Annotated in this window: 46 protein-coding genes (2 of these 46 running past the window's edge); 16 read left to right on the top strand and 30 right to left on the bottom strand. The window is 69.8% G+C overall.

From position 1 onward, the window contains the following. Nucleotides 1–2,252 carry the 3' portion of an alpha-2-macroglobulin gene (locus IM543_13835; GenBank protein ID QOY92689.1) on the top strand. 3,439 nt of this gene lie to the left of the window's left edge, so the window shows 2,252 of its 5,691 coding nt (coding positions 3,440–5,691); its start codon lies beyond the left edge, outside the window; it ends in the stop codon at nt 2,250–2,252. Then, nucleotides 2,252–4,372 (top strand): penicillin-binding protein 1C, encoded by a 2,121-nt coding sequence (pbpC, locus tag IM543_13830; GenBank protein QOY92688.1) that lies wholly within the window; start codon nt 2,252–2,254, stop codon nt 4,370–4,372. Before IM543_13835 ends, pbpC begins: the two co-directional genes overlap by 1 nt. Here pbpC and IM543_13825 read toward each other — a convergent pair. From IM543_13825 to IM543_13800, 6 genes are all read right to left on the bottom strand, one after another. Next, nucleotides 4,369–6,690, bottom strand: coding sequence for a xanthine dehydrogenase family protein molybdopterin-binding subunit (locus tag IM543_13825; protein ID QOY92687.1), 2,322 nt, complete (start codon nt 6,688–6,690; stop codon nt 4,369–4,371). The genes pbpC and IM543_13825 overlap by 4 nt on opposite strands. Continuing rightward, on the bottom strand, nt 6,687–7,739 hold the full coding sequence (locus tag IM543_13820) for a xanthine dehydrogenase family protein subunit M (protein ID QOY92686.1): 1,053 nt from the start codon (nt 7,737–7,739) through the stop codon (nt 6,687–6,689). The genes IM543_13825 and IM543_13820 overlap by 4 nt, the downstream gene beginning before the upstream one ends. Beyond that, complete coding sequence (locus tag IM543_13815) at nt 7,736–8,263, bottom strand: (2Fe-2S)-binding protein (protein QOY92685.1); 528 nt, start codon at nt 8,261–8,263, stop codon at nt 7,736–7,738. Before IM543_13815 ends, IM543_13820 begins: the two co-directional genes overlap by 4 nt. Before the next feature lie 99 nt (nt 8,264–8,362). Then, nucleotides 8,363–9,142: a DUF2145 domain-containing protein gene (locus IM543_13810; GenBank protein QOY92684.1), complete on the bottom strand. Its 780-nt coding sequence runs from the start codon at nt 9,140–9,142 to the stop codon at nt 8,363–8,365. Next, complete coding sequence (locus tag IM543_13805; GenBank protein QOY92683.1) at nt 9,142–9,555, bottom strand: hypothetical protein; 414 nt, start codon at nt 9,553–9,555, stop codon at nt 9,142–9,144. Before IM543_13805 ends, IM543_13810 begins: the two co-directional genes overlap by 1 nt. Nucleotides 9,556–9,679: 124 nt before the next feature. Continuing rightward, the gene (locus IM543_13800; protein QOY96683.1) at nt 9,680–10,819 is read right to left on the bottom strand and encodes a GGDEF domain-containing protein; all 1,140 of its coding nucleotides are present in this window, start codon (nt 10,817–10,819) and stop codon (nt 9,680–9,682) included. 341 nt (nt 10,820–11,160) lie between these two features. On the opposite strand from IM543_13800, the gene IM543_13795 reads away from it, so the two are divergent. Continuing rightward, nucleotides 11,161–11,709 (top strand): ATP-binding cassette domain-containing protein, encoded by a 549-nt coding sequence (locus IM543_13795; protein ID QOY92682.1) that lies wholly within the window; start codon nt 11,161–11,163, stop codon nt 11,707–11,709. Nucleotides 11,710–11,729: 20 nt separating this feature from the next. Here IM543_13795 and purU read toward each other — a convergent pair whose 3' ends face one another. From purU to IM543_13780, 3 genes are all read right to left on the bottom strand, one after another. Further along, nucleotides 11,730–12,626: a formyltetrahydrofolate deformylase gene (gene purU, locus IM543_13790; protein ID QOY92681.1), complete on the bottom strand. Its 897-nt coding sequence runs from the start codon at nt 12,624–12,626 to the stop codon at nt 11,730–11,732. A 212-nt stretch (nt 12,627–12,838) separates the two neighbouring features. Beyond that, nucleotides 12,839–13,207: a response regulator gene (locus IM543_13785; GenBank protein ID QOY92680.1), complete on the bottom strand. Its 369-nt coding sequence runs from the start codon at nt 13,205–13,207 to the stop codon at nt 12,839–12,841. Then, entirely contained in the window at nt 13,207–14,949 is a 1,743-nt protein-coding gene (locus tag IM543_13780) for a PAS domain-containing protein (GenBank protein ID QOY92679.1), read from the bottom strand. The genes IM543_13785 and IM543_13780 overlap by 1 nt, the downstream gene beginning before the upstream one ends. Nucleotides 14,950–15,189: 240 nt before the next feature. Between IM543_13780 and IM543_13775 the strand changes: the two genes are divergently transcribed. Next, entirely contained in the window at nt 15,190–15,669 is a 480-nt protein-coding gene (locus IM543_13775; protein QOY96682.1) for a GNAT family N-acetyltransferase, read from the top strand. Nucleotides 15,670–15,676: 7 nt separating this feature from the next. On the opposite strand, the gene IM543_13770 is transcribed toward IM543_13775, so the two are convergent. From IM543_13770 to IM543_13760, 3 genes are all read right to left on the bottom strand, one after another. Further along, nucleotides 15,677–16,177 (bottom strand): hypothetical protein, encoded by a 501-nt coding sequence (locus IM543_13770; GenBank protein ID QOY92678.1) that lies wholly within the window; start codon nt 16,175–16,177, stop codon nt 15,677–15,679. 69 nt (nt 16,178–16,246) lie between these two features. Next, nucleotides 16,247–18,178, bottom strand: a complete 1,932-nt coding sequence (locus IM543_13765) for an EAL domain-containing protein (protein ID QOY92677.1) — start codon at nt 18,176–18,178, stop codon at nt 16,247–16,249. Nucleotides 18,179–18,306: 128 nt separating this feature from the next. Beyond that, a complete protein-coding gene (locus IM543_13760; GenBank protein QOY92676.1) occupies nt 18,307–18,828 on the bottom strand; it encodes an ankyrin repeat domain-containing protein in 522 nt (173 codons plus the stop codon). Between the two features lie 259 nt (nt 18,829–19,087). On the opposite strand from IM543_13760, the gene IM543_13755 reads away from it, so the two are divergent. Then, nucleotides 19,088–19,789 (top strand): pirin family protein, encoded by a 702-nt coding sequence (locus tag IM543_13755; protein QOY92675.1) that lies wholly within the window; start codon nt 19,088–19,090, stop codon nt 19,787–19,789. 133 nt (nt 19,790–19,922) lie between these two features. After that, entirely contained in the window at nt 19,923–20,873 is a 951-nt protein-coding gene (locus IM543_13750; GenBank protein QOY92674.1) for a methyltransferase domain-containing protein, read from the top strand. On the opposite strand, the gene IM543_13745 is transcribed toward IM543_13750, so the two are convergent. Next, nucleotides 20,852–21,811 (bottom strand): LysR family transcriptional regulator, encoded by a 960-nt coding sequence (locus IM543_13745; GenBank protein QOY92673.1) that lies wholly within the window; start codon nt 21,809–21,811, stop codon nt 20,852–20,854. The two genes, IM543_13750 and IM543_13745, sit on opposite strands and share 22 nt — an antisense overlap. A gap of 151 nt (nt 21,812–21,962) precedes the next feature. On the opposite strand from IM543_13745, the gene IM543_13740 reads away from it, so the two are divergent. After that, a complete protein-coding gene (locus IM543_13740) occupies nt 21,963–22,565 on the top strand; it encodes a DedA family protein (GenBank protein QOY92672.1) in 603 nt (200 codons plus the stop codon). 420 nt (nt 22,566–22,985) lie between these two features. Beyond that, nucleotides 22,986–23,801 carry a hypothetical protein gene (locus IM543_13735; GenBank protein QOY92671.1) on the top strand — a complete coding sequence of 272 codons (816 nt, stop codon included), beginning with the start codon at nt 22,986–22,988 and terminating at the stop codon, nt 23,799–23,801. A gap of 7 nt (nt 23,802–23,808) precedes the next feature. Here IM543_13735 and IM543_13730 read toward each other — a convergent pair whose 3' ends face one another. The 5 genes from IM543_13730 to IM543_13710 all read right to left on the bottom strand — a co-directional run bounded on the left by IM543_13730 (nt 23,809) and on the right by IM543_13710 (nt 33,514). After that, the gene (locus IM543_13730) at nt 23,809–24,756 is read right to left on the bottom strand and encodes a diguanylate cyclase (protein QOY92670.1); all 948 of its coding nucleotides are present in this window, start codon (nt 24,754–24,756) and stop codon (nt 23,809–23,811) included. After that, nucleotides 24,753–28,343, bottom strand: a complete 3,591-nt coding sequence (locus IM543_13725) for a response regulator (protein ID QOY96681.1) — start codon at nt 28,341–28,343, stop codon at nt 24,753–24,755. The genes IM543_13730 and IM543_13725 overlap by 4 nt, the downstream gene beginning before the upstream one ends. 5 nt (nt 28,344–28,348) lie before the next feature. Continuing rightward, nucleotides 28,349–29,737: a DUF2236 domain-containing protein gene (locus tag IM543_13720; GenBank protein QOY92669.1), complete on the bottom strand. Its 1,389-nt coding sequence runs from the start codon at nt 29,735–29,737 to the stop codon at nt 28,349–28,351. A 60-nt stretch (nt 29,738–29,797) separates the two neighbouring features. Beyond that, entirely contained in the window at nt 29,798–31,930 is a 2,133-nt protein-coding gene (locus IM543_13715; protein ID QOY96680.1) for a TonB-dependent receptor, read from the bottom strand. Between the two features lie 573 nt (nt 31,931–32,503). After that, nucleotides 32,504–33,514 carry a DMT family transporter gene (locus IM543_13710; GenBank protein ID QOY92668.1) on the bottom strand — a complete coding sequence of 337 codons (1,011 nt, stop codon included), beginning with the start codon at nt 33,512–33,514 and terminating at the stop codon, nt 32,504–32,506. Between the two features lie 293 nt (nt 33,515–33,807). Here IM543_13710 and IM543_13705 point away from each other — a divergent pair, with 293 nt between their 5' ends. From IM543_13705 to IM543_13685, 5 genes are all read left to right on the top strand, one after another. Further along, nucleotides 33,808–35,013, top strand: coding sequence for an extracellular solute-binding protein (locus tag IM543_13705; GenBank protein QOY96679.1), 1,206 nt, complete (start codon nt 33,808–33,810; stop codon nt 35,011–35,013). Nucleotides 35,014–35,021: 8 nt separating this feature from the next. After that, nucleotides 35,022–35,906, top strand: coding sequence for a sugar ABC transporter permease (locus IM543_13700; GenBank protein QOY92667.1), 885 nt, complete (start codon nt 35,022–35,024; stop codon nt 35,904–35,906). Then, a complete protein-coding gene (locus tag IM543_13695) occupies nt 35,903–36,748 on the top strand; it encodes a carbohydrate ABC transporter permease (GenBank protein ID QOY92666.1) in 846 nt (281 codons plus the stop codon). The genes IM543_13700 and IM543_13695 overlap by 4 nt, the downstream gene beginning before the upstream one ends. Nucleotides 36,749–36,796: 48 nt before the next feature. Continuing rightward, entirely contained in the window at nt 36,797–37,900 is a 1,104-nt protein-coding gene (gene ugpC / locus IM543_13690) for a sn-glycerol-3-phosphate ABC transporter ATP-binding protein UgpC (protein ID QOY92665.1), read from the top strand. 74 nt (nt 37,901–37,974) lie between these two features. Beyond that, nucleotides 37,975–38,940: a glycoside hydrolase family 43 protein gene (locus tag IM543_13685; GenBank protein QOY92664.1), complete on the top strand. Its 966-nt coding sequence runs from the start codon at nt 37,975–37,977 to the stop codon at nt 38,938–38,940. Between the two features lie 81 nt (nt 38,941–39,021). Here IM543_13685 and IM543_13680 read toward each other — a convergent pair whose 3' ends face one another. The 4 genes from IM543_13680 to IM543_13665 form a co-directional block, all read right to left on the bottom strand. Continuing rightward, nucleotides 39,022–41,283 (bottom strand): response regulator, encoded by a 2,262-nt coding sequence (locus IM543_13680; GenBank protein ID QOY92663.1) that lies wholly within the window; start codon nt 41,281–41,283, stop codon nt 39,022–39,024. A 122-nt stretch (nt 41,284–41,405) separates the two neighbouring features. Continuing rightward, nucleotides 41,406–44,237, bottom strand: coding sequence for an EAL domain-containing protein (locus IM543_13675; protein QOY92662.1), 2,832 nt, complete (start codon nt 44,235–44,237; stop codon nt 41,406–41,408). Nucleotides 44,238–44,372: 135 nt separating this feature from the next. Beyond that, entirely contained in the window at nt 44,373–46,187 is a 1,815-nt protein-coding gene (kefC, locus tag IM543_13670) for a glutathione-regulated potassium-efflux system protein KefC (GenBank protein QOY92661.1), read from the bottom strand. Further along, nucleotides 46,177–46,764 (bottom strand): NAD(P)H-dependent oxidoreductase, encoded by a 588-nt coding sequence (locus tag IM543_13665; GenBank protein QOY92660.1) that lies wholly within the window; start codon nt 46,762–46,764, stop codon nt 46,177–46,179. The genes kefC and IM543_13665 overlap by 11 nt, the downstream gene beginning before the upstream one ends. 198 nt (nt 46,765–46,962) lie before the next feature. Here IM543_13665 and IM543_13660 point away from each other — a divergent pair, with 198 nt between their 5' ends. Continuing rightward, nucleotides 46,963–47,367 (top strand): hypothetical protein, encoded by a 405-nt coding sequence (locus IM543_13660; protein QOY92659.1) that lies wholly within the window; start codon nt 46,963–46,965, stop codon nt 47,365–47,367. A 19-nt stretch (nt 47,368–47,386) separates the two neighbouring features. Here the strand turns inward: IM543_13660 and IM543_13655 are convergent, their stop codons facing one another. Genes IM543_13655 through IM543_13645 form a run of 3 tightly spaced genes read right to left on the bottom strand, consistent with a single transcriptional unit; the run spans nt 47,387 to nt 50,639 of the window. Next, nucleotides 47,387–48,358: an alpha/beta hydrolase gene (locus tag IM543_13655; protein QOY92658.1), complete on the bottom strand. Its 972-nt coding sequence runs from the start codon at nt 48,356–48,358 to the stop codon at nt 47,387–47,389. After that, nucleotides 48,355–49,161, bottom strand: a complete 807-nt coding sequence (locus IM543_13650) for an SDR family NAD(P)-dependent oxidoreductase (protein ID QOY92657.1) — start codon at nt 49,159–49,161, stop codon at nt 48,355–48,357. Before IM543_13650 ends, IM543_13655 begins: the two co-directional genes overlap by 4 nt. Beyond that, a complete protein-coding gene (locus IM543_13645) occupies nt 49,158–50,639 on the bottom strand; it encodes an NAD(P)/FAD-dependent oxidoreductase (protein ID QOY92656.1) in 1,482 nt (493 codons plus the stop codon). Before IM543_13645 ends, IM543_13650 begins: the two co-directional genes overlap by 4 nt. 96 nt (nt 50,640–50,735) lie before the next feature. On the opposite strand from IM543_13645, the gene IM543_13640 reads away from it, so the two are divergent. After that, a complete protein-coding gene (locus IM543_13640) occupies nt 50,736–51,386 on the top strand; it encodes a TetR/AcrR family transcriptional regulator (protein ID QOY92655.1) in 651 nt (216 codons plus the stop codon). Nucleotides 51,387–51,570: 184 nt separating this feature from the next. Here the strand turns inward: IM543_13640 and IM543_13635 are convergent, their stop codons facing one another. The 5 genes from IM543_13635 to IM543_13615 form a co-directional block, all read right to left on the bottom strand. Next, nucleotides 51,571–52,089: an outer membrane beta-barrel protein gene (locus IM543_13635; protein ID QOY92654.1), complete on the bottom strand. Its 519-nt coding sequence runs from the start codon at nt 52,087–52,089 to the stop codon at nt 51,571–51,573. 231 nt (nt 52,090–52,320) lie between these two features. Further along, nucleotides 52,321–53,745 carry a dihydrolipoyl dehydrogenase gene (gene lpdA / locus IM543_13630; GenBank protein QOY92653.1) on the bottom strand — a complete coding sequence of 475 codons (1,425 nt, stop codon included), beginning with the start codon at nt 53,743–53,745 and terminating at the stop codon, nt 52,321–52,323. Between the two features lie 3 nt (nt 53,746–53,748). Then, nucleotides 53,749–55,113, bottom strand: coding sequence for a 2-oxo acid dehydrogenase subunit E2 (locus IM543_13625; protein QOY92652.1), 1,365 nt, complete (start codon nt 55,111–55,113; stop codon nt 53,749–53,751). 2 nt (nt 55,114–55,115) lie between these two features. Continuing rightward, entirely contained in the window at nt 55,116–56,129 is a 1,014-nt protein-coding gene (locus tag IM543_13620) for an alpha-ketoacid dehydrogenase subunit beta (GenBank protein ID QOY96678.1), read from the bottom strand. A 50-nt stretch (nt 56,130–56,179) separates the two neighbouring features. After that, nucleotides 56,180–57,412, bottom strand: coding sequence for a 3-methyl-2-oxobutanoate dehydrogenase (2-methylpropanoyl-transferring) subunit alpha (locus IM543_13615; protein QOY92651.1), 1,233 nt, complete (start codon nt 57,410–57,412; stop codon nt 56,180–56,182). A gap of 210 nt (nt 57,413–57,622) precedes the next feature. Between IM543_13615 and IM543_13610 the strand changes: the two genes are divergently transcribed. Then, on the top strand, nt 57,623–57,671 hold the start of the coding sequence (locus IM543_13610) for an EAL domain-containing protein (protein QOY92650.1). The gene runs 1,586 nt beyond the window's last position; 49 of the gene's 1,635 nt are visible here — the first part of the coding sequence; it begins with the start codon at nt 57,623–57,625; the stop codon falls past the right edge of the window.

Genomic DNA, 57,671 nt, shown 5'->3' with positions numbered 1-57,671 from the left:
GCGCCGACGGCAAGGCGCTGCCGGCCGGCGCCGAGGTGGCGCTGGCGGCGGTCGATACCGGCCTGCTGGAACTGAAACCGAACGACAGCTGGCAGCTGCTCGAGGCCATGATGCGCCCGCGCGGCCTGCAGGTCGAGACCGCGACCGCGCAGATGCAGGTGATCGGCAAGCGCCACTTCGGCCGCAAGTCGGTGGCGCACGGCGGCGGAGGCGGGCGCGGCGCCAGCCGCGAACTGTTCGATACCCTGCTGCTGTGGAAGGGCAAGCTTGTACTGGATGCGAACGGCGAGGCCGAGCTCACCGTGCCGCTGAACGATTCGCTCACGGGCTTTCGCATCGTGGCGGTGGCCAGCGCCGGCGCCGGCCTGTTCGGCACCGGCAGCAGCGATATCCGCAGCACCCAGGACCTGATGTTGCTGTCCGGCCTGCCGCTGCTGGTACGCGAGGGCGACCGCCTGCACGCCGGGTTCACGGTGCGCAACGCGTCAAACACCGCGCTGGAAGTGCGCCTGGCCGCCGGCATGGCGGCGGACGACGGCCCGGCCGCGCCGCTGCCGGCGCAACGCCTGTCGCTGGCGCCGGGCGCTGCGCGCGAAGTGCGCTGGGAAGTGTCGGTGCCGCAGGCGCGCCGCCTGCGCTGGCAGGTGGATGCCGCTGCCGGCGCCGCGCGCGACAGCCTGCGCGTGACGCAGCAGGTGCAGGAGGCGGTGCCGGTGCGCACCTACCAGGCCACGCTGCTGCAGGTCGATGCAGCGAAGACCATCCCGGTGGCACGCCCGGCGGGCGCGCTGCCCGGCAAGGGCGGCGTGCGCACCAGCTTGAACGCACAGCTGGCCGGCAGCATGGCCGGGGTGCGCGACTACATGGCGGCTTACCCCTACACCTGCTTCGAGCAGCGCGCCTCGAAGGCGGTGGCGCTGGGCGACCCGGCGCTGTGGGCGGCGGTGACGGCCACGCTGCCGGCCCACCTGGACGACGCCGGCATGCTGAAGTATTTCCCCACCATGCGCGACGGCGACGATGCGCTGACCGCCTATGTGCTTGCGGTCGCCGACGAAGCCGGCTACGCCATCGCGCCGGAACAGCGCGAGCGCATGGAAGCGGCGCTGCTGGCCTTCGTCGAAGGCCGCATCGTGCGCGGCAGTGGCTTGCGCAGCGGCGAACTGGCGGTACGCAAGCTCGCCGCCCTGGAAGCGCTGTCGCGGCGCCAGCCGGTGCGCCAGGGATGGCTGCAATCCTTCCGCATCGAACCGACGCTGTGGCCGACCTCCGCCGTGATCGACTGGTACCTGATATTGCAGCGCTCCGCGGCGCTGGACGAGCGCGCCGCGCTGCTGGCCCAGGCCGGGCAGATCCTGCGCGCGCGCCTCAACCTAGAGGGCGGCACCATGGGTTTCTCGACCGAGCGCAGCGACGACTGGTGGTGGATGATGGTCTCGCCCGACGTCAATGCCAACCGGCTGCTGCTGGCCATGCTCGACAACCCGGCCTGGCAGGCCGACATGGGCCGGATCGCACGCGGCGCGCTCGGCCGCCAGCAGCGGGGACACTGGAACACGACCACCGCCAACGCCTGGGGCGTGCTGGCGATGCGCAGGTTTTCGCAGAAGTTCGAGGCCGCGCCGGTCTCCGGCATGAGCAGCGTGCAACTGGGCGCCGAGCAGTGGCGGGGCAGCGTTCCCGCTACCCTGCTGCAGGCCTGGCCGGCGCCGTCCGCGGCGCCCGCTGCGCTGGCAATCCGGCACGAGGGCGGCGGCAAGCCCTGGGCCAGGGTCGAGAGCCTGGCCGCGATACCGCTCGCGGCGCCGCTCGCCAGCGGCTACCGGATCGCCCGCACGGTGACGCCGGTGGAACGGCAGGCTGCCGGTGGATGGACGCGCGGCGACGTCTACCGCGTGCGGCTGGACCTCGACGCCCAGGCCGACATGAACTGGGTGGTGGTGGACGACCCGATCCCGGCCGGCGCCGCCATCCTGGGGTCCGGCCTGGGCGGCGATTCGCAGATCGCCACCGGCGGCGAAACCCGCAAGGACGGGCGCACCGCGCATGTGCTGCCGAGCTTCGAGGAACGCACGGCCGGCGCCTTCCGCGCCTACTATGCCTTCGTCCCGAAGGGGAAATGGCGCGTCGAATACACGGTACGCCTGAACAGCGATGGCCGTTTCAGTTTGCCGCCGACGCGGGTCGAAGCCATGTATGACCCCGAGATGTTCGGCGAGGCGCCGAATGCGCCGGTGGTGGTGGGGCAGTAATGAGGGACGGATCCAAGCCGCACTGGCTCACGCCGCACCGGTTCGGGCGGCCCTGGCTGGCCGCGCTGCTGCTGGCGCCGGCCATGGCCGCGGCCGCGGTGCCGACGCCGGCCGAGGTGCGCGCCGCCTGGCGGCCGTCGGAAGGGCGGCTGCTCGATCGCCACGGTGTGGTGATCGATTCGGTGCGGGTCGACATGCAGGGGCGGCGCGCCGACTGGGTGGCGCTGGCCGACATCTCGCCGGCGCTGGGCGCGGCGGTGCTGCAGGCGGAAGACCAGCGCTTCCTGGAGCACGGCGGGGTCGACCTGCGCGCGGCGGCCCAGGCGGCCTGGGACAACCTGTTCCGCCAGCGCCCGCGCGGCGCCTCGACGATCACGATGCAGTTGGCCGGCCTGCTCGATACCGGGCTGCGCGCCAGCCGGGAAGGGCGCAGCTGGCTGCAGAAGGTCGACCAGGCCGTCGCCGCGCGCCAGATCGAAGCCGGCTGGAGCAAGGGCCAGATCCTGGAAGCCTATCTGAACCTGGTGAGTTTTCGTGGCGAATTGCAGGGCGTCGGGGCGGCCTCCCGGGCCCTGTTCAACAAGGCGCCCTCGGGCCTGGATGGGGTCGAGAGCGCGATCCTGGCGGCCTTGCTGCGTGCGCCCGCGGCTGCGCCCAAAGCGGTGGGCCGCCGCGCCTGCCGGCTGGCCACCGAGCTGAAGTGGCCGGTCGGCTGCGGCGCCATCGCCTGGCGCGCGGCGGTGGCGCTGGCACGGCCCGCGTCCGGCGCCAGGCCGAGCACGCCGCCGGCCTGGCGCCGCCTGCTGGAGGGCGCCGGCGCCGGCGTGCGCACCACCCTCGACGCGCGGGTCCAGGCGGCGGCGCTGGATGCCTTGCGCCTCCACGTACGCGAACTGGCCGAGCGCAACGTCGGCGACGGCGCGGTGGTCGTGATCGACAATGCCAGCGGCGAGCTGCTGGCCTATGTGGCCAATACCGGCAATGGCGAAGTGGACGGCGTGACCGCGCCGCGCCAGGCCGGCTCCACCCTCAAGCCCTTCCTGTACCAACTGGCGCTGGAGCGGCGTCTGCTGACCGCCGCCTCGCTGCTGGACGACAGCCCGGTCGGGATCACGCAGGGCAACGGCGCCTACGTGCCGCAGAACTACGACCACGCATTCCGGGGCTATGCCAGCGTGCGCACCAGCCTGGCGAGCTCGCTGAACGTGCCGGCGGTGCGTACCCTGCTCCTGACCGGTGTCGAGCGTTTCCACGGGCGACTGCGCGCGCTCGGCCTGAGCACCCTGACCGAGGACGCCGACTTCTACGGACCTTCGCTGGCGCTCGGCTCGGCCGAGGTCAGCCTGCTGGAGCTGAGCAATGCCTACCGCACGCTGGCCAACGGCGGACGGCACGGCGCGCCGACCCTGCGTCCGCGACCGCGCGCGCCACTGGTCGCCCTGCTGGATCCGGCGGCGAGCTACGTCATCGGCGACATCCTGGCCGACCGTGGCGCGCGCAGCCCGACCTTCGGCCTGCGCAGCGATCTCGCCACCGCCTACTGGAGCGCGGTCAAGACCGGCACCAGCAAGGACATGCGCGACAACTGGTGCATCGGCTACTCGGACCGCTACACGGTGGGCGTCTGGGTGGGCAATTTCAACGGGCAGCCGATGTGGGACGTGTCCGGCGTGTCGGGAGCGGCGCCGGTGTGGCGCGACGTGATGGACTTCCTGCACCGCGACCGGCCCGGGAAGCTGCCGGCGGCGCCGGCCGGCGTGCTGCGCCGGGCGGTGGCCTTCGTGCCGGCCCACGAGCCGGCCCGCGACGAATGGTTCCTGCGCGGGACCGAAACCACGCTGGTCGAAGCGCTGCCGGCCAGCCGGCGCACGCCAGGCATCGTGTATCCGCCGGACGGCGGCATCGTGGCGGTGGATCCGGACATTCCCGACCGGGTCGAGCGCATCGTGTTCCAGGCGCAGGGCGTGGACGCGCATCGCTGGCGGCTCGACGGCAGCGACCTCGGTCCGGTCGCCGGCCCGCTGGCCTGGCGGCCGGTGGCCGGCGCGCACCTTCTCGAGCTGGTCGACGCCCTGGGGAAGACCGTGTCGACCAGCCGCTTCGAGGTGCGCGGCGACTAGCCAGCCTGTTTCGGCGCCGGTACCGGAATCTCGTGCTCGCCCAGCAGGATCTTGTCCGGCGTGATCGGCGTGCTGCGCAGGCGCCGTCCGGTGGCGTGGAAGATCGCATTGCTGATCGCGGCCGCCACCGACAGGATACCGATCTCGCCCACGCCCTTGGCCCCGAGCTGCTGGCTGACGATGCGGTCTTCCTCGTCGGCGAAGATCACCTCGATCTGGTGGACGTCGGCATTGGCCGCCACGTGGTACTCGGCGAAGTTGTGGTTCATGAAGCGGCCGAAGCGGTGGTCGGTGAAGCTTTCTTCGTGCAAGGCCTGGCTGATGCCCCAGACCACGCCACCGATCACCTGGCTTTCCGCGGTCTTGGCGCTGATGATGCGTCCCGCCGCCACCGCGCTCACCACCCGGGTCACCCGCACGATGCCGAGCTTCTCGTTGACCCGCACCTCGCAGAATACCGCCGAGTGCACCGCGCGGGTGTACTTGCGCTGCTTCAGCATCGAAGGCTTCATGAAGAACTTCTCTTCCACCCGGTCGACGCCGGCCGCGGCCAGCACGGCGCGCAAGGGCACCGCCGTGTCGGCCCGGTTGCGCAGCCGCACGGTGCCGTCGGCAAACTCCAGGTCCTGGGTGCGCGCCTTCGCCAGCGGCGAGCCGGGCATCTCCCTGGCTAGCTTGACCAGGCTTTTCTTGAGCTTGTCGCAGGCGCCGTGCACCCCGCCGCCCACCGTGGTCACGTGCGAGGAACCGCCCTCGACCGGAGCGAAGGGCAGGGTCGAGTCGCCCAGCTGGAACGTCACCTGCTCGAGCGGCAGGCCGAGGCTCTCGGCCGCGATCATCGACATCACCGTGTAGGTGCCGGTGCCGATGTCCGAGGCCGCGCTGCTCACCACCAGGCGCCCGTCCGCGTGCAGGACCGCGCTGACCCGGGCCAGCATCACCATCGCATCCCACATGCCGCTTGCCATGCCCCAGCCCACCAGTTCCTCGCCGTCGCGCATCGAGCGCGGTTCGAGCGGGCGGTCTTTCCACCCGAAGCGGGCCGCACCCTTGTCGTAGCACTGGCTCAGCTCCTTGCTCGAATACGGCTTGTCGTCGAGCGGATTGCGGTCGGCGTAGTTCAGGCGCCGGAAGGCCAGCGGGTCCATCCGCAGCTTGTAGGCCATTTCGTCCATCGCCACTTCGAGCGCATGCAGGCCGTGGGCCGCGCCCGGCGCCCGCATGTCGATCGGCGAGTGGCGGTCGTGCGCCACCAGCTTGTAGCCCAGCTTGATGTTGTCGCAGGCGTACAGCTGCCCCGACCAGTTGACCACCACCTCGACATAGTCTTCCAGGCGCGAGGTTTCGTGGACCGCCTCGTGGACGATGGCCTGGAGCTTGCCGTCGCTGCCGGCCGCCAGCTTCACCTTCTGCCAGGTTTCCGGCCGGTGCCCGAAGCTGAACATCTGCTGGCGCGTCAGCACCACCCGCACCGAGCACTCGAGCTTGAGCGCGGCCATCACGGCCAGGGTCAGCTGGTACTGCGGGCGCAGGCCGGAGCCGAAGGCGCCGCCGACGTAGGGGTTGCGCACCGTGACCTTGTCCTTCGACAGGCCGAAGGCGCGCGAGACGTACCAGCGGTTGTTCTGCGAGCTCTGGGTCTTCTCGTAGATGGTCAGGTGGCCGTCCTCGCCGCGCACCACCGTGGTGGCGTGCATTTCCATCGGATTGTGGTGCTCGACGCCGTGGTAGAACTGGGATTCGATCTTCACCTCGGCCGCTTCATAGGCCTGGTCGGCATCGCCGGTGGAGCTGGGCGGGGTGAAACCGGCCTTCATGGCGTGCGGCTTGTAGGCCTGGTCGAGACTGGCCAGCAGGTCGGTCTCGTGCGCCTGCTGTTCGTACTCGACCCGCACCAGCTGGGCCGCGTGGCGCGCGGCCTCGAAGGTCTCGGCCACCACCAGCGCGACCGGCTGGCCGCTGTAGAAGATCCGGTCGCTGAACAGGGGGCGGAAGGGCGAGCCGCCTGGCGCCGTCATGTCCTTGTAGGCCAGGTCCCAGGAGCGCAGCTTGGGACGGTTCAGGTGGGTGAGCACCTCGACCACGCCGGGTACGGCGAGCGCGGCGCCGGTCTCGATGGCGCTGATCCGCCCGCGGGCGACGGTGCCGCTCACCACCACGCCGTAGCGCAGGTCGGGCGCCTCGTGTTCGGCCGCATATTTCGCCTGGCCGGTGACCTTGGCGCGCCCGTCCACCCGCGAGACCGGCATGCCGCTGCGGACCCGGCCGGTGCCTTCGGGCGCGGTCGGGGTGTGCAGTTCTGGAATCAGGTCGCTCATTGTGCGTCTCCTTGCGGTGTGTCCTTGGCTATTCCCTTGGCGGCCTCGGTGCCGCGCGCGGCGGTGGCCAAGGCCTGCTCGATCGCATTGCGCGCCAGCGTGAGCTTGAAATCGTTCTGGCCATGGCCCTGCGCGCCATGCAGCAAAATATCGGCCGCCGCGCCGAAGGCCTCGAGCCCGGCCGTCTTGCCCTCCAGCGCGCGCTCGGCTTCCTCCACGCGCCAGGGCTTGTGGGCCACGCCGCCGAGGGCGATGCGGGCCGAGCGGATCGTGGCGACCTTGCCATCCTTGCCGCCGTCGAGCTCGAGCGCCGCCGCCACCGACACCAGGGCGAAGGCGTAGGACAGGCGTTCACGCACCTTGATGTAGGCCGAGTGCTTCACGTAGCGCTCCGCTTCCGGCAGCGTGATGTGGGTGATCAGTTCGCCCGGGGCCAAGGTATTGTCCAGCTCCGGTTGCTCGCCGGGCAGGCGGTGGAAGTCGGCGAAGGGGATCTCGCGCACCCCGCCCTGCGAGCGCACGTGCACGACGGCATCGAGCGCGCGCAGCGCCACGCACATGTCGGACGGATGGGTCGCGATGCAGTGCTCGCTGGCGCCGAGGATCGCATGCAGGCGGTTCAGTCCATTCCTGGCGGAACAGCCGCTGCCCGGTTCGCGCTTGTTGCAAGGCGTGCCGAGGTCGTAGAAGTAGTAGCAGCGGGTGCGCTGCATCAGGTTACCGCCGTTGCTCGCCATGTTGCGCAGCTGGGGCGAGGCGCCGGCCAGAATTGCCGCGCTCAGCAGCGGATAGCGTGCCCGCACCAGCGGGTGGTAGGCGGTGTCGGCATTGCGCGCCAGGGCGCCCAGGCGCAGGCCGCCGCCGGGCGCTTCCTCGACGCTATCGAGCCCGAGGCCGTTGATGTCGACCAGTTCGTCGGGTTGCATGACGCCTTCCTTCATCAGATCCAGAAGGTTGGTGCCGCCCGCGATGGGACGTGCGCCCGGGATGGCCAGGCGGGCCAGCGCGGCGTCGATGTCGCCGGCCTGGGTAAAGGTGAACGGGTTCATGCGAGCACCGGACCGGTCGTGAACGGCTTCTCGCCCTCGCCAGGGGTGCCGTCGATGCCCATCACCCCCATGATGGCCTGGGTGATCTGCGGATAGGCGCCGCAGCGGCACAGGTTGCCGCTCATCAGCTCGCGCACGTCGTCGACGCTCTTCGCTTCGCCCTCGGCGATCAGGCCGGCCGCCGAGCACAGCTGGCCGGGCGTGCAGTAGCCGCACTGGAAGGCATCGCAGTCGATGAAGGCCTGCTGCAGCGGATGCAGCTGTTCGCCGTCGGCCAGGCCCTCGACGGTGGTGAGCGCATGCCCGTCGTGCATCACCGCCAGGGTCAGGCAGGCATTGATGCGCTTGCCGTCCAGCAAAACAGTACAGGCGCCGCACTGGCCGTGGTCGCAGCCCTTCTTGGTGCCCGTGAGGCCTGCGCGGTCGCGCAGCAGGTCGAGCAGCGTCACCCAGGGCTCGACCGCAAACTCGCGGTCCTGTCCGTTGATGCGCAGCCGGATCGGGTATTTCCGGTGATGGTTCATGGCCGTCCTTTCTAGAGCGAAGCCGCCACCATACCCCCGCGCCGGATCCTGTTCGGTTAGTTGACGCACCCAGGCACGGTGCGCGGCGCGCGCGGCGTGTCAATCCACGGTCACGGTCCTGGCCTGCGGATCGGCCAGGCGCACCAGACGCAGCACCGCGTCGGTGGTCACGGTGTCGATCTTGCCTGCCATGCGGCGCTCGAAGGGGTGGTCGTCGAAGGCCACGTTGGCGCGGAGCAGGCGCGCGCCCAGGCGCACCGCTTCCGGAACCTCGACCGTCGGCGGCTGGAACCCGGTCACGCGCAGCCATTGCTGCGCTTCGGCGCGGGTCTCGACCTGGCCGGCGGGGGCGAGCGCGGCGGCGAGCGTCTCCAGCACCCACTGGTTCGAGTTCTGGTAGGTGGTCGAGTACACGTAGGACAGCATGTTGTAGTGCGGCTCGTGCAGGCGGACCGGGGTGCGGGTAGCGAGCAGCCTGGCCAGCTTCGCCTGCGCCTCCCGACCCGGAATCACCAGCTGGGTCTCATGGCGGACCAGGTCGGTGAGGAAGAAGTTGCCCATGCCTTCCTGGTACAGGCTCGAGACCGCGCTGCCGCAATCGTTCAGCTCATGCACCACGGTCCAGCGCCCCGCGGGATGGTCGCGCACGGCGATGCCCATGTGCGAATAGCGCAGGCGGTAGCGGCTCAGGTCCTGTCCGGCGCGCGACACCAGCGCCACCTGGGCCCCGCCGGCGTCGAGCGCCTGCACGGTGCGCTGGGCCAGGTCCATCGACAGCAGCACTTCGTGCGGGGCCAGCGGACGCTCGGCGCAGGGCGGGCCGGCATGGGCGCCGCAACTGGCGGCCGCCAGCAGGGCTGCTGCGGCAAGGCGCCGCATCAGCTCACCCTCGCGTGGTGCAGCAGGGCCTTGCCGGCCTCGTTCGGAATGAAGGCCAGCGCCTTGCCCGACATGACCAGCACATGGCCGGTGGACGCGGCCACGACTTCGAGTACGGTGCCGGCCGCCAGCGAGGCGCCGCCCGCGACCCTGCCCGACAGGCGCAGCGTGGCGCGGCTGGCATCGAGCGTGTTCTCCAGCACCAGCTCCAGCCCGTCGCCCACAGTCTTGACGCTGGCCACCACCACGCTGCCGGCGGCGGCAACGCTCAGGATGGAGCCGCCGACGAGCACCGCGGACAGGTTGGCGCTGGCGTTCGACAGGGCGGATTGGTCGGACTGGCCGGCATGTCCCGCGGCCTGGGTGGCGGTGCAGGCGAAGCCGAGCAGGGTGGCGAGAAGGATGCGTTTCATGATGACTCCTGGTAGGAAAGTGCACGCATGATCGCCATCCCGCGCAGCCGCTGCAAGCGCTGCTTGCTGAGTAGCATCTGTTTGCCGCCGCGGTATCGGCCGGCGCTACCCGGGTGCAGTTCGCTTATGCGGCGTCGGCCAGCGGCGCAGGCAGCGCCAGTGCTTCCACCCGGTCGCGCCCGTTGCGCTTGGCTGTGTACATGAGCTTGTCGGCGGCGTCGATCAGCGCTGCCAGCGAGGCGCCGCCGGCTGGACTGGCCGCCACGCCGAAGCTGGCGCTGGCGGACAGCGCCGGGCGTCCGGGCCCGGTGTCGACCGGCAGCGCCCGCAGGCGCGCGCGCAGCCATTCGGCCAGCTGGGCGCCGGCTTCCAGTCCGGTGTCCGGGAGGACCAGCAGGAATTCTTCCCCGCCGTAGCGCACCACGCTGTCGATCTCCTCGCGCGCCACCGCCTGCAGCAGCGCCGCGAAGTGCTGCAGGATGGCGTCGCCCGCCGCGTGGCCATGGGTGTCGTTGATCTGCTTGAAGTGGTCGATGTCGCACAGGATTACGGCCAGCGCCCCACCCCGCGCATCAAGGCTCCCGGCATCCATCAGGCGCTGGTGCAGGTAGCGGCGGTTGTAGCAGCCGGTCAGGTGGTCGCGCTCGGCGGTGTCCTGGAGGACGCGCCGGGCACGGTACTCGTCGCGCGCCATCGCGTTGTAGCGGCGCGCGGCGAGCGCCCCGACCGTGTTCACCAGGGACAGCAGCATGCCCATGGTGAGCAGGTCGGAAAAGCCCATGTCGGAGGTCGTCAAGCACAGCGCCAGGAAGCAGGCGCTGGCCGCCGCGGCGATGCCGAGCGCATAGCCGAGCCGGTTGGGGATGTACAGGTAGACCACCAGCAGCATGATCGCCAGCGACATCGCATGCCAGTGGAATTCGTCCGGCCGGTGCACGGCGATGAGCATGAAGGCGCTCAGCGCCACCACCTCCGAGACGGTGGCCGCGAGCCGGGTTGCCCGCCCGCCCAGCGGCCGGCGCCAGGCCAGCCAGGCGCAGCTGCCAGCCGTGGCCGCCACCAGCAGGCGCGCGCCCAGCAGCAGGGCCGCCTCCGGCACCAAGCCCAGCGCGGCCAGGTCGGTGGCGAAAAAGGCCAGGAAGTACAGGCTGCACAGCAGCAGGGTGAAGGCCAGCTGCGGCCGGGTCCGCTCGAGGTGATGGGTGACGTAGGCGGACTCGGTGCTGCGGTCGGCGAACTCGCCGCTGAGGGGGTCGATGGCCAGGTGGGGGGCAGAGGGGCGGTGAGGCACGGTGTGGTTCCGGTTGCGTGTGCGCGGCGTGGATGGTGCACTGCCGCATTGTGGCACCCGCCGGACCGGCACATGCTCACGGATTGTAACTTTAGCGCAAGTATTTTTACGCTGGGGCAGGAAGTTGAACGCAGCCGGCCGGTCACCGGTCAAATCCTGTTTGGCGGGAGGCACGGTGATGGCGGCAACGGCGGGCGGGAACGGGGAAACGGGACGCATGGGCCGCTTCAGTGCCGAACTGTGGCAAGTGCTCGGCCGCCATCGCTGGCGTATCGTGGCGGCGGTGCTGTTGCTACTGGTCAAGCGCATCATAGATGCCTTCTCCCAGCCCACCTTGCCCCAGGTCTTGCCGCTCTACCTCCTGGTGGGCTACGCGCTGCTGCGCTTCTCGTCGACCCTGTTCAACGAGTGGCGCGACCTGCTGTTCGTACGCGCTGGGGCCGCGCTTCCATGCGCAGGGCAAGCTCGGCAGCTTGCTGCCCGAGATCGATCGCGGCACCAGCGGCATCGCCTTCCTGCTCGAGCGCGGGGTGAACCTGTCGGGCGGCGAGAAGCAGCGCATCGCGATCGCGCGCGCGCTGCTGAAGAACCCGCCGATCCTGATCTTCGACGAAGCCACCTCGGCCTTGGATGCCGACTCGGAACATGCGATCACGGTCGAACTGGACCGGCTGGCGCGCAACCGCAGCACCCTGGTGATCGCGCACCGCCTGTCGACCATCGTCAACGCACACACGATCGTGGTGATGGAGCGCGGCCGGATCGTCGAGCAGGGCACGCACGCGGAGTTGCTGCGGCGCAAGGGTACCTACGCCCGCCTGTGGCTGCTGCAGCAGCGGATGGACAAGGAAGCGCTGCGCTGATGGCGCGCGCCCGCTCGGGCTCAGGGCCCGCGGAACACGATGGTCTTGTTGCCGTGCAAGAAGACCCGGCGCTCGATATGGAACTTGACGGCGCCCGCCAGCGCCATGCATTCGTTGTCGCGCCCCACGCGCACCAGCTGTTCGGGCCGGAAGTTGTGGTCGACGCGGGTGACCATCTGCTCGATGATCGGCCCTTCGTCCAGGTCCGGCGTCACGTAGTGCGCGGTGGCGCCGATCAGCTTGACGCCGCGGTCGAATGCCTGGTGGTAGGGTTTGGCGCCCTTGAAACCGGGCAGGAAGGAGTGGTGGATGTTGATGCAGCGCCCGGCCAGGCGGCGCGCCAGTTCGTCCGACAGGATCTGCATGTAGCGCGCCAGGATCACGAGTTCGGCGCGGGTTTCGTCGACCACTTCCAGCAGCCGGGCTTCCTGCTGGGGCTTGTTGTCCTTGTTTACCGGCAGGAAGATGAAGCGGATGCCTTCGCGCTCGACCATCGGGCGCAGGTCGAGGTGATTCGACACCACCGCCGTGACCGACATGTTCAGCTCGCCGTTGCGGCGCCGGTACAGCAGGTCGTCGAGGCAGTGGTCGTCCCTGGAGACCATGATCACGGTCCGGACCGGCTCCAGCGGATCGTGGATCTTCCAGTTCATGTCGAGGCGGGCGCCGCAGCCGGCGCCGAACTGTTCGCGGATCTGGTCGATGTCGGGCGAGCCGGCCTGCAGCCGGAACACGGCGCGCATGTAGAAACGCAGGGTGGAATCGTCGTCGAACTGTTCCAGTGCGCAGATGTAGCAGTCGCGCTCGGCCAGGAAGGTGGCGACGGCGGCCACGATGCCGATGCCGGCGCGGCAGCTGGCGTTGAGGATGTATTCGGTCGGCGCGTGCGGGGGCCGTGCGGTGTCGTTCGGGGTCATGCGGTCGTCCTGTGGTTGCGCGCGGCGATGCGCGGAATCGATGTCAGCCTGCGCTGTTGCCGATGGCGCCCGCGACCCTGCGATGGATGACCGCATGCCGGTGGCGCTGCCGTGCAAGCCTCGTGGACGGTGCAGACCTTGCTATTCCGACAGCATGGGGGATGCGGCCTGGGCCGTCAAGACGCGCACGATACCGGACAGCCGGCGTGCTGTCAGGCGGCGTGACCGGGGGCCAGGCTGGCGGCCACGGCGTCGACCAGGTCCTGCGGGGCCAGTGGTTTGCCCAGGACCCGGACGTCGGCGGCCAAGGCGCCCACTTCGGCGCCGTAGGCCGTCACGATCAGTGCCGGCAGCGCCGGGTACAGCGCGCGCAGGCGGGCGATCACGGCGGCGCCGGTCATGCCGGGCATGCGGAAGTCGGTCACCAGCAAGTCGACGCCGCCCCGGCTGCCGGCGGCCAGCGCATCGGCGGGACTGGTGCAGGTGGTGACCCGGTAGCCGGCCCGCTCCAGGTAGCGCCTGAATACGTAGGCGATGGCGTCTTCGTCGTCGAGCAGCAGGATGTGCTTCATCGCGTGCATCAGCCTTCGTGGGTGAAGCCCGCGGCCGGCTCCACGCGCCGTTCGACCTTCAGTCCCTGGCGGATGCGTTCGGCCAGCTCGTTCAGCCGGTAAGGCTTGGTCAGGATCGGGAAGGCCGGGGTCTCGCCCTGGGCGGTCGGCAAGGCGTCGATGTAGCCGGTGGCCAGCAGGACCGGGACGTCGGGCTGGCGTTCGCGCACCAGTTCCGCCAGGCGCAGGCCGTTCATCCCGCCCGGCATGATGATGTCGGAGAACAGCAGGTCGATGGCGCCATAGCGGTCCATCATCTCGAGCGCCGCCTCGCCGCTGGCGGCCGACAGCACCCGGTAGCCGCCGGCGCGCAGGTGGGCCTCGGCCAGTTCGCGCACTTCGTCGCTGTCGTCGACCACCAGGATGGTGCGCCGGCCCAGGATTGCCTCGGGCGTCCAGCGTTCGCTCCTGCCGCCGCGTTCGCCGATGATTTCCATGGCCGACTTGGCGGCCTGCGGAAACACCATGCGGATGGTCGTTCCCTGTTGCGGCGCACTGTCGATCTCCATGCGGCCGTGCGACTGCTGGACGAAGCCGTGCACCATCGCCAGCCCCAGGCCGGTGCCGGGCGCCTTGGTGGTGAAGAAGGGCTCGGTGGCGCGCGCGGCGACTTCCGGCGACATGCCTTCGCCCTGGTCGATCACGCAGATGAGCACGTGGCGCCCGGGCGCCAGGCGCAGGCGCTCGAGTGTCTCCGGATCGTCCATGGTCGAGGTGGCGATCGTCACCTTGCCGCCTTGCGGCATGGCGTCGCGCGCGTTGATCAGGACGTTGAGCAGCGCCATCTCCATGTGGGTCGGGTCGAGCGTACACGAGGGCAGCCCGGGCTTCAGGTCGAGGTGCAGGTCGACCTTGTCGCCCAGCGTGCGCACCAGCATCTCGCTGAACTCGACCACCAGCGAATTCAGGTTCAGGCGCTTGGGATCGAGGCGCTGCTTGCGGGCAAAGGTGAGCAGCTGCTGGGTGAGCTTGCCGGCTTTTTCGCTGGCCAGGCGGGCACGGTCGATGGCCTGGCCGACGGCGGCGCGGTCGTCCAGGCTCGACGCCGCCAGTTCCAGGTTGCCGGCCACCACCTGCAACAGGTTGTTGAAATCGTGGGCCAGGCCGGCGGTGAGCTGGCCGATCGCTTCCATCTTCTGCGCCTGCAGGTAGGATTGCTCGGAAACCCGCCGCCGCGTAATGTCCATCTGCGAGGCGAAGTAGTACAGCAGCTTGCCCGCGTCGTCGAATACCGGGCCGATGAACAGGCCGTTCCAGAATGGACGGCCGTCGGCCTTGTAGTTGAGTATGTCGACCGCCACCGCGCGCTGCTCGCGCAGCGCATCGCGGATTTCCTCGACGGTACGGGGATCGGTCTGCTCGCCTTGCAGGAAACGGCAGTTGCGTCCCAGGATGTCCTGCTCCTCGTAGCCGGTGAGGTCGAGGAAGGCCCGGTTCACGAAAGCGATCGGGTTGTCCGGCTGGTTCGGGTCGGTCACGACCATCGGCATGCGGGTCATCTCGATGGCCGCGAAAAAGATGTTGCCGCGCTCTTCGAAGCCGGGGCGCGAGATCTGGCTCGCCTGCCAGTGGCGCCTGCCGGGGTTGCCGAGCGGGTTGAAGGCGCTGCCTTCGAGTTGGCCGACACTCGGCACGCCGAGGCTCTGGCCGCCGCTGGCCGCATCGTCGTGTGGCAGACCTTGCCGTTCTTCCTTGCTGCTACCCGTGCTCATGCGGCTCCTGTGCAAAACGAAGGCCGATGCGCCCCGCTCGAACCTATGTGTGAATTATATATCAAGGGCAATTTTACAAGTCTACAACCGAGGCAATCGCCCGAGAACGGATGTTCAAGCCCGGGACAAGGGAAGGCGACGGCACGGCCGCTCATGGCGGGCATGCTACCATCCCGCCCTTTGCCTCTTCCGCCCCTCCTGCCTGCCATGCCGCACGCCTACGCCTCCCGGATCCGCCCCATGCGCCCGGACGACCTCGAAGCCGTCCTCGACGTCCAGGCGGCCTGCTATCCACCCGCGATGCAGGAAGCGGGCGCGGTGATACAAGCGCGCCTGCGGGCCGCGAGCGCAAGCTGCGCCGTGGTGGAAGACGACGCGGGCGTGTGCGCCTATCTGTTCGCCTATCCGGGCCGCCTGGGAAACGTGACGGCACTCGGTGCGGAATTTGCGCCATCGCCGGGCGCCGACGTACTCTACCTGCACGACCTCGCGGTGGCGCCGCGCGCGCTCGGGCGCGGCATCGGACGGGCGCTGGTCGCGTACCTGCTGGACGCGGCGCGATCGCGCGGGCTGGGCGCGTCGGCGCTGGTCTCGGTGCAGGACAGCGCCGGCTTCTGGGAAGCGCTCGGCTACCGGCGCGTGGAGCCGGACTGCGCGCAGGCGCGCGCGGCCCTTGCGAGCTATCCGGGCGGCGCGCACTACATGGTGCGCGCAGGCTGACTGGCCCTTACTGGACCCGGCGCACCTTGGCCGAGTTGTTGGTGCCGGCCACTTTCAGGAACAGGGTGCCGAACATGTTGCGCTCGATGGTGACCGGCACGTCGCGCATGCGCGGCAGCACGGCTTCGCTGCCGTCGATGATGCGCCAGACCTGGCCGTTGGCCAGGCGGATTCGGGCGCCCGGGCCCCAACCCTCGAATTCGCCGGGAATGGTGCTGCTGATCGACTGCGGTTCGGCTTCGCGCCGCTTCTTCGCTTCGATGCCGAAACTGTCCTCGTTGCCGCGTGCCGCCACGGCCGCCACGGCCGCCGGCGCGGCGGTCGCGGTCGCGCGCGGCGGCTGGGCCCCGAGCGGGATCGCGTCGTAGCAAGCCAGGCGCGCGCCCTTGTCCGCCAGGGCGCGGCACTTCAGCATGCCGGCATCGTCGGCCAGCGCGGCGCCGGACAGTAACAGGGCAGGCAGGGCCAGCAGCGGGGGCAGGGCAAACAGCGGGGGCAGGGCGCTCATCGTCTTCCTTCGGTATGGTTAAGCCAGCGAAGGATTATATCGGCAAGCCGTGCGCGCCCGCCAAATCCCTCAGCCGGCGGCGGCCGGGCGGCCGGAGGTGTTTGCAGATTCGGCCGCGGATTCGGCGCAATAGCGCCGGATGAAGCCGGCGCAGTCCTCGGCGGGCAGCGGCCGCGAATAATAATAACCCTGGATCTGGTCGCACTCGGCCTTGCGCAGCGCGGCGACCTGGTCGGCGGTTTCGACGCCCTCGGCGATCACGGCCAGCTGCAGGCGGTGCGCCATCGCGACGATGGCCTGCACGATGGCGGACGACTCGGCACTGTGCGCCATGTCCTGCACGAAGGACTTGTCGATCTTGAGCTTGTCCAGCGGCAGGCGGCGCAGGTAGGCGAAGCTGGAATAGCCGGTGCCGAAATCGTCGATGCTGAGCATGACGCCAAGCGCACCCAGGCCGCGCATCACGACCACGCTGCGTTCCGGATCGGCCATCGACACGCTCTCGGTCAGCTCGAGCTCCAGCAACGCGGGAGACAGGCCGGACTGTTCCAGCTGTGCGCCGACGGTGGCGACCACGTCGCTCTGGAGGAACTGGCGCGCCGACAGGTTGACCGCCACCGGCACCGGCGGCAGGCCTTGCGCGCGCCAGGCGCCCAGCTGGACGACGGCGCTGCGCAGCACCCACTCGCCGACCGCCACGATCATCCCGCTCTCTTCGGCGATCGGAATGAATTCGTCGGGCCGGATCACGCCGTAGTCCGGATGGCGCCAGCGCACCAGGGCCTCGAAGCCTGCCAGCGTTTCCGAGCGCAGGTCGACCTTGGGCTGGTATTCGACGAACAGTTCTTCCTGCGCGATGGCGCGCCGCAGGTGGCTCTCGAGCGTCAGCCGGCGGCCGTGTTCGGTGCGCAGGTCGGGCGTGAAGCGGACCATGGCGCCGCGTCCCTGCGCCTTGGCATGGCGCAGCGCGGTAACGGCATTGTTCAGCAGGGCATCGGCATCGGTGCCGTCCTGCGGCAGCAGCGCGCTGCCGATGCAGCAGGTGAGCGCGATTTCCCCGCCCGGTATCGGAATCGCCCGATTCACCGCGTTCATGATGCGGTCGAGCGCGCGTTCGGGCTCCGGATGCTCGTCGCGCGCATGCAGCAGCACCAGGAATTCGTCGCTGCCGGCACGCGCCAGCATGTCGCCCTCGCGCAGCAGCGCCTGCAGGCTGGTCGCGATCGCCACCAGGATCTGGTCGCCGGCGCGATGGCCGAGCAGCTCGTTGAAGTGCTTGAAGCGGTCGACGTTGATACAGGCCACCAGCGCCGGCCTGCCGTGTTCGCGCCAGAGCGCGATGCTGTGCTGGATGGCGCGCAGCATCGCCTGGCGGTTCGGCAGGCCGGTGAGCAGGTCGTGCGCCACCAGCCATGCCAGCTCGCCCGAGGGCGCCGCATGGCCAGGGACGGCGCAGCCCCGGGCCGACTGCTCGTCCTGCAGGCGCTCGCTCATCGACTGGGCGGCCATGGCCAGCTGGCGGTGGTAGACCAGCTGTTCGATCATGCGCGCCAGGTCGCGCAGCGCATCCAGGTCGTCCGGGCCGAGCCGGCGCGGTTTGCGGTCGATCACGCACAGGGTGCCGATCTTCTTGCGCTCCACCGAATACAGCTGCACCCCGGCATAGAAGCGCAAGTGCGGCGCGCCGGTCACCAGCGGATTGTCGACGAAGCGCGCGTCCCGGGCGGCGTCGGGCACCACCAGCGGCTCGTCCGAAAGAATGGCATGGCCGCAGAAGGACACATCGCGCGGGGTCTCGCAGGCATCCAGGCCGATACGCGACTTGAACCACTGGCGATCCTTGTCGATCAGCGACACCAGGGCGATGGGCACGTGGAACAGGCGCGCGGCGGTACGCGTGATGCGGTCGAAGGTTTCTTCGGGGGCGCTGCCGAGCAGCCTGGTGGCGTGCAGGGCGGCCAGGCGCTGTGCTTCATCGAGCGGAATGCGGGGTCGTTCCATCCTGGGATCCGTTCACTTTTTACTCGCCTGAAACTGGTCTATCCTCCGCTGTATGACCTCAGATTATTACGCCAGAAATACAGACGGGTTGCAATGTTGCGTCAGGCAACGTGAATTGCCGGGCCGGTTCATCGCCAGGCCGCCAGCAAGGCGGCGGTGTCGTCTGCGCCCATGCGCCGCGCCGCCGCCAGCGCGGTGACGCCGTCGGCGTCCGGCGCGTGCGGGTCGGCGCCGCGCGCCAGCAGCAGGCGGGCGATCTCGCTGCGGTTGAACATGGCGGCGAACATCAGCGCCTGCTTGCCGTTCGGGCCGGCGGTGCCGACCGCGGCGCCGTGCTCTAGCAGCAGGGTGGCCACGGCCAGGTCGCCCTTGAAGGCGGCGCCGGCCAGCGGCGTCTGGCCGGCGTCGTTCATCAATTCGGGGTCGGCCCCATGCGCGAGCAGGATGCGCGCGGTGTCGGCATGGCCATGGTAGCAGGCCAGCATCAGGAGGCTGTCGCCGCGCTCGTTGCGCAGGTTCGGTGGCAAGCCCTGCGCCAGCAGCGTGCCGAGCGCGTCGGTGGCGCCGCTGCGCGCGTGCTGGAACACGGTGCGCACGAAGGCCAGGGTGTCTTCGTCGAGGTCCTTGGGGTCGGGAGGGGCGTGCTGCATCGAAGACTCCGTGGCGGGTGATGGGGTGATTAGACCATAGCGGCGCCGCGCGGGGAGCACGACCGGGCGGGCAAGCGCGCATGCGGAACCAGCATTCGAAAATTTCGACGATTCGGCGGTAAATTACTCGTTTTTCAATTCCCCGACGGGCCCGCATAATCCATCCATCGCATCGAACGACAGCAAACAAGCCCAAGCGAACAGGCAAGAGGGCGGCGATCGAAGCGTTCGATGGTCCAATCACGACAAGGAGAACACGATGTTGAACGTACGTAAAAGCAATGAACGCGGCGCCGCCAGCTTCGGCTGGCTGAATTCCCGGCACAGCTTCTCGTTCGGGCACTACCACGACCCGAAGCGCATGGGGTTTGGTCCGCTGCGCGTCATCAACGAGGACCGGGTCACGCCCGGCCGCGGCTTCGATTCCCATGGGCACCGCAACATGGAAATCCTCTCGTATGTGCTGGAAGGGGCGCTGGAACACCAGGACAGCATGGGCAACGGCTCGGTGCTGCGCTACGGCGACGTCCAGCGCATGAGCGCCGGCAGCGGGGTCGTGCACAGCGAATACAACCACTCGAAAGAAGAGGGCGTGCACTTCCTGCAGATCTGGATCGAGCCGAACACCACGGGCGAGCCTCCGGGCTACGAAGAGAAGCACTTCGACACCGCCTCGAAGGCGGGGCGCCTGCGCCTGGTCGCCTCGCACGACGGCCGTGAGGGATCGGTGTCGATGCGCCAGGACGCGTCGATCTACGCCACCATCATGGACGGCGCGGACGCGCTGCGCCACCCGCTGGCGGCCGGGCGCCAGGCCTACGTCCACGTGATCCGCGGCAGTGCCACGGTCAACGGCGTGCAGTTGCAGGGCGGCGACGCGCTCGAGATCACCGACGAGGACGCGGTGCTGCTCGGACAGGCCGATGCGGCCGAGATCCTGGTGTTCGACCTGCCCCGCTAAGCCAGGCGGCGCCGATGCGCGCAGGAGTTCCCGGCCTACGCTTGATGCGACCATGGGCTCGCGGCGCGGATTGGCCTACCATCGCCCTGTCAGCAGTATCCGTGTGACCCCTCACTGCACGAAGGAGGCCGGCATGCCCGATTCGGACCGTCATCACGCGCCATTGCTGGTGGAGCGGGAGCATTGTCCCGCATGCCGGCGCACGTCCACCCGCACGCTGTACAGCGTGCCGCTGGACAGTCCCGGCATTGCCCGCTACATGCAGGCGCACTACGGTCGACGCGTCGCGCGCGACTTTGCCGGCTATCGCTACGAGTTGGCGCAGTGCGGACACTGCGGCCTGGCCTTCCAGGCCCAGGTGCCCGCGCCCGCGCTGCTCGCGGAGATCTACGACCACTGGCTGCCGGCGGCGGAACGCGGCGCGGTAGCGGCGCGCTGGGGGCTGGACGATTACCGCTACCTGGCCGCACAGGTCGAATTCATGCTCGAGCACTTGCGCCTGCGCCCCGGCGCCGTCAAGGCCCTCGACTTCGGCTTCGGCTGGGCCGAGTGGGCCCGGATGGCCGGCGCCTACGGCGTCGATGTGTGCGGCGCCGAGCTCTCGCAGCTACGGATCGACTACGCGAGGTCGGTCGGCATCCCGGTGGTGGATGGCGGCGCGCTGCCCCAGGCCGAATTTCACTTCATCAATACCGAGCAGGTGTTCGAGCACTTGCTCGAACCCGGCGACATGCTCGGGCGCCTGGCGCAGGCCTTGCGGCCGGGTGGGCTGGTGAAGATCAGCGTGCCGGATTCCGCGAAATCGCTCCGCAAGCTGCTCGGCGCCCAGGACTTTGCGGCGCTCAGCGACAGCGACATCATGCCCATCGCGCCTTTCGAACACATCAATGCCTTCACTTACGATTCGCTCATCGCGCTCGGCCGCGCGGCCGGACTGGTGCCGCTGCGGCCCTCGCTGCGCAAGCTCTACAACTGCAGTTCCGGGTGGATGGCGCCGAAGTCGGCCCTGAAGAGCCTGGTGCGGCCGGTCTACCGGCACCTTTATCCTAAAAGCACTTTCGTCTACTTCGGCCACCCCGGCTGAGTCGCCTGCGCAACATGCGCCTCGTGGCAGTGACGCGCGATCATGCGGTCGAACGGCGCCGACTCGCGCACGCGCGCCAGCCACCAGGACAGCGCCGCGCCTTCTTCGCCGCTGCGCCAGGCCAGGTAGAAGGTCTCGTCGGGCTTGGGCTCGACGACGTCCTTTTCCACCAGCAGCCCGGCATCGATCGCCGGCCGGGCCCAGGCTTCGGGCAGGAAGCCGACGCCGATGCCGCGCAGCTGGAAACTGTACTTGGTTTCCATGTCCGGTACCGCCAGCATGTCCTGGCCGAACAGCAGGCCCACGGTGCGCGGACCGAGCTGGCGCGCCGAATCCGACACCGCGACCGCGCGGTAGTCGAGCAGGTCGGCCTTGTCGAGCGGACGGTCGACCGCGGCCAGCGGATGCCCGGGCGCCACCGCGAACACGAAGCGGCTGCTGCCGAGCGGCTCGGCGGTGTAACCGCCCCCCGACGGCCCCTCGCCGGCAGCACCGACCAGCAGGTCGACCCGGCGGTCGAGCAGTGCGTCCCAGGTCCCGGACAGCACTTCGCGCACCAGGCGCAGCCGGGTCTGGTCGGCGACGGCGTAGAAGGCCGCGATCTCGGGTTCCAGCGCCGCCGGCGACAGCATCGAATCCATGCCGATCGCCAGCTCGGTCTCCCAGCCCGAGGCCACGCGCCGCACGCGCGATTCGAGGTCGCCCGCGGCGCGCAGGAGGTAGCGGCCCTCCTTGAGCAATTCCTTGCCGGCCGGGGTCAAGACCACCTTGGGGCCGAGACGGTCGAACAGGCGCACGCCGAGGTCTTCTTCGAGCTTCGAGACCGTGTACGAGATGGTGGAGGGCACGCGGAACAATGCTTTCGCGGCGCCCGCGAACGAGCCCTTGCGGGCGATGGTATCGACGATCTCGAGTGCATCCAGGCTGAGCTTCAGCAATTGCGGTCCTTTGTCGCTGTTGGGGGAACTGCCGGAAATGGTGGAGTTCCAGGCGCGGATTGTCGCACGTCGGCCGGGACCAGGCTGGCGGGCGCAAGCATTTATGACAACATGGTAGCGTGCAAGCTGCACCTTTAGACGGCAATCCACCATGTTCGAATTCATTACGCAATTTCTGGAGAAGAGCGGCTATATCGGCGTATTCCTGCTGATGGCGCTCGAAAACATCTTCCCGCCGATCCCGTCGGAGCTGATCATGCCCTTCGCCGGCTTTGTCGTCGCTCGCGGCGACCTGAGCCTGGTGGGCGTGCTGCTGGCCGGTACCGCGGGGTCGATCGCCGGGGCCTTGCCCTGGTATTACGGCGCCCGCAAGTACGGCAAGGAGCGCCTCAAGCAATTTGCCGACCGTCACGCGCGCTGGATGACCGTGACCGGCCAGGACATCGACAAGGCAATCGCCGCCTTCGATCGCCACGGACGCTCGGTGGTGCTGTTCGGGCGCCTGGTTCCGGCGATCCGCACCCTGATTTCGGTGCCGGCGGGACTGGCATGCATGTCCTGGGGGCAGTTCCTGCTGTACTCGACGGTCGGCTCGCTGGCCTGGACCGGGGTGCTGACGGGCGCTGGCTTCATACTTGAAAGCAACTTCGAACAGGTCGGCCGCTACGTCGATCCCGTGTCCAAGGGCATTTTCGGCATCCTGCTGGCCTGGTATGTGTATCGGGTGGTGACGCACCGTCCTGCCCGGGCCTGAGCCGCTGTAGCGCGCTTGCCGCACTACAGCACGCAGGATCCCGTCGATTGGGCTACACTCGGCCTGTTCCAAAGCAGGCCTCGCCCCATGAAGAACCAGTTGTTGGAAGATATCGACGATAGCACCTCCCGCATGCCGCTGGCTCCGGTGCGCCGGGCGGTGCCCGCCCGGACCCGCTCGCAGGAAGATCACGCCGCAGCGCCGGTTCCACCGGCGGAGCCGGCGCCGGCTGGCGCGCCCGCGCGTCAGCGCGCCGGCGTATGGCGCGACCGCGCGCCGGCGCCACCGCCACCGCCATCGTCACCGCCACCATCACTATCACCCCCACCGCCAGGGCCGCGTCATGCCGCCTGGACGGCGCGGCCGGCCGCGGCCCGCGAGGCGCCGCCGGCCTCCGCGCCCGGAGCGGCGCCGCCGCGCATGGCTCCGTCCTTCGGCGCCGACATCGCTCCGGAGACTTCCTCTTTCTCGAGCCACGAGCGGGACTGGACCTTGCCCTTGCCGCCCGATGCAGCGCCCTGGACCGAGCGCTGGGGCCGCAAGGCGCTGGGCTGGACCTTGGGCCTGGCCGGCATGGTCGCGCTAGCCGCCACGGCCGCATGGATGTACCGCGACACCCAGGTGGAATCCACGCTGGCGGTGGTCGCCGACCACACGCCTGCGCAGGCGAACCAATCCCCTGCGGGGGTTGCGCCGGCAACGCCGGCCGAGGCCGGGTTACGGTCCGAGCCGGCCGCGGACCCGCTGCCGCCGCTGCGGCTGCTGCCGCCCGAACCGGTGGCCGGCGCGGCGCGCGAGGAGGCAAGGGCAGGCGCGGTGGCGACCGAGGCCCCGGCCCCGGCCGCTGCGCCGGCCGCCGCCGTGGCCAGGGAAGCGGCCCCGCCCCGGCCTCCCGCCGCCGATCCGGAAGCGGAGCGCCGCGTGGCCGCGGCCACCCCGATCAAGCGCACGCCTCCCGCGGCCAGGAAGCCTGCATCGGCGACCAGGGCGAAGCCGGCATCGGCAACCAGGGCGAAGCCGGCCTCGCCAACCAGGCCGAAGGCGGCATCGGCGACCAGGTCGCCAGCGACGCGCGCCGCGAGGGCGGCGCCCGCGTCGCAGGCCTCGCCGCAGCCGCCGGCCGACAGCCCCTTGTCCGAAACCCTGCGCCTGTGCCGCGCGGCCGGCTACCACGCCACCGCCTGCCTCAAGCGGGGGTGCGAGGCGACCCGCTTCGGGCTGGTCTGCCGCGGCTGAAGCCCGGCTACGCGGCGGCGCCGTCCCGGTCGCCGGCGTCGGCGCGCCGGGCACGCCAGGACACCCGGTTGCGGCCTGCCTGCTTGGCGCGATACAGCTCCGCATCGGCGGCCTCGAACAGCGCGGGCGCCGCTTCCGCGCCGTCCGGTTCGAGCGTGGCCCCGCCGACGCTGGCAGTCAGCACCGGGGCGACGCTGGAGGCCTCGTGCGCGATCATGAGGCCGGCGACCGCCTGGCGCAGCTGCGACACCACCTGCAGCGCCTCCGGCGCGCCGGTCTCGGGCAGCAGCAGCACCAGTTCTTCGCCGCCGTAGCGCGCCGCCAGGTCGCCCGGGCGGCGCATGGCGCCGGCGGCCAGGCGCGCCACCGCGCGCAGGGCGCGATCGCCGGCCGGGTGGCCGTAGCGGTCGTTGTACTGCTTGAAGGCGTCGATGTCGAGCAGGGCCAGCGACAGCGGACGCACGCCGCGGCGGGCGCGCTGCCATTCGCGCGCATAGACCTCGTCGAAGCGGCGGCGGTTGGCCAGTTCGGTGAGGCCGTCGATGTTCGCGAGACGTTCCAGCATCCGGCGCTGGCGCACCACCTGCAGGTGCAGGGCCACGCGCGCCATCACCACGGTCTGGTTGAAGGGCTTGGTGATGTAGTCGGAAGCACCCATCTTGAGGCCGCTGGCTTCGTCCTCGGGGCGGTCCAGGCCGGAGATGAAGATGACCGAGATGTGCTCGGTCTGCGGATCGGCGCGCAGGCGCCGCAGCACTTCGTAGCCGTCCATGTCGGGCATCATCACGTCGAGCAGGATCAGATCCGGCAGGTGGCGCGCCGCGCGCTCCAGGGTCTGTGCGCCGTTCTTCGCCAACAGCACCGTGTACTCGGGCTTGAGCAGTTCGCCGAGTACCTCGCGATTGATCGCGTCGTCGTCGGCGACCAGGACTTTTTGCATCTCCACGCCGTTCATGCCGCATCCTCCAGGGTCAATCCAAGTGCCGCGGCCAGGGCCGCGAGCGGGGCCAGTGCCGCCCCGTATTCGAGATCCCCGACGGCGCGCCGCAGTTCGGCCAGCGCGCCGCGGTGGACGCCGTCCGCCAGCAGGGTCTCGAGGTCGGCCAGCGCATCCTCGGCGCGCGCGTCGTCGGCCTCCAGGTGCCGGCGCAGGCGTGCCAGCACCTGCGCCGGCCCGGCCGGATCGGCCTGGCGAGGTTGCGCCGCCTCGGCCAGCTGGGCCAGTGCCGCCAGCACGGTTTCGGCCGCGCCGACCAGGCCGGGCACCTGCACCGCGAGGCGCTCCGCCTGGCCGTCGCGCAGGTCCCGCTCGAGCCGGTGCGCAGCCGCCGACAGCTCGAATGCGCCCACATAGGCGGCGCTCGACTTCAGGTTGTGTGCCAGCGACTGCAGGCGCGTATGGTCGCCGCCGCCCAAGGCTTCGCGCAGGATGCGCGGGGCGTCGGCATACTCGCGCACGAAGCTGGTGGCGCGCTTTTCCAGCCGGCTGCGCTGGCCGTCGACCTTGTCCAGCGCCTGGCGCCAGTCGAGGCCGGGGACGGCCGGCAAGGCCGGCAGGGCGGGCAGGCCGGCGGCGTCGGCGGCCGCCGGACGCGGGGCCGGCGCCGGCAGCGCGCGCCCGGCCAGGCGCGCCGGATCGATCCACTTGAGCAGGCTGCAGAACAACAGGTCGGGGTCGATCGGCTTGGTCACATGGTCGTTCATGCCGGCTTCCAGGCTCTTGGCGCGGTCGCTCGGCAAGGCGTGGGCGGTCATGGCCACGATCGGCAGCGTGCGCAGGCGCGGGTCGCTGCGTATCGCGCGCGCGGCGCCGAGGCCGTCGAGCTCGGGCATCTGGATGTCCATCAAGACCAGGTCGTAATCGCCCGCTTGCGCCATGCGCACGGCCTCGAGACCGTTGAAGGCGACGTCGACCTGCATGCGCGCGGCCGCCATGAAGTCGAGGGCGACTTCGCGGTTATTGGCGTTGTCCTCGGCCAGCAGGATGCGGGCGCCGTCCAGGCGCGGCAGATCGGCCATGGCGGGAATCGCGGCCACGGCCTCGCCCGGGCGGGCTTGCGGCTCGAGCACCTGCAGCAGGCTGTGGTAGAGCAGGGCCGGACTGACCGGCTTGTTCAGGAAGGCATCGACCGGCACCTCGCCTTCCTGTTCCAGCACCGTGTCGCGGCAGAACACCGACACCATCAGGATCGCCGGCGGCGCTTCCGCGCGCGCGGCCAGGTGGATGCGTCGGATCGTCTCCACGCCGTCCATGCCCGGCATCTGGTAATCCATCAGGACGATCCCGTAGGGACGGCCGCTGGCCTCGGCCCGCGCCAGCGCCGCCAGGCATTCCTCGCCCGAGTCGGCGGTGTCGGCCTGCAGGTCCAGCGACGCGAGCATCTCGACCAGGGCGGCGCGCGCGGTGGCGCTGTCGTCCACCACCAGGGCGCGCACGCCCTGCAGCGTGGCCCGGTCGCTCGTGGCCCGGCCGCTCGTGGCCCGGCCCACCGTGGCGCGGCCGCTCGTGGCCCGGCCGCTCGTGGCCCGGCCGCTCGTGGCGCGGCCGATCATGGCGGCCGGCTGGGCGCCGGTCTCGTCGGCGTCGACCTCGAGCGGCATCGTGAAGGCGAAGCGGCTGCCGGCCCCCGGCGTGCTGCTGGCGGCGATCCGGCCGCCCATCAGCTCGACCAGCTGGCGCGAGATCGACAGCCCGAGGCCGGTGCCGCCGTACTTGCGGGTGGTCGAGCTGTCGGCCTGGCTGAAGGACTGGAACAGGCGGCCGATCTGCTCCTCGCTCATGCCGATGCCGGTGTCGGTGACCGAGAATTCGAGGCTGATCCGCCCCTTGCCGCCCTGTTCTTCGCGCCCCACGACCTCGACCGCGACCACGATCTCGCCGCGCTCGGTGAACTTGACCGCGTTGCCGGTCAGGTTGACCAGCACCTGGGCGAGACGCAGCGGATCGCCCACCAGCCGCTGCGGCACACCCGCGCCGACCCGGAAGATCAGTTCCACGCCCTTGGCCTCGCTCTTGAGGGTGGTGACGTTCGACAGGTGCTCGAGCATCTCGTCGAGCGAGAACGGCACCGTTTCGAGCGCGAGCTTGCCGGCTTCCATCTTGGCGTGATCGAGAATGTCGTTGACGATTCCCAGCAGGTGCTCGCCGGCGCCCAGGATCTTGGAAAAGTAGTTGCGCAGCCTGGGCGGCGCCTCGCCCATCAGGGCCAGGCGGCTCATGCCGATGATGGCGTTCATCGGGGTGCGGATTTCGTGGCTCATGTTGGCCAGGAATTCGGACTTCAGGCGCGCCTCGGCTTCGGCGCGCAGCATCGCGGTCTGCATGGCCTTGGCGCGCAGACCGAGGATGCGCATGAACAGCAGCATGTCGATGGTGAAGCCCAGTTGCAGCGAATGCATGGTCCAGAAGTTGGTCGGCAGCTTGCCCATGGCGAGCAGCCCCTGCACGACCGCGCCGCCGGCGCTGAAGAACCAGCTGCACAGGAAATACACGCCGATCGCATCGCCCGCACGCACCCGGCGCCAGGCCCCCGGCAGGCCCAGGAACATCGGCGCGCTGCCGACCGTCATGGTGAACGCGATCAGGATGCGGTGCTCGATCAGGTCGAGCGCCCACAGCAGGCCGGCAAGCGCGCACAGCAGCGCGCCGCCCTTCATGACGCGGCTGAAGCGGCGATCGACGCCGGGCCGCGCCAGGATGTGCTCGACGAACAGGTAGGCGCCGGTCGAGGCCAGCATCGACGCCAGGCCCATCACATGCCTGCTGACCCATTCGTGGCCGCGCCACAGGAACTGCTCGCCCAGCCCGAACCAGACCAGCGAATACAGGGTCAGGCCGCCGATGTACATGGCGTACTTGCCGTACAGGGCATCGCGCATGGTGATCCATTGGCCCAGCGTATAGGCGACCAGGCAGGCGGCGATGCCTGACAGCAGGCCTTGCAGCATCTGCTCGGCGAGCGCGGCGCGATGGAAGGTATCCGGCTGCATGAAGCTGACCGGCGCGATACGCGGGCCCTTGGCGAACACCCGTACCAGCAGCGTGTAGTCGGCGCCCGGCTCCAGGTTCAGGGCCACCGCCGGGACCCGGCTCTTGAGGGCGCCGTCTTCCCGCAGCCGGCGGCCGCTGCTGGCGAGCTTGCGCAGCGTGCCGCCGTCCTCGAGGTAGAACTCGACCTGGTCGAGGATGCCGAAGTCGATCTGGACCACCCAGTCGCGCGGGGCGTCCGGGGCGACCCGGAACGGAATCCGCATCCAGTGCGGGTCCTGGATCAGTTTCAGCACGCCATGGGTCGTCGTGGGCGGGGCGTAACGATCGCCCGCGGCCAGCGCGCCGCGGGCGTCCAGCTTCGCACCCTCGTCGACCAGCACGGTGAGCGCCGCCCAAGCGTCCAGCTCGTGGTTCTCGCGTCCGAGTTCGAGCGGCGCCGGGCCGGCCGCATGGGCGGGCTGGAAGGCCGGGGCCAGCAGCGTCACGAGCACTGCCAGCAGCGCGGACGCGAGGGTGCGCACGATGGCGCGAGCGTACGGGAAGGTCGGCATGGCGGTCATGGACGGGTGGCGTCGTGCTGGTCGTGGCCGGCGGAAACCGGATGGCCCGCCAGGCGGGCCTCGAGCCGGCCGAGCCAGCGCGGCGCCCGCGGATCGCGGCGCCAGGCAAGCAGGGTCGCGGCCACGTCGCCGAGCAGGGCGTCGGGCAGGCGCAGGGGGCGCGTCTGGTCCATCAGGAAGCGCGTCACCAGCCGGTAGCCGGCCACGCGGGTGAGCATGCGTGTGATCGAGAAGCCGGGCACCAACAGGCGCACCGCGGCGTCGATGGCGCGTATGGCGCCGAGGCCCACCGTGAACAGCAGGCGCGAGGCCAGCGGCACGCGGGCGTCGAGTCCGAGGTCGGCGCTGGAACGGCGGCCGCACAGGTGGCGCGTGAGCAGGACCGGGAAGGGCTTGAGCAGGCGCAGCGGGATCTGCTTGGCCAGTTCGCCCATCAGGGCCGCCGCCAGGGGAGGGCGCGGATCCGGCACGCGCCGATCGCTCCGGCCGCGCGCCTGGATGGCCGCGAAGCGCGCCGCGGCGTCGTCCATGTTCCAGGCCATCTGGTCGCGCTCGATGCCCAGCATGTGGCCGAGCACGTTCCAGGCGTGCAGGTAGGCCTCCTCGTCGGCGCGCTGCACGCCCAGGCCGAGGCGGCGCAGGCCGCGCAGGTAGACGTAGTGGAAAGTGAACAGGGTATAGGCCAGCTGCTCCTGGTTACAGGGCAGGCCGTCGCGTGCGGCGTCCCAGCCGTGCGCGTACAGGACGTGGTACAGGCCGCCGCCGGCCGGGGCCAGCGCCGGCAATGCCGGCGCCTGATCCGGCGCGGCGCACACCGTGTCGGGCGCGCCGCGCAGGATCAGGTGCCGGACGGTCGCGTGGATCAGGCGCACCTTGAGCGCCTGGGACACGCCCCCGCCGCCGGGCAGGGTGAGCCCGCCGCGCATCATCACGGGGAAGATCATGGCGGCGGTGGAGCGGATCCGGTAGTCGGTATGCTGCTCGAGTTGTCCGGCCGCGTGCAGCACCGCCGAGAGATCCGGCAGCACGTAGCATTCCGGCAGGCTGGCACAGAACAACAGCGTGCAGGACAGCATGCTCATGTCCATGAACAGGGCCTCCGCGCGTGCGATCTGCGCCGCATCGGCCCATTCCGGCAGCCCGGCACAGCGTGCCAGGTACTCTTTCAGGGCGGCGCCGACGCGCGGGTCGGTATCCGGCCCGGCCGCCCAGTTCGCCAAGGCGCCGTTGCTGTCCCAGCGGGCGAGTTCCCGATTGATGGCGGCGACACGCGCCGCCATGTCGTGCGGCCCATGGGCGTCCGCCAGCATGCGCGCGACGGCATCGTCGGCCGGCGGGTCGGCGCGCATCGAGGGCGACAGCGGATTGATGGCATCGCGTTTCATTCAGTCTCCTGCAGCATCGGATCGTGGTAATGGAAAAGCCCGGCACATGCCCGGCCCGCCTCAGAAACGGACATCGAGGCGCAGCTCGGCCGGGCGCGGCGCGGTCGGCGTGGTCATGCCGAAGCTGTCGATGATCGACGGCCGCACCTCGTTCTCGATATTGCGCACGCGCGCCAGCACGCTCCAGTCGGCGCCGGTCGGGCTCCACGACAGGGTGGCGTCGCTGCTGGTGTGCGACGGTACCCGGTAGACCAGCAGCTGGCTCGGGACCGCGAGTACGTACTCGCCGCTGGCGCGCACGAACAGGCCGCCGCTGAGCTGGCCGCCGCCAAGCGCGATCCGCTGCTGGTAGCCGAGCGTGAACACGTGGCTCGGTGCGCGGTCGAGCTTGCGGCCCGCCCAGGACACCGCCGGGGTGGCCATGTAGCGCACGTAGCGGGCGTCGAGCAGGGTGAGCCCGTAGGTGAGGCGGCCGCCGCCGCCCACGCGCAATTCGCCGTCGAGCTCGATGCCGCGGCTGCGGGCCGCCCCGGCATTGCGGGTCAGCAGGCGCGGGGCGCCGCCCACGATCGCGTTACCGGTCAGCTGCAGGTTGGTGTAGTCGTAGTGGAAGACGGCGGCATTCACCGTCAGGCGCCCCCCGAGCAGGCGCGACTTCAGGCCGGCTTCCCAGGCGCGCAGCTGTTCCGGCTGGTAGTACAGGAACTCCGGGCTGACCGCGACCGCCGACGGGCAGGCGATGCCGAGCGCGGTGGTGCCGGCCACGCAGCCGTCGTTGAAGGCGCCGGCCTTGTAGCCGGTTGCCAGGCTCAGGTAAGCCAGGGTGTGCGCGCCCAGGTCGGATTCGGCGCCCAGGCGCCAGGTGGTGCGCGAGGTCGCCAGCGCCGCCGCGTTGAGCAGGCGGCGGTCGGTGGCCGGGTTGAAGCGCGGGCCTTGCTGGAAGTCGGTCGAGCCCACGCGCTCCTTCTCGTCGTGGGTGCGGCGCGCGCCGGCGGTCAGGCGCAGGCCTTCGCCCACGCGCCAGGTCAGCTGGCCGAACGCGGCGCGGCTGGTCGCCTGCGTCGACAGCGGGAAGGCGTAGTAGGGCGGCAGGCCGACCGGGCGCAGCCCCTGGAAGGCGTAGCTGGTGTCCGATTCCTCCGTAAAGTAATACAGGCCGCCCTGGGCGCTGAGCGGTCCCTTGCCGTTGCTGGCGAGGCGCAGTTCGTGCGAATCCTGGACATTGGCGCCGTCGTAGGTATTGATGACCCCGAGTGCGATCGCCGGTGAGATCCGGTAGTAATAATTGTTGACCATCTGCTGGTCGAGTTCGCGATGCGAGCCCAGGTAGTAGACGGTGGCCGGGCCCAGGTTCCAGCTCAGGTCGGCCGACAGGCCGCTTGCGCGGCGGTCCTGCATACCCTGCACCGGCGCGATATTGGCCGGGCGGAAGCGGTTGGTCAGGCGTTCGTCGGTCGTGCCGTCGCGCCAGGCGGGGGCGCCCGCCGAAACGCCGGTGTAGAAATTGGTGTCGGGGACGATGCGATCGTTGTTGTTGCCGGCTTCGCTGTGGTCGTAGCGCAGTAGCAGCGAGGCGTCCGGTCCGATCGCCAGTTTCGCGCTCAGGCGCGCATCGCGGTCGTCGCGGTCCATTCCGGGGCGCAGGGCGTTACCCTGGCCGTTCTTCAGGAACGGGTCCTGCTTGCGCACGCCCAGCGCGGCGCGCATCGCCAGAGCGTCGTTGAGCGGAACGTTGAGCACCGCTTCAAGCTTGCGGTGACGGTAGGTGCCGGCTTCGAGCGCGACGCGGCCTTCCAGCCTGTCGGTCGGTGCGTTCGAGATCACGTTGACCAGGCCGGCGGTGGTGTTGCGCCCGTACAGGGTGCCCTGCGGGCCGCGCAGCACTTCGATGCGGTCGACGTCGAGGAAGTTGGCGGCCTGGCCGGCCGGGCGCGCGATGTACACGCCGTCCTGCATGAAGGCGGCCGACGGGTCGCCCTTGTCGGTGGTGTCATTGTTGCTGATGCCGCGGATGGTCACGCGCAGGCCCGAGAAAGCCTGGTCGATATACACGTTCGGCAGGCGTGCGCCGATCGAGGCCGGATTGTCGGCGCCGCTGCCGCGCAGCGCTTCTCCCTGGAGCACGCTCATCGCGACCGCGGTGCGCGACGCCGTGGACAAGGTGCGCTGGGCCGTGACCACGACTTCCGGCACCGCGTTCGGCTGGACCTGCTGCAGTTGCCGAGCTTGCCGAGCTTGCTGAATTTGCTGTACTTGCTGCCCCTGCGCGGCATGGGCGATCCCCATGCTCCATGCGATACCCGAAACCGCGACGGCCAGCAGCGATTGCGCCGGACGGACCTGCTTTGCTTTCATGAAGGACTTCCCCTGTTTTTTCTTGTCGCTGCTGCATCAGCCTGCACCCTGTTGTTCTATGGTGACAACTTTGCTTGTTGTGGGAGCAATCCTACGAGTCTAGCAGGTAGTGACAATGGGCAATAGTCCTACAAAACGTTTCGGAACAAAAATATCACTTCGATACAACGTCCGGCCCGCACCTGTGGCAATAAGGTCAAGAGTCAAGGGAGGAGAGGGCGGCGCCCATGCGCGCCGGTCCGCGCTACCGCAGCACCGTGGCCGGTACGCCGGGCGAATGGACCTGGCTCAGGCTCGCGCTGCGCCGCTGCGCCGCGGCGACCCGGAACGACACCGCCCGGTCGAGCCAGGACGGCAAGGACCGGGTCCGCGGCGGCACCTGGACCCACCGGCTGGGGGGCGGGCGCGCAGCTAGGGCTGGCGGCGATGGGCGGGGCCCGCCACGCCGTCACCTTCGGCGAAATGGGGTTCGCCCGACTGGCGCCGCGAGGGCGGCGCGACCGGGGCGTGGGCGCGCACCGACCAGATCACGCCCGCCGCCAGCAGCGCGATGGCGGCCAGCTCCAGCGGGCGCGGGCCATGGCCGCGGTACCCGAAGCCGTACAGCAGCGCGAACAGGGTCTCGAACAGGATCAGTTGCCCGCCCAGGGTCACCGGCACGCGCCGGCTGGCCACGTTCCATAGTCCGTTGCCGATCACGGACGCGCCCAGCGCCAGCACGGCATTGCAGGCCCAGAACAGCGTCCAGTCGCGCGGCGCGGCCCCGGCCGCGGCGCCTCCGGCGGCGCCGACCGCCCAGGCGCCGGCGCCCAGCGCAAGCGCGACCGCACCGGTCGCCAGCCCGTACAGGGCCGACCACTGGGCGCTGGAGAACTGCGGATTGCGCTTCAGGTAGCGCGCATTGTCCAGCGCATACCAGCTCCAGCACAGCAGGGCGCCGAACGCGCAGGCCAGGCCCAGCACGATGTCGGCGGTGGCGCTGCCGGGCCCGGCATGCAGGAAGCTGTCGGCATTGATGCAAGCGATGCCGGCGGCCACCAGCAGCAGGGGCAGGGCCAACCGGCGCAGCGGCGCGGCACCCTGGTCCTTGCGTCCGAGCAGGGTGACGACGACCGGCAGCATGCCGATGATCAGCGAGGTCGGCGCCACGCCGGCGTACTTGACGCCGCTCGCGAGCAGCATGTAATAGACGATGTTGCCGGCCAGCGCATGGCGCAGCAGGGCCAGGTAGTCGGCGCGCGCCAGGGTGGCGAGCAGGTGTTTCAGGCGCGGCAGCAGCAGCGCCAGCGCCATCGCGCCGTAGGCCAGGTAGCGGCCCACCGCGAGTTCGAGCGGCGAGAAGGCGGCCAGCAGCGCCGGTGCGATGAATACCAGGCCCCACATCGCCCCGGCCAGCAGGCCGCACAACACACCGATCCACATCCCCTGGCCCGTCACGCAAAAGGCCGATTCTACCCTGCACGCACGCACGCTTGCCTGCAGGACAGGCTTTGTTAATCATTATTTGCTAGTATTAATGACAAAAAAACGCGGGCAAGCGACCCGAGACGACCCAGGAGACAGGCTTGACCCCATTCACGGCGCGCCTTGCCGGCGCCTCAGTGGCCCCCTCATTGGCTCCCTCATTGGCGCCCTCATTGGCGCCCTCAGTGGCCGCCTTGGCGGCTGCCTTGCTGTGCCTGCCCACCGCCGCCCTGGCGCAGGTCGAGGTGCGCATGTGGACGCTGCTGAGCGGGGGCGACGGCGCACGCATGACGGCACTGGTCGAGCGCTTCAACGCCAGCCAGCGCGAGGTGCGGGTGGTCGGCACCACCCTCAAGTGGGGCGAGCCCTTCTACACCAAGCTGATCACTTCGTCGGTGGTCGGCGCCGGTCCGGACCTCGCCACCGTGCATCTGTCGCGCATGACCAACCTGGCCGGCGGCGGCGTGCTGCGCCCGATCGCCCCGGCCGAGCTGCGCGCGGCGGGACTCGATCCGGCCGACTTCTATCCGCGCCAATGGCGTAAATCCCGGCATGCCGGCAAGACCTATGCGATTCCGCTCGACCTGCACCCCCTGGTCCTGTACTACAACAAGACCCTGGTCGGGAAGACCGGCCTGCTCGACGACAGCGGCCAGCTGCAACCCATCCAGGGGATCGACGCCTTGAGCGCTGCCTTCCGCGCGGTGCGCCAGGCCACCGGCCACCCGGGCATGACGATGGAGAGCAGCCAGAGTTCGTATGCGGTCTGGCGCCTGTGGATCTCGATGCTGGCGCAGCGCAATGTACCCCTGATCCAGGACGGCCGCTTCGCCTACGGCGCGGCGGGCGTGGATTCGCTGGCGCGCATCAGCGCCTGGTTCAGGCAGGGCTACGCCCAGCCGGGCCTGGACTACCCGGCCTCCACGGGCCAGTTCATGGGCGGCAAGGCCGGCTTCATGATCAACGGTGTCTGGGAAGTGCCCGAGATGGTGCGCGCCGCCCAGAAGGGCACCCTCGGCTTCGAGTACGGCATCGCGCCGCTGCCGCGCATGTTCGGCAACGACAGCGTCTGGGCCGACTCGCACGCCTTTGCGCTTCCCGCCAACGACGGGCGCCCGATCTCGCCGCGCAAGGTGCAGGCGGCGATGCGCTTCATCGCCTTCGTCAGCAAAAACGCGTTCGGCTGGGCCCAGGGCGGCCACGTGCTGGCCTATCGCCCGGTGGCCGAATCGCCCGAGGTGCTGGCCCTGATGCCGAACCGCCTGTATGCGCAGGTGCCGCGCAGCGTGATCTACGATCCGGACGCCTGGTACATGGGGGCGGCCGGGCCGCTCGAGGCGATGGCCTCGAAATACCTGCCGGCCGCGCTGTCGTCGCAGCTGACGCCCGCGCAGGCCCTGCGCATGTTCGAAACCGAAGCCGCGCGCATGATCAAGAAGCGCGCGCCGCGCTACTAGGAGTCTGCATGGGATCATCCCGGACGAGTCGAGCCAGGCCCGGCGACGCCTTGCCGGCGGCAATGCTGCTGGCGCCGTACGCGCTGGCCTTCCTGCTGTTCTTCTTCCTGCCGACGCTCGACACCCTCTACATGAGCCTGACCGAGAGCAGCCTGACCCGTACCAACGCCTTCGTCGGCATCGACAACTACCTGAGCCTGGCGCGCGATCCCTCGTTCTGGTCCGCGGTCGGCAATACCTTCTACTTCGCGGCGCTGACCGTGCTGCCCCTGTGCGCGCTGGGCCTGCTCATGGCCCTGCTGGTGAACCGCTTCGCGCGCGCCGGCGGCTGGCTGCAGGGCGCGTTCTTCCTGCCCTATGTGCTGCCGATCTCGGTGATGACCCTGATCGCCGACTGGATGCTGCAACCCTCGTCGGGCGTGGTCAACCATGTGCTGGGGATGGAGCGCGCCTGGTTCGCCGATCTCACCTGGGCCATGCCGATGGTGGCGATCGGCACCATCTGGTGGACCGTCGGCTTCAACATGCTGATGTTCCTGGCCGGCCTGCGCAACATCCCCGCCGACCTGTACGAAGCGGCGGCGCTGGACGGCGCGCGCGGCTTCACGCTGTTTGGCAGCATTACCTGGCCGGCCCTGCGCCCGGTGGCCGGCATGGCCCTGGTGCTGCAGCTGATCGCATCGATGAAGGTGTTCGGCCAGACCTACATCATGACCGCCGGCGGCCCCTTCAACACCACCCGCGTGACCCTGCACTACATGTACGAGACCGCCTTTACCCAGAGCGACGCCGGCTACGCCGCCGCCATCGCCATGGCCTTCGTGGCGATCGTGGTCGCGCTGTCGCTGGTCCAGGCCGGCTTCGTGCGCTGGCTGGCGCGAAAGGAAGCATGAGGACGCGCGCGCACACCCGCGGCAAGCTGCTCTGGACCACGATCGGCGCCGCGGCGGCGCTGGCGCTGGCCGCGATGTGGGTGGCGCCGCTGCTGTGGGCCATGAGCACGGCGCTGCGGCCCGAGCACGAGACCGTCTCGAGCGTATTCCACTGGCTGCCGCAGGACTGGACCCTGGCGGCCTTCGCCAAGGTGCTCGCCGCCGGCAACGTCGCACGCTGGCTGTTCAACAGCGCCCTGGTGGCCCTGCTGGTGACGCTGGTGACGATGGCGCTGTCCTTGACGTCGGCGTATGCGTTCTCGCAGCTGCGCTTTCGCGGACGCGGCCTGGTGTTCGCGATGACCATGCTGGCCTTCCTGGTGCCCTTCGAGGCGCTGCTGGTGCCGCTGTTTCGCATGATGAACCAGCTCGGCCTGATCGACAGCTATGCCGGCATCGTGCTGCCGCAGGTGGTGGCGCCGGTGGTGATCTACGTGTTCAAGCAGTTCTTCGACGCCGTGCCCGCCGACTTTCGCGAGGCCGCCGTGATGGACGGCGCCGGTCCGCTGCGCATCCTGTGGAGCGTCTACCTGCCGCTGTCGGGCAACATCGTGTGGGCGATGGCGATCGTCACTTTCATCGGCGCCTGGAACAACTTCCTGTGGCCCTTCATCATCGTCACCTCGAACGACATGATGACGATTCCGCTCGGGCTGACCCAGACCTACGACGCCTTCGGGGTACGCTACGCGCAGCTGATGGCGGCCGCGCTGCTCGGCGCCTTGCCGGTGGCGCTGGCCTATGTGCTGTTCCAGCGCCGTGTGACGCGCGGCTTCCTGGCGGCGACCGGCCTCAAGGGATAGTTGTTTCAACCAGGCTGAAAAACAAGCTCAAAGACAAGCGGAGACTCCATGGCATCTGTGCACCTGGCGGGCATCACCAAGCAGTACGACGACAACCCGGTCATCAAGGGCATCGACCTCGACATCGCCGACGGCGAGTTCGTGGTGCTGGTCGGTCCCTCGGGCTGCGGCAAGTCGACCCTGCTGCGCATCGTCGCGGGCCTGGAAGAGGTCGATGCGGGCACCGTCGAAATCGGCGGGCGCATCTGCAACGACGTCGATCCGGCCAGGCGCGGCATCGCCATGGTGTTCCAGAGCTACGCGCTGTACCCGCACATGACGGTGGCCGAGAACATGGGTTTCGCGCTCAAGCTGGCCAGGCTGCCGCGCGCGGAGATCGCCGGACGGGTGGCGCGCGCCGCCGAGATTCTGCAGATCGGCCACCTGCTCGAACGCCGTCCCAAGGCGCTGTCGGGCGGCCAGCGCCAGCGCGTGGCGATCGGCCGCGCCATCGTGCGTGAACCCGAAGTCTTCCTGTTCGACGAGCCGCTGTCGAACCTGGATGCGGCGCTGCGCGGCCAGACCCGGGTCGAGCTGGCGCGCCTGCACCGCGAGCTCGGCGCGACCATGATCTACGTCACCCACGACCAGGTCGAGGCCATGACCCTGGGCCAGAAGATCGTGGTGTTCAATGGCGGGCGCATCGAGCAGGCCGGCACGCCGCTCGACCTGTACGAGCGCCCGGCCAACCGCTTCGTGGCCGGCTTCCTCGGCTCGCCGCGCATGAACTTCCTGCCCGGGACGCTGGCGGGCGAGGAGGGGGCGGCGGTGCACGTGCGCCTGGCCTGCGGCGAGGTGGTCCAGGTGGCGGCCGACGCCGCACGCGCCGCACCCGGCGCAGGCGTGACCCTGGGCGTGCGCCCGGAGCACCTGCGCATCGAGGCGGCGGGCGGCGCCGGCATGCCCGCCGTGGTGGCCCTGGTCGAGTACCTGGGCGACGCCACCATCGTGCATGTCCAGGTCGATGGCGTGGCCGGGATGGCGGCGCTCAAGTGCCGGCCCGAGGAGAGCTGCCCGGACCGCGGCGCGCGCGTCACGCTGGCCTTCGATCCGGGCCACGGGCACCTGTTCGATGCCGACGGCGTCGCGCTGCCGCGCATGCGGCGCGGCTGACCAGGCCGTTTCTTGGGTGCGCCATGGCGGGATGAATTCGGATAGCGTTGACGGCGCAGGCGCGAGGAGAACCGATGCTGAAGACCTACTGTAATCCGGTGTATCCGGAAATCATGGCCGACCCTTTCGTGCTCAGGCACGAAGGCCGCTACTACGCCTACGGCACCGCGCCCGCAGGGCCCGGAGGCGGGCGCTTCCCGATGCTGGTCTCGAACGACCTGGTCGACTGGCACCGCGCCGGCTACGCGATCTCGGCGCCGGGCGAGGACCACTTCTGGGCGCCGGAAGTCGCCCACAGCGAGGGCAGGTTCTGGATGTACTACTCGCGCGGCGACGAGGAGGGCAAGCACCAGAAGCTGCGGGTGGCGGTGGCCGACCATCCGCTCGGCCCCTTCGTCGACCGGGGCCTGCTGCTGGTGCCGGCGCTGCAGTTCTCGATCGACGCCCATCCGTTTCGCGACCAGGACGGCCAGTGGTACCTGTACTACTGCGTCGACTTCCTCGAACCGGAAGACGACCACCGGATCGGCACCGGCATCGTGGTCGATCGCCTGCTGGCGATGGACCGCCTGGCGGGCGAGCCGCGCACGGTGGCGCGCCCGCACGCCGACTGGCACCTGTTCAAGAAGCAGCGCGCGATGTACGACGCGGTGCTCGACTGGCATACGGTGGAGGGCGCCTCGGTGCTGGCACACGGCGGGAAGTACTACTGCTTCTACAGCGGCGGCGCCTGGGAAAAGGAAAACTACGGGGTCAGCTATGTGGTGGGCGACCATCCGCTCGGTCCGTTCACCCGCCCCGAGGGCAGCGAAGCGGCGCTCCTGATGCGCTCGCGCCCCGGCAAGCTGATCGGCCCGGGCCACAATTGCTTCACCACCTCGCCCGACGGCAGCCAGGAATGGATCGTGTACCACGCCTGGGACCCGGCCATGACCGGGCGCCGCATGTGCATCGACCTGCTCCGCTGGGATGACGGCCGCCCCACCACCGCCGGCCCGAGCTTCACCCGCCAGCCGGCGCCGGCCGGGCTGGCGCGCTAGGGGCTGTCCGACGCGTGTCGGGCACGGGATGGCGAATCCCCGTAGGGTGCTCCGGGACGCGTGGTCGGCGCGGCCGACCGTTCAGTCGTGGGCCAGCGCCTCCGGGCCGGTCAGGAGCGACTTGAGGCGCTCGACGTCGACCGGCTTGGCAAGGTGCTCGTCGAAACCGGCCGTGCGCGCCCGTTGGCGGTCGCTGTCCTGGCTGTAGCCGGTCACGGCAAGCAGCAGCGCGTCCTGCATCCCGGGCAGCGTACGCAGCCGCGCGGCGAGCTCGTAGCCATCCATGACGGGCATGCCGATGTCGAGCAGGCACACCGCGGGCCGCCGTGCGCGCGCCTGCTCCAGCCCTGCCACGGGGCCGTACTCGACCAGCACCTCGTAGCCGAAGGAGCCGACCAGCAGGCCCAGGGTATCGGCGGCATCGGCATTGTCGTCCACGATCAGCACCGGCCCGCCCGCGCGCGACGCCTGCTGGTCGGCCGCGGGTCCGGCGGCGGGCAGGTCTGCGCCGGCGTGCAGCAAGGGCAGCGACACGGTGAACGCGCTGCCCATGCCTTGTCCGCCGCTGCTGACCGACAGGCTGCCGTCGTGCAGCGTGACCAGCTGCTTCGACAGGGCCAGGCCGACTCCCAGGCCGCCCAGGCTCAGGTCGGTCTTGCGTGTCTCTTGGGTAAACAGCTCGAATGCATGCTCCATGAGGTCGGCCGACATGCCGATGCCGTTGTCGCGCACCGTCAGCCGTGCGCGCCCCGGGTCGACCGCCAGGGCCAGGTCGATGCGGCCGCCCTCGGGGGTGTATTTGGCCGCATTGTTCAGCAGGTTGGCGACGACCTGCACCAGGCGGGTGCGGTCGCCCAGCACCACGACCGGTTCCGCCACGATCGCCTGCGCCAGGCGGTGCTTCCTGGTCGCCACCAGCGGCGCGACCTGCTCGACGGCCTCGGCGAGCACCTCCTGCAGCACGCATGGGCGTCGCTCGAGATTGACTTCGCCGCGCGTGACGCGCGAGACGTCGAGCAGGTCGTCGATCATGTCGGTCATGTGCCGGGTCTGGCGGCCGATCATCTCGCCGTAGTTCTTTTGACGGGCGGCGTCCGCCGGGGCCATCGTCAGCAGCTCGGCCGCGACCGAGATCGGCGCGAGCGGATTGCGCAGTTCGTGCGCGAGGGTGGCCAGGAATTCGTCCTTGCGGCGCGCGGCCTGGCGCATCGCGGTCTCGTTGGCTTGCAGCTTGCCGATCAGGGATTGCAGGGCGATCCGCAGCATGCCGATCTCGCGGTAGCCGCCGGGCACCTCGTCGATGTCGCGCGATTCGCCCGCTTCGATGCGCCGCGCCGCCTCCGCCAGCACGCCCAGCGGCCGCGAGATGCGCCGCGCGAGCAGCGCCGCCAGGGCGGCGGACAGCAGCGCGATGACAAGGCCGATGACGATGACCTGGCGCCGGAACTGGGCGATCGGCGCGTAGGCTTCGCCTGCTTCCTGGCGCACCAGCACGGTCCAGTTCAGGCCCGGTGAAAAGCTGTGCCCCTGGCTCTTGCTGTAGCCGACGAGATAGGTCTTGCCGTCGCCGAACGCCGCAACGGCATGGCCGCTCGGGGCCGCCTGCCAAAAATCCTTGCCGGCGCCGACGCCGGTGGGGGCCAGGCGGGTGCCGATCAGTTCGCGGGGGCCGATGATGACGGTCATGTCCTGCCCGACCACCAGCGCCTCGAGGCGGCGCCGGGTCAGCAGCGGCAGCATCACGGACTGTTCGATGTCGCGCGCCCAGTCGATGCTCAGGTGGGCGCCCAGCGCGCCGGCCAGGCGGCCCGCTGCGTCGTGGTAGGGGAAGGCAATGTCGATGAAGCGCATCGGGTCCGCACCCGCGGGCTGGAGCAGCTTGCTCAGCAGGGCGGCCTCGTGTACGTCGGTCAGGTGCTTGCCCTCGAATGCATTCTTGAACCAGGGGCGGGCGGCGACGTTCGCACCCTCCAGCAGGCCGTTGGCCGAGACCAGCACCTTGCCCTCGGTATCGGTCAGGCCCAGCCACGCGTAGTAGGGGTAGGTCTTCTGCATCTCCTCGAGGAAGCGGCGCTTGGCGTCGACGTCGTGGCCGGAACCTGCCAGGCCGGCCTGGATCGACAGCAGCCTGACTTCGCGGTAGCGCTCGAACAGGGTCCGGTCGAGCTTGTCGGTGGTCTGGAGCGCGATTTCGGCGAACTGGTGACCGAGTTCGTCTTCCGAACGCTCGGTGGCGAGCTTGTTCAGCACGAATGCCAGGACCAGCACGATGGCCAGGGCCAGGCCCGCGAAGAGCAGCATCAGCTGGGTCGAAATCCTGGTCTTGCGGTCCGGTTTGTTCATGTGTTCGATATCGATGCCGCTGCCGCGGCCGCCTCTGCGCTGCGCAAGGCAAAAGGCCAGCATACTACTATGCCGGGGCCGGGGAGCCGGAAAAGCCCGGCGCCATGCCGGGTGCATGGGACTCAGCCGGTCAGTTCCGGTTCATGACCCGCCTGCGGTTCGAGCAGCAGCCGCAAGCCCTCGAGCGGCATCGGCCGGGCCAGGTGGAAGCCCTGGGCCTGGTCGCATTGCGCGGCGCGCAGCAGGTCGAGCACCTCGCCGGTCTCGACGCCTTCGGCCACCACCGCCATGTTGAGCGCGTGCGCCATGTCGACGAAGGCCTTGACGAAGGCGATGGTGCTGACGTTCTCGTCCTGCTGCAGCACGAAGGAGCGGTCGAGCTTGAGCACGTCGATCGGGAAGCGGCGCAGGTAGGCCAGGCTGGAATAGCCGGTGCCGAAATCGTCGACCGCCAGCTGGATGCCGAGGCGCTTGAGCTCGCGCAGCATGGTGGCGGTGTGGTCGATGTCTTCGATCAGCGCACTTTCGGTCAGCTCCAGCTCCAGGCAATCGGCCGGCAAGCCCGCACTGGCCAGGGCATCGCACACCTCGGCCGCGAAACCGGGCTGCGCCAGCTGGCGCGCCGACACGTTGACCGAGACCACCAGCTTGCGGCCGAACTCGTCCATCAGGCGGCGGGTATGGCTGCAGGCTTCGCGCAACACCCAGCGCCCGATCGCGCCGATCAGCCCGGTCTCCTCGGCGATGCCGATGAATTGCTGCGGCGGCACCCGGCCGCGCTCCGGGTGGTTCCAGCGGATCAGGGCTTCCATGCCGTACAGGGACAGGCCGTCGCGTGCGTTCCGGTCCAGGCGGTAGCGCGGCTGGTAGTGCAGCGTGAATTCGCCGCGCGCCAGCGCCGGCCGCAGCGACAGCTCGAGCGCCATGCGGGCCCGGGTCGCGACGCTCATCTCGGGTTCGAAAAAGCGGTAGCGGTTGCGGCCCGCGGCCTTGGCGCGGTACATCGCGGTGTCGGCCGCCTGGAACAGCAGTTCGCGGGTTTGCGCGTCCTGGGGAAACAGGCTGATGCCGATCGAGGCGCCGACGATCACATCGATGCCGCCCACCGTCACCGGCGCGGTCAACACGTCGAGCAGCTTGTCGGCGATGCGCGCCGCCGCGGCCTGGCCGGTGGCGCAGTGGGCGGCGATCACGAACTCGTCGCCGCCCAGGCGTGCGATGATATCGGTCGGCCGGATCACCCTGCGCAGGCGCGCGGCGACTTCGCACAGCAGCGCGTCGCCCATTTCGTGGCCGAAGGAGTCGTTGACTTCCTTGAAGCGGTCGAGGTCGAGGAACATCACCGCCACCGGGGAACCGTAGGGGCTGGCCTCGAGCATCTGCTGCACGCGCTCGGCCAGCAGGGCACGGTTGGGCAGGCCGGTCAGGGTGTCGTGGGTGGCCAGCTCGCGCAGCCGGCTTTCGGCGGCCTTGCGCCCGGTGATGTCGGCCATCAGGCCGGTCAGCGCGACGGCCTCGCCCAGCGGGTCGCGCTTGATGCTGCCGTTGAACAGCAGGTGAATGTGGTGGCCGTCCCGGTGGCGCAGCACGGCCTCCACGCCCTGCACCGCGGTCGGGCCGCCGGCGCCGGCCTCCAGCGATGCCAGCGGGAAGGAGACGAACAGCTCGCCCAGGCTCAGCGCGAGCAGCATCTCGCGCGGATAGCCCGCCAGCGCGCACATGGCCGGGTTCACGTCGCGCAGCAGACCGTCGCGCCCGGCCACCAGGTAGCCGGAAGGGGTCATCTCGATGATTTCGCGAAACCGCTGTTCGCTCTCGCGCAGTTGGCGCTCGGCCGCCGCGCGGTCGCTCACGTCGCGGATCACCGCCAGGAAGAACTCCTCGCCTTCGTCGTCGAAGCGCGAGATCTGCACCTCGGCCGGGAAGCTGCTGCCGTCCTTGCAGCGCTTTTCGGTGCGCAGCAACTGGGCGTGGCCGGCACGCAGGCCGTCGAGCAGCGCGGCCGCCTCGGCGAGGCCGAGATTGACGTCGGAGGCGCGCATGGCGAGGAACTCGTCGCGGCCGTAACCGAAGCGCGCGCAGGCCTGGTCGTTGACCGCGACAATCCGCAGTCCGGCGTCGACGATCATGATCCCGTCGCCGGCCTGGTTGAACAGCTTGCGGAAGCGTTGTTCGCTCTTGCGCAGTGCCTGCTCGGCTTCGCGCTTGGCGGTGATTTCGTGAAAGTACACCGAGATGCCGTCGCTGTGCGGGTAGACCCGCGCTTCGACCCAGACCTTGCGCGGCTCCCAGAACTCTTCGAAGGCATCGGGCTGGCGGCTTTCCATCGCACGCCGGTAGCGCTGCAGGAAGGGCGACTGCAGCAGGTCGGGCGCGACCTCCAGCAGCGGCAGGCCGATCGCTTCGGCGGCCCTGACCCCGACGAAATCGCCCGCCTTCTGGTTGGCGTAGGTCAGGCGCCAGCCGCTGTCGATGGCGAAGAAGGCGTCGCCGATACTTTCCAGCATGCTGTTGAGCGCCGCTTCCGATTTCAGCAGCGCCTGGCGCGCCCCGTGCTGGCCGGTGACGTCGCGCGCGGTCAGGAAGCTGCGCCGGTGCGGCGTCGACCAGCGCGCCGCGATCGACATCAGGACCACCGTGCCGTCGCGGCGCAGCAGGCGCAGCGAAATGTCGGTACGGTCCGGATCGCCCTGCTGCAGGCTGGTGTGGATGCCGAGTGCTTCGGCCCGTTGGTCCGGATGGACCAGGGCGTTGAAATGGCGGCCGGCGAGTTCCCCCGGCGCGTAGCCGAGCAGGGCCTGCGTTGCCGTATTGGCGCGCAGGATGCGGCCGTCGGCATCGATCACGGCCATGAGGTCGAGTGCGTTGTCGATGAGTGCCGCGTTCTCTTCGGCGAGCATGGCGAGCCGGTCGGCGGGGGCGGTGGAGATGTCGAAGGTAGTCACGAGTGTCACGGGGGCGCCGCTGCTGCCAGAGGGGGGAAACGGGGCCGGCGGCCCGCGCAGCCGAGTATAGCCATTTCCATGTGGAAACAGCACCGGGGCGGGCGAATTTACTACACTCGTCTATACAACTTTCTGCCTAAGTGCTCACGCATTCCCGGGTTCGTCGCCCTCCGCCTCGCGGTCCCTGCTGTTGGCCACGAAGTCGCGTTCGAACATCGCGTGCAGCTCTTCACGGGCGCGGCGCGCCATCGACACGTACTGGGCCCGGTCCTTGTAGTAGGGATAGACCTCGAGCACGCTCCTGAGATTGTGCTCGCGAAAACGCATCGCCGCCTGGCGCGCGAAATAGGCGCCGAAGCCGAGTTGCTCCATCGTGCGCCGGCCCAGCATCAGCGCCGACTCGAAGGTCTCGCGCTCGACGATGGTCACGCCCAGGTCCATCAGCTGGTAACAGTGGGTGACGTTGCGGGCGCGCGCCAGGATCGGCAGGTCGGGGAATTCGGCGCGCACCGCCGCCGCCAGCTTCAGGCTGTCGTCGATGCCGTCCACCGACAGCACCAGCGCGCGCGCGTGGGCGGCGCCGGCGGCGTGCAGCAGGTCGGTGCGGGTGGCGTCGCCGTAGAACACCTTGAAGCCGAATTCGCGCAGGGTGTCGATCTGGTCCGGGTCGTGGTCCAGCATGGTCAGCGGCACCTGGTTGGCGTGCAGCAGGCGGCCGACGATCTGGCCGAAGCGGCCGAAGCCGGCGATGATCACGTGCTCGCGATTGGCGTCGACGGCGTCGGCCGGGCGCTGGCGCAGGCTTTGCCAGTAAGGCTCCAGCACGCGGTCGTACAGGATCAGCAGCAGGGGCGTGGCGATCATCGACAGGGCGACCACCACCACCAGGATCGATGCCGTGTCGGCGTCGAACACGCGCGCGGTCGCCGCCGCGCCGAACACCACGAAGGCGAACTCGCCGCCCTGGGACAGCAGGAAGGCGAACAGCACGCGCTGGCGCCCGGTCATGCCGAAGGGGCGCGCCAGCAGCCACAGCACGGCCAGCTTGATCGCCAGGAACGCCGCAGCCATGCCGACGATGCGCCAGGGCTGGGCCAGGAACACGCCGAAGTCCACCGACATCCCGACCGCGATGAAGAACAGCCCGAGCAGCAGGCCCTTGAAGGGCTCCAGGTCGGTCTCGAGGGCGTGGCGGTATTCGGAATCGGCCAGCAGCACGCCGGCCATGAAGGCGCCCAGGGCCATCGACATGCCGACCTGGTCCATCAGCAGCGAGATCGAGATCACCAGCAGCAGGGCGAAGGCGGTGAAGATTTCGCGCATGCCGGTGCCCGCGATGAAGCGCAGCATCGGGCGGATCAGGAAGCGCCCGGCCAGGACCAGGGCGGCGATCATGGCGATCGCCTTGAACGCGCCGCTCCAGCCGCCGTCGGCGTCGGCGGCCGTCACGCCCAGCAGCGGCACCAGGGCGATCATCGGGATCGCGGCGATGTCCTGGAACAGCAGGATCGAAAAGCCGGCCTGGCCGGCCGGGGTCGGGATCAGGTTACGTTCCTGCATGGTGCTCAGTGCCACGGCGGTGGAGGACAGCGACAGCCCGAGCGCCGCGATCAGCGCCATTTTCCAGCCGACGCCGGCCAGCAGGGCGGCGCCCAGCAGCAGCAGCGTTACGCCGCCCACCTGGGCCGCGCCCCAGCCGAAGATCGAACGGCGCAGCGACCACAGGCGGCGCGGCTCGAGCTCGAGGCCGATCACGAACAGCAGCAGTACCACGCCGAATTCGGAAAAGTGCAGGATGGTCTCGACCTCGCGGATCAGGCCCAGGCCCCACGGACCGATCGCGATCCCGGCCAGCAGGTAGCCGAGCACCGCGCCCAGGCCGAGCCGCCTGGCGACCGGCACCACGATCACCGCGGCGGCCAGGTAGACCAGCGCGTTCAGCAGCAGGCTATGCTCCATGCGCGCCTCCCTGCGGCTGCTTGGAGGCGATGCCGGCGTGGCGGGCCAGCAGCGCGCGCAGGTCGCCGGCATGGCGTGCGGCAGCCTCGGCGTCGGTCGAATCGGCGCCATAGAACGGGTGCGGCGCCAGCCAGGCCATGCCGCAGGCCTTGACGCTTTGCTCGAGCGGCGCCAGGTAGTCTTCCAGCGGCCGGCCGTGGGCGCCGCCCGCCCGGTAGTCGCGGGCGGACCCGGCACAGGCGACCGCGGCAAAGGCCGTCTTGCCCTGCAGCCGGCGCGGCCGATTCCCGTCACATGGCGCGGCCCATTCCGGCTTGAACACGCTGTCGAACCATTCCTTGAGCAGCGCCGGCATGGCGTACCAGCCGAGCTGGAACACGAACACCAGCAGCGGCGCCTCCTCCAGCAGCGCGCGTTCGGCGCGCACGTCGATGTAGAAGTCGGGGTAGAGCTGGTACAGGTCGCGGACCCGGACCCCGGGCAGGCTGGCACAGGCCTCGGCAACGCGGCGGCTGATGCGCGAGCGGTGCAGCGAGGGGTCGGCGAAGACGACCAGGGCACGGAGGTCGGAAGACATGGCAGGCTCCTGCGGATGGCGGACGGCGAATGATCGAAGTCGGGATTGTACCTTGCATGAATGGAACTGTTGCCGATGGCGCGCCGCGTTGGGGACGTGCCGACGGCCTGGTCCTACACCGGCCTCGGGCCTGGGACTATTCGTGCGCGGCCCGTGCCGGACTATCATGGGACACGATTTCATTTACAGGAGGCCAGCATGTCGATGCAAAGCGAAGGCAAGGACGCCAAAGGGCGCAATCATCACCAGACCACCCACGACGGCAGCGGCAGCGCCGCCAGCGTCGGCCCCGGCGGCACCGGGGACATCGGCAAGATGGGCAGCCAGGGCGCGGACCAGGGCAGCCGGCAGTCGGACAGCCGCTCGGACGACCTGCTGGCGACCGACACCGGCGCCGAGTCCGAGCAGGCCTTCGGCGGCGGCAGCCAGGGCGGCAAGATCCAGACCGGAATGGAAGGGATCGGCAAGGGAGCCGGCAGCCGGCAGTCGGGTCAGCAGTCCGGCCAGCAGGCGAGCCAGCAGGCCGGTCGGCAGGGCAGCATGCCCAGCGGCGACACCGACGCCGACCAGTACGACCAGGGCACCGCACCGCGCGAGCGCTGAACGCTGCCCAGCTGGCCAATCAGCTGGCTAGCTTCAGGCGTGCGGCCGCGACTTCCTCGATGAAGCGCGCCGTGCGCTCCGGCTGGGTCACGGGCAGCATGTGTCCGCCCTCGACCAGTTCCAGGCGCGCGCCGGGGATTTTCCCGGCCAGCGCCTGGCCGTTGGCGCGCCAGTCGAGGATCCGGTCCTCGCGGCCGAACAGCACGTGCACCGGCAGCTTGCGGGTGTCCAGCTCGGCATAGCGCCGCTCCAGGCACGGCATATGGCCGGCCAGGGCCTGCAGGTCGGCGCAGCTGGCCAGGAACTGGCCGGGGCGCAGGCTGAGCAGGCCGCCGCCGCGGGTCGGAAAATCGCGCGGCGCCGCTTCCGGTCCGAACACCTCTTGCAGCACGCGCTTGCCGGCGAGGATGCTGAGCGGGACGGCCAGCGTGGCCGCGAACAGGCGGCGCAGCCAGGGCGTCTCGATGGTCAGGGCGCGGAAGGCCGGCGGCACCGCTTCCGGCGCATGGGTCAGCGGCGCCACCAGGGCCAGCGCGCCCACCTGGGCCGGATGCTCGAGCGCGAGCGTGAGTGCGGTGGCGCCCCCCAGCGAGTGGCCGACCACGGTGGGCCGCTCCAGTCCGAGCCGCCCGATCAGGGCGGCGATGGCGCGCGCCTGGGTCGACAGGTCGGCCGGCGCGCCGGCGGGACGGGTCGAATAGCCCGAGCCCGGCCGGTCCACCGTCACCACCCGGTAGCGCCTGGACAGCGCGCGCACCGCGCCATAGTTGAAGTGCGCCATCTGGCCGCCCAGGCCGTGGATCATCAGGAGCGCCGGGCCGCGTCCTTCGTCGCGCACGTGCAGGCGCACGCCCTCGACCTCCACCAGACTGCCGGCCGGCGGCAGCAAGGCCTCGATGCGGCGCGCCGTGCGGCGGCTGAACAGGGCCAGCAGGAAGGGCAGCAGCACCAGTGCGCCCAGGACGTACAGCAGCGAGTTCAGACTCATCATGCAGTCGCTTTCTTCAAGAGTTTCCAGTAATGGACGGGGCTCAGGCGTTCGAGCAGGGCCACGAAGCGGGCGTCCCTGCCCACCAGGATGCGCGCCTGGCGTCGCTCGATGCCGCGCACGATGATCTCGCCGGCCTGCTCGGGCGCCATGCGCAGCAGGCGCTGCGCCAGGGCGCGGCCGCGCTCGATCTCCTGCGCCGGTGCGCCGGCCGGCGCGCGCGCATTCTGCGCGATCGCGGTGGCCACGCCGCCCGGGTGCACCACGCTGACGGCCACGGTGCTGCCTTCGAGTTCGTGGCGCAGGGCGTTGCTGAAGCCGCGCACCGCGAACTTGCTGGCCGAATAGGCGCTCTGGCCGGGCGGCGCGACGATGCCGTAGATGCTCGAGAGGTTGACGATGCGGGCGTCGTCGCTGCCGCGCAGCGCCGGCAGGAAAGCGCGCGTCATGCGCACCACGGCATGGAAGTTGATGTCCATGAGCCAGTCGAAATCGTCCTCGCCGACCTGTTCGAAGCTGCCGCCCAGGGCCACGCCGGCATTGTTGATCAAGAGGTCGACCCGGCCGTGGGTCGCCAGCACGGCGGCCGGCAGGGCGCGCACGGCGGCGCGGTCGGCCACGTCCAGGCCATGGCCGAACGCGCGCACGCCCAGCTGGCGGGCGGCCTGGGCGCAACTGTCCGCGGCGGCGGCGTCGATGTCGGCCAGGGCCAGGTGGCAGCCGCGCCGCGCCAGCGCCAGGGCCGTGGCGCGGCCGATGCCGCCGCCCGCGCCGGTGATCACGGCAACGCGATTGGCCAGCTTCATGGCAGCGCCCCGCGCGCGCCGAAGCGCAGGACGCCGTCCTCGATGCGGCCGAAGCGGATCGTCAGCAGGTCGCGCAGGTAGTTCTGGTGGACCTGCCAGGGCTTGCGCGCGCCCTGCTTGGGCAGCAGGTGGCGGGCCCGCTCCACGTAGCCGGAATTGAAGTCCAGGAAGGGCGCCTCGGCCACCGCGGGATCGCGCGGCGCGACCGCGATGGCCTGGCCACGCGCGTCCATGTGGCGCAGCAGGCGGCACACCCAGCCTGCCGTCAGGTCGGCCTTCAGGGTCCAGGAGGCATTGGTGTAGCCGAAGGCCAGCGCGCAGTTCGGCACGCCGCTGAGCATCATGCCCTTGTACGACATGGCCCGGCTGGGATCGATCGGCTTGCCGTCCACCGCCAGGGTGGCCCCGCCGAACAGTTCCAGGGTGAGCCCGGTCGCCATCACCACCAGGTCGGCGCGCAGCTCGCGCCCCGACTGCAGCAGGATGCCGTGCGGGGTGAAACGCGCGATGCGGTCGGTCACCACGGACGCTTTCCCGCTGCGGATCGCGCCGAACAGGTCGCCGTCGGGCACCACGCAGATGCGCTGGTCCCAGGGCTGGTAGCGGGGCGTGAAGTGGGCGGCGGCGGCCTCGCGCGAACCCAGCTGCTGTCCTGCCATCTCGACGATCCTGCGCTTGACCAGGGCCGGCTTGCTGCGCGCCAGCCAGTACAGGAACATGCTTTCGCCGATGATGCGCCAGCGGGTCAGCGTGTACGCCAGTTGTTCCGGGAACAGGCTGCGCATGCGGTGCGCGAACCCGTAGCGCGAAGGGCGCGCCACCACGTAGGTGGGCGAGCGCTGCAGCATGGTGACGTGGGCGGCGCGCGCGCTCATCGCCGGCACCACGGTCACCGCGGTGGCGCCGCTGCCGACCACCACCACGTTCTGGCCGGCGTAGTCGAGGTCCCCGGGCCAGAACTGCGGCTGCACGATGCGGCCCCGGTAGTCGTCTTCGCCCTCGAAGCGCGGGCGGTAGGCCTGGTCGTAGCTGTAGTAGCCACTGCACAGGTAGAGGAAGCGCGCCTGCAGGCTGCGCAGCTCGCCGTCCGGCAGACGGGCCTGCACGGTCCAGAGCGCCTCTTGCGAGCACCAGCTCGCCCCCACCAGCTTGTGGCCGAAGCGGATGTGGGCGTCGATGCCGTGCTCGCGCGCGGTGCTGCGCACGTAGTCGAGGATGGCCGGACCGTCGGCGATCGCCTTGGGGTCCAGCCAGGGCCGGAAAGCGTAGCCGAGCGTGTACATGTCGGAGTCGGAGCGGATGCCGGGATAGCGGAACAGGTCCCAGGTGCCGCCGATGGCCTCGCGCGCTTCGAGGATGGCGTAGCGCTTGCCGGGGCAGCCCCGCTGCAGCGCGCTGGCGGCGCCGATGCCGGACAGGCCGGCGCCCACGATCAGGACGTCCAGGGGCGCGTCCGATGATGCTGCGGTTGTTTGCATGGTGTCTCACGATGTTCTTCGAACTTGTTCCGGGTCCTTTGATGACACTGTACATTGTCAGAATTTGCATGACAAGTTTCTGTGTAGAATGTCGCCATGACAGCAGAGCTCACCACCGCCCGTTCCTACCGCGGCATGTCCCAGGAGGCGCGCCGTGCCGACCGCCGGGCGCGCCTGATCGCGGCCGCGATTGCCGTGTATGGCGAGCGAGGCTACCACCAGGCCACCGTCAAGGCGGTCTGCGAAGCCGCCGGCCTGACCGAGCGGTATTTCTACGAATCCTTCGCCAACAGCGAAGCGCTGCTGATCGACTCCTTCAATGCGGTCACCTATTCGGTACTGGGGGCGATCACGCAGGCTGCCCGCGACGCCGGACGCGGCCGCATCGCGCGCTCGCGCGCCATGCTGCGCGCCTACTTCGCCGCGCTGCAGCGCGAGCCGCAGTCGGCCCGGGTATTCCTGGTGGAGATCCGCGGCGTCAGCCGCGCGGTGGACCAGGCCTTCGATGCCGCGTTGCGCGCCATCGGGCGCGAGGTGGCGCGCATCGTGGCGCCGGCCGGCGCGCCGCAGGACGCGCTGCTGGAAGCCGGCGTGGTCGGCGGCGTGATCCACATCGCGCTGCGCTGGATCGACGATGGCTATGCGCCGGGCATCGATAGCGTGGTCGACACCGCGCTGCGGCTCGGCACCGTGCTGTCGGCGGCGCCGGGGAAGCGCGTGCGGGCCGCCCAGGGACCGTCCGACTGAATGCATTGTCGTGACCATCGCCGTGACAACGACCTGCTTGTCATGGCACGTCGGGTGGTCCGGGACGCGTTGTCGCATCGCATGGCGGGGCTGAACGCGCGGTCGGTCGAGCCGACCACCCTACGGAAATTCGCAAGACCCGGACGGGGCCGGGCCCGGAAGCGGCAGGCGCCGCCGCGCATGCTCAGAACCGGTAGGACAGGCCCGCGCTGAGGTTGCTGGCGTCGCTCGACGGCTTCTGCACTTCGAGGCGGGCCGACACGGCCGGGCTGTAGGCGTAGCTCAGGCCGACGCCGTACAGGGCCCTGGTGGTGGAATCCTTGCCCTGGTAGCCGGGCGTGCTGATCCGGGCTTCGAGGCGATTGGCGCCGAGGCGGCCGTAGACGCTGAAGCTTTCGCCCACCGGCAGGCTGCCGACCAGCGACAGGTGGGCCTGATTCACCCGGACGTCGCCAGCGCGCATCAGGCCACCCGTCAGCACGCCGATGTCGTACTCGGCCAGGCGGCGCAAGCCGCCTTCGACGGCGACGTTCTGGTGGAATTGGTAGCCGACGAAGGCGCCGACGCTGGTGTCGTGCCCGGAGAAGTCGTCGACCTCGGTCCTGCCAATGTCGGCGCCGGCGTAGAAGGTGTTCGGCTGGGCTGCCGAGGCTGCCGAGGCGGCCAGGAGCAGGGCGCCGGCGGCTGCGATTTTCTTGAACATGGAATGCCTTTATTCTGGTGATGCGCCGGGGGACATTCCCGAGCGCGCTGCGATTATTGCATCTGGGATACATTTATCGCAAACTTTCACCATACACAATTTTGCAAATATTGTTTGCAAATGTAACTAAATATGCATATATTGTTTGCCCGTACAGCGCCAGGGGCAAACTTTTCATGGTCGAGGTGGGGGGGGGAAGCTGCCGCCCGGACGGGCGGCAGCGCAGCGGGGCTAGATGTGCAGCGCGTGGCCCAGCGCGCGCAGGGCGGCTTCCTGCACCGCCTCGCCCAGGGTCGGATGGGCGTGGATGGTGCCGGCGATGTCCTCGAGCTGGGCGCCGAGTTCGATCGATTGGGTGAAGCCGGCCGCCAGTTCCGAGACCGCCCCGCCCACCGCCTGCCAGCCGATGATGCGGTGGTCGCTCTTGCGCGCCACCACGCGCACGAAACCTTCCGTGCTTGCGATGGTCATGGCGCGGCCGTTGGCGCTGAACGGGAAGTTGGCGGTGACGATCTCGATGCCGGCCTTGTCGGCTTCCAGCGGCGACATCCCGGCCACCACGATTTCCGGGTCGGTGTAGCACACCGCCGGAATCGCGCTTGGTGCGAAGTGGCGGCGCTTGCCGGAGATGATCTCGGCCACCATCTCGCCCTGCGCCATGGCGCGGTGGGCCAGCATCGGTTCGCCGGTGAGGTCGCCGATCGCCCACACGTTGCGCATCGAGGTGCGGCACCCGTCGTCGACCTTTACTGCGCGCCCGTTCATGTCGAGCATCAGGTTTTCCAGGCCCCAGCCCGTGGTGCGCGGCTTGCGGCCGACCGCCACCAGCACCCGGTCCGCTTCCAGCAGGGCTTCGACGCCGGAGGCGTCGCGCACCCGCACCCGCTGCTGGCCGGCTTCGCCGTCCATGCCCAGCACCGAGGTGCCCAGGCGCAGCTCGACGCCCAGGCGCGCCAGGCTGGCCGCCACGGGCTTGACCAGGTCGGCGTCGTAGGCGGGCAGGATGCGGTCGGCGGCTTCGACCACCGTCACCTGGCTGCCCAGCTTGCGGTAGGCGGTGCCGAGCTCCAGGCCGATGTAGCCGGCGCCCACCACCACCAGGCGCTGCGGGATCTCGCCCGGCGACAGCGCCTCGGTCGAGGAAATGACCGGGCCGCCGAAGGGCATGAAGGGGAGCTCCACGGCTTCCGAGCCGCTGGCCAGCAGCATGTGCTCGCAGCGGATGCGCACCGTGGCCTCGCCGGCGCCGTCCGGGCGCACCTCGACGGTCTTGCCATCCAGGATGGTGGCCCAGCCGTCCACGAGCTTGACGCCGTTCTTCTTGAGCAGGGCGCCGACGCCGCCGGTGAGCTTCTTGACGATGCCGTCCTTCCAGGCCACCGTGCGATCGAGGTCGATGCCCGGCGTGGCCGCCGTTGCCCCGAAGGTGATGCCCAGCGGCGAGGTCTCGGCCGCATAGCTGCGCACCTTGCAGAACTCGTCGGCCGCGTGGATCAGGGCCTTCGAGGGGATGCAACCGATGTTCAGGCAGGTGCCGCCGGGCGTGGCGCCTTCGACCAGGATGGTCGGCACGCCGAGCTGGCCGGCGCGGATGCCGGCCACGTAGCCGCCGGGTCCGCCACCGATGATGAGCAGGGTGGTATGTAATGTCTCCATGCTTTACTCCACGAAGATGGTGGCCGGGGTTTCCAGGTAGCCCCGGATCGCCTGGATGAACCTGGCCGCCACCTGGCCGTCGATGACGCGGTGGTCGAACGAGGACGACAGGTTCATCATCTTGCGCGCCACCATTGCGCCGTCCTTGATCACCGGACGGTCGACGATGCGGTTGGTGCCGATGATCGCCACTTCCGGCCGGTTGATCACCGGCGTGGTGACGATGCCGCCCAGCGGGCCGAGGCTGGTGATGGTAATGGTTGAGCCGCTCAGCTCGTCGCGCGTGGCCTTGCCGGTGCGCGCCGCATCGGCCAGGCGCGCCACTTCCTGCGCGCTGTCCCACGGATCGCGCGCTTCGGCATGGCGCACCACCGGCACCATCAGTCCGGCGTCGGTCTGGGCCGCGATGCCCAGGTGGACCGGCTGGTACTGGGTGAGGAGGTTGTTGGCGTCGTCGTAGCGCGCGTTCATCATCGGGTACTGGCGCAGCGCCAGCACCACCGCGCGCATCAGCAGCGGCAGCAGGGTCAGCTTGCCGCGCTCGGCGCCGTACCTGGCGTTGAGCTGGGCGCGCAGCAGTTCGAGTTCGGTGACGTCGATCTCTTCCACATAGGTGAAGTGCGGGATCTGCCGCTTGGCTTCCTGCATCTTCTCGGCGATCTTGCGGCGCAGGCCGATCACCGGCGTGGCGTGCTCGCCTTCCAGTTTGGCATAGCGCGCGTCGCCGCCCGGGCCTTGCGCGCCGCCGCGCCGGCCCGCCACGTGGGCATCGAGGTCGGCGTGCGTGATGCGGCCGGCCGGGCCGCTGCCGTGCACGAACTGCAGTTCGATGCCGAGGTCCCAGGCGCGCTGGCGCACCGCCGGCGCGGCCAGCGGCTTGTCGCCGTCGGCGCGCATCGGCGCCGGGCCATGCTGGTAGGCGCGCCCCTGCGGCGCCTGCGGTGTCGACGGCGCAGGCGCCGCCGGGGCGGCCGCCTTGGCCGACGCGCCAGTGGATGCTTCCCCTTGCGCTTCCGCATGGGCTACCGCTTCCAGCTGCGGCTCGGCGACTTCTTCGGCCGGGGCCGTTGCGGCGGCCGACTTCACCGGCTCCTGCTTCGCCTTCTCGCCGGAGAAGTTACCCGCGCCTTCGACTTCCAGGCGGATCAGCTCCGCGCCCACGGCCAGCGACTGCCCGACCGCGCCGCCCAGGCTGGTAATGGTGCCGGCGACCGGCGAGGGGATCTCGACGGTGGCCTTGTCGGTCATGACGTCGGCCAGCACCTGGTCTTCCTTGACCGTGTCGCCCGGCTGCACATGCCAGGCGACCACTTCGACCTCGGCGATGCCTTCGCCCAGGTCCGGCATTTTAATGACGTGGATGCCCATGTTTAACGTCCCTCCATCGCACGTTTCAGGGCCGCCGCAACGCGGTCCGGCCCCGGGAAGTAAGCCCATTCCTGCGCATGCGGGTAGGGGGTATCCCAGCCGGTGACGCGCTCGATCGGCGCCTCCAGCTGGTAGAAGCAGTGCTCCTGCACCAGCGCCGCCAGCTCGGCGCCGAAACCGCTGGTGCGGGTCGCCTCGTGCACGATCACGCAGCGGCCGGTCTTCTTGACCGATTCGACGATGGTGTCGAGGTCCAGCGGCCAGATGCTGCGCAGGTCGATCACCTCGGCGTCGATGCCGCTTTCACGCGCGGCCGCTTCCGACACCCACACCATGGTGCCGTAGGCCAGCACCGTCACGTCGTTGCCCGGCCGGACGATGTTCGCCTTGTCGAGGTCCACCTTGTAATAGCCGGTCGGCACGTTGCCGAGGGCATGGCCCGACCATGGCACCACCGGACGGTCGTGGTGGCCATCGAAGGGGCCGTTGTACAGGCGCTTCGGTTCCAGGAAGATCACCGGGTCGTCGTTCTCGATCGAGGCGATGAGCAGGCCCTTCGCATCGTAGGGATTGGACGGCATCACCGTGCGCAGGCCGCACACGTGGGTGAAGAAGGCCTCCGGGCTCTGGCTGTGGGTCTGGCCGCCGTAGATGCCGCCGCCGCAGGGCATGCGGATCACCATCGACGAGGTGAACTCGCCGGCCGAGCGGTAGCGCAGGCGCGCCGCTTCCGACACGATCTGGTCGGTCGCCGGATAGAAATAGTCGGCGAACTGGATCTCGACCACCGGGCGCAGGCCGTAGGCCGCCATGCCCACCGCGGTGCCGACGATGCCGCCTTCCGAGATCGGCGCGTCGAACACGCGCGACTTGCCGTACTTGGCCTGCAGGCCGTCGGTCACGCGGAACACGCCGCCGAAGAAGCCGACGTCCTGGCCGAACACGACCACGTTGCCGTCGCGTTCCATCATCACGTCCATGGCCGAGCGCAGCGCCTGGATCATGGTCATCGGCATGGTCGCGGTGTTGCTGTCATTCTCATTCGTTTGATCGTCACGTGCCATCATCAGACTCCCAGCTCCTGGCGCTGCCGGCGCAGGTGCTCCGGCATATCCTTGTATACGTCCTCGAACATGGTGGCCGCGCTCGGGGCGCGCTCGTCGCCCAGGATGCCGTAGGACTCGGCTTCTTTCTGGGCCGCCAGCACTTCCGCTTCGAGTTCGAGCTGCACCTTGTCGTGCTCCTCGTCCGACCACCAGCCCTGCTTGGTGAGGTACTGGCGCAGGCGGGCGATCGGGTCGCCCAGCGGGAAGTGCGAGAAGTCGTCCGCCGGGCGGTAGCGCGACGGGTCGTCCGAGGTCGAGTGCGGGCCGGCGCGGTAGGTGACCCATTCGATCAGGGTCGGGCCGAGGTTCGAGCGGGCGCGTTCGGCGGCCCAGCGCGAGGCGCTCAGCACCGCCAGGAAGTCGTTGCCGTCCACGCGCAGCGAGGCGATGCCGCTGCCGATGCCGCGGGTGGCGAAGGTGACGCTCTCGCCGCCGGCAATCGCCTGGAAGGTCGAGATCGCCCACTGGTTGTTGACCACGTTGAGGATCACCGGCGCGCGGTACACGTGGGCGAAGGTCAGGGCCGTGGAGAAGTCGGATTCGGCGGTGGCGCCGTCGCCGATCCAGGCCGAGGCGATCTTGGTATCGCCCTTGATGCTTGATGCCATCGCCCAGCCCACCGCTTGCGGGTACTGGGTGGCGAGATTGCCCGAAATGGTGAAGAAGCCGGCGCGGCGCACCGAGTACATCACCGGCAGCTGGCGGCCCTTGAGCGGATCGCGCTCGTTCGACAGCAGCTGGCAGATCATCTCGACCAGCGGCACCTGCTTGGCGATCAGGAGGCTCTGCTGGCGGTAGGTCGGGAAGTGCATGTCGCCGTCTTCCAGGGCCAGTGCCTGGGCGGTGCCGATGGCTTCCTCGCCGAGCGAGAGCATATAGAAGGACATTTTCTTCTGGCGCTGGGCGATGACCATGCGCGCGTCGAAAATGCGGGTCTTCATCATGGTGCGCAACCCGAAGCGCAGCAGCTCGGGATCGACTTGCGGCGCCCACGGACCGACGGCGTCGCCGTGCTCGTCCAGGACGCGGATCAGGCCGGTCGCGATGTCGCTCGTGTCGAGCGGCGCCACGTCGACGGGCGGACGCCGGACGGAACCGGCGGGACTCAATTGAAGGTACGAAAAATCGGTCTTGCACCCCGGACGGCCGGTAGGCTCCGGTACATGCAGCGACAGAGGCTTACTCTGACTCATAAACGCTTCCCCTTTGTAAGGTGACTTGCGGCAAGCATGATAAGGCTTGGCGCCCCGCACACGAAGGCCTTGGCGAACTATTTTCATATTGCTATGCAGCATAAACGACCCGGCAGGGCGCTTGGCGGCCGGCGCGCGCATGCGGTACAAGGACGGTTCGCCGGTTCGCCGTCGTGCCCGCGATTGCGGGCCGCGCGCGGCGTCTGTAGTATGGGACTCGCGCCGCACCCCGTTCATGCCCGTTCGCAGGGAATCATAA

The sequence above is a fragment of the Massilia sp. UMI-21 genome, assembly GCA_015277795.1.
Classification (GTDB): domain Bacteria; phylum Pseudomonadota; class Gammaproteobacteria; order Burkholderiales; family Burkholderiaceae_D; genus Telluria.
Note: the sequence above shows the minus strand (reverse complement) of the source record. Positions and strands in the feature narration are given on the sequence as shown.

Excerpts from the sequence above, each read along its gene's own strand:
- kefC (QOY92661.1), bottom strand. The coding sequence starts at position 46,187 with ATGGAGCATAGCCTGCTGCTGAACGCGCTGGTCTACCTGGCCGCCGCG.
- IM543_13655 (QOY92658.1), bottom strand. The coding sequence starts at position 48,358 with ATGATGAGTCTGAACTCGCTGCTGTACGTCCTGGGCGCACTGGTGCTG.
- IM543_13730 (QOY92670.1), bottom strand. The coding sequence starts at position 24,756 with ATGAACGGCGTGGAGATGCAAAAAGTCCTGGTCGCCGACGACGACGCG.
- IM543_13680 (QOY92663.1), bottom strand. The coding sequence starts at position 41,283 with ATGAACAAACCGGACCGCAAGACCAGGATTTCGACCCAGCTGATGCTG.
- IM543_13780 (QOY92679.1), bottom strand. The coding sequence starts at position 14,949 with ATGAGCACGGGTAGCAGCAAGGAAGAACGGCAAGGTCTGCCACACGAC.
- IM543_13700 (QOY92667.1), top strand. The coding sequence starts at position 35,022 with ATGGGATCATCCCGGACGAGTCGAGCCAGGCCCGGCGACGCCTTGCCG.
- IM543_13750 (QOY92674.1), top strand. The coding sequence starts at position 19,923 with ATGCCCGATTCGGACCGTCATCACGCGCCATTGCTGGTGGAGCGGGAG.
- IM543_13640 (QOY92655.1), top strand. The coding sequence starts at position 50,736 with ATGACAGCAGAGCTCACCACCGCCCGTTCCTACCGCGGCATGTCCCAG.
- IM543_13770 (QOY92678.1), bottom strand. The coding sequence starts at position 16,177 with ATGAGCGCCCTGCCCCCGCTGTTTGCCCTGCCCCCGCTGCTGGCCCTG.
- IM543_13625 (QOY92652.1), bottom strand. The coding sequence starts at position 55,113 with ATGGGCATCCACGTCATTAAAATGCCGGACCTGGGCGAAGGCATCGCC.
- lpdA (QOY92653.1), bottom strand. The coding sequence starts at position 53,745 with ATGGAGACATTACATACCACCCTGCTCATCATCGGTGGCGGACCCGGC.
- IM543_13820 (QOY92686.1), bottom strand. The coding sequence starts at position 7,739 with ATGAACCCGTTCACCTTTACCCAGGCCGGCGACATCGACGCCGCGCTG.
- IM543_13720 (QOY92669.1), bottom strand. The coding sequence starts at position 29,737 with ATGAAACGCGATGCCATCAATCCGCTGTCGCCCTCGATGCGCGCCGAC.
- purU (QOY92681.1), bottom strand. The coding sequence starts at position 12,626 with ATGACCCCGAACGACACCGCACGGCCCCCGCACGCGCCGACCGAATAC.
- IM543_13765 (QOY92677.1), bottom strand. The coding sequence starts at position 18,178 with ATGGAACGACCCCGCATTCCGCTCGATGAAGCACAGCGCCTGGCCGCC.
- IM543_13635 (QOY92654.1), bottom strand. The coding sequence starts at position 52,089 with ATGTTCAAGAAAATCGCAGCCGCCGGCGCCCTGCTCCTGGCCGCCTCG.
- IM543_13760 (QOY92676.1), bottom strand. The coding sequence starts at position 18,828 with ATGCAGCACGCCCCTCCCGACCCCAAGGACCTCGACGAAGACACCCTG.
- IM543_13815 (QOY92685.1), bottom strand. The coding sequence starts at position 8,263 with ATGAACCATCACCGGAAATACCCGATCCGGCTGCGCATCAACGGACAG.
- IM543_13735 (QOY92671.1), top strand. The coding sequence starts at position 22,986 with ATGGCTCCGTCCTTCGGCGCCGACATCGCTCCGGAGACTTCCTCTTTC.
- IM543_13695 (QOY92666.1), top strand. The coding sequence starts at position 35,903 with ATGAGGACGCGCGCGCACACCCGCGGCAAGCTGCTCTGGACCACGATC.
- IM543_13685 (QOY92664.1), top strand. The coding sequence starts at position 37,975 with ATGCTGAAGACCTACTGTAATCCGGTGTATCCGGAAATCATGGCCGAC.
- IM543_13650 (QOY92657.1), bottom strand. The coding sequence starts at position 49,161 with ATGAAGCTGGCCAATCGCGTTGCCGTGATCACCGGCGCGGGCGGCGGC.
- IM543_13795 (QOY92682.1), top strand. The coding sequence starts at position 11,161 with ATGCCTTCTCCCAGCCCACCTTGCCCCAGGTCTTGCCGCTCTACCTCC.
- IM543_13620 (QOY96678.1), bottom strand. The coding sequence starts at position 56,129 with ATGCCGATGACCATGATCCAGGCGCTGCGCTCGGCCATGGACGTGATG.
- IM543_13810 (QOY92684.1), bottom strand. The coding sequence starts at position 9,142 with ATGCGGCGCCTTGCCGCAGCAGCCCTGCTGGCGGCCGCCAGTTGCGGC.
- IM543_13665 (QOY92660.1), bottom strand. The coding sequence starts at position 46,764 with ATGTCTTCCGACCTCCGTGCCCTGGTCGTCTTCGCCGACCCCTCGCTG.
- pbpC (QOY92688.1), top strand. The coding sequence starts at position 2,252 with ATGAGGGACGGATCCAAGCCGCACTGGCTCACGCCGCACCGGTTCGGG.
- IM543_13645 (QOY92656.1), bottom strand. The coding sequence starts at position 50,639 with ATGCAAACAACCGCAGCATCATCGGACGCGCCCCTGGACGTCCTGATC.
- IM543_13755 (QOY92675.1), top strand. The coding sequence starts at position 19,088 with ATGTTGAACGTACGTAAAAGCAATGAACGCGGCGCCGCCAGCTTCGGC.
- ugpC (QOY92665.1), top strand. The coding sequence starts at position 36,797 with ATGGCATCTGTGCACCTGGCGGGCATCACCAAGCAGTACGACGACAAC.
- IM543_13705 (QOY96679.1), top strand. The coding sequence starts at position 33,808 with ATGTGGACGCTGCTGAGCGGGGGCGACGGCGCACGCATGACGGCACTG.
- IM543_13615 (QOY92651.1), bottom strand. The coding sequence starts at position 57,412 with ATGAGTCAGAGTAAGCCTCTGTCGCTGCATGTACCGGAGCCTACCGGC.
- IM543_13785 (QOY92680.1), bottom strand. The coding sequence starts at position 13,207 with ATGCACGCGATGAAGCACATCCTGCTGCTCGACGACGAAGACGCCATC.
- IM543_13725 (QOY96681.1), bottom strand. The coding sequence starts at position 28,343 with ATGCCGACCTTCCCGTACGCTCGCGCCATCGTGCGCACCCTCGCGTCC.
- IM543_13775 (QOY96682.1), top strand. The coding sequence starts at position 15,190 with ATGCGCCCGGACGACCTCGAAGCCGTCCTCGACGTCCAGGCGGCCTGC.
- IM543_13805 (QOY92683.1), bottom strand. The coding sequence starts at position 9,555 with ATGAAACGCATCCTTCTCGCCACCCTGCTCGGCTTCGCCTGCACCGCC.
- IM543_13710 (QOY92668.1), bottom strand. The coding sequence starts at position 33,514 with ATGTGGATCGGTGTGTTGTGCGGCCTGCTGGCCGGGGCGATGTGGGGC.
- IM543_13825 (QOY92687.1), bottom strand. The coding sequence starts at position 6,690 with ATGAGCGACCTGATTCCAGAACTGCACACCCCGACCGCGCCCGAAGGC.
- IM543_13740 (QOY92672.1), top strand. The coding sequence starts at position 21,963 with ATGTTCGAATTCATTACGCAATTTCTGGAGAAGAGCGGCTATATCGGC.
- IM543_13660 (QOY92659.1), top strand. The coding sequence starts at position 46,963 with ATGTCGATGCAAAGCGAAGGCAAGGACGCCAAAGGGCGCAATCATCAC.